This window comes from Stenotrophomonas sp. YJH_SMC_10, assembly GCF_059371555.1.
The window spans coordinates 1-40,709 of the sequence record NZ_JCAFUS010000023.1; the positions used below are offsets into that span (position 1 = coordinate 1).

General features: G+C 68.7%; 40 protein-coding genes. All 40 read left to right on the top strand.

The window, feature by feature from the left end; all coding sequences use genetic code 11:
* Positions 1–138: flagellin (locus AC5P9C_RS19465; protein ID WP_279923195.1), on the top strand; the 138-nt coding region annotated here is incomplete at its 5' end.
* 441 nt (positions 139–579) lie between these two features.
* Positions 580–1,995 (top strand): flagellar filament capping protein FliD, encoded by a 1,416-nt coding sequence (gene fliD / locus AC5P9C_RS19470; protein WP_343542059.1) that lies wholly within the window; start codon positions 580–582, stop codon positions 1,993–1,995.
* Between the two features lie 128 nt (positions 1,996–2,123).
* Positions 2,124–2,540, top strand: a complete 417-nt coding sequence (gene fliS, locus AC5P9C_RS19475; RefSeq protein WP_005416447.1) for a flagellar export chaperone FliS — start codon at positions 2,124–2,126, stop codon at positions 2,538–2,540.
* Positions 2,537–2,830, top strand: coding sequence for a hypothetical protein (locus AC5P9C_RS19480; protein ID WP_049466169.1), 294 nt, complete (start codon positions 2,537–2,539; stop codon positions 2,828–2,830). The genes fliS and AC5P9C_RS19480 overlap by 4 nt, the downstream gene beginning before the upstream one ends.
* A complete protein-coding gene (locus AC5P9C_RS19485) occupies positions 2,827–3,405 on the top strand; it encodes a PilZ domain-containing protein (RefSeq protein WP_049466167.1) in 579 nt (192 codons plus the stop codon). Before AC5P9C_RS19480 ends, AC5P9C_RS19485 begins: the two co-directional genes overlap by 4 nt.
* Before the next feature lie 92 nt (positions 3,406–3,497).
* Entirely contained in the window at positions 3,498–4,130 is a 633-nt protein-coding gene (locus AC5P9C_RS19490) for a response regulator (protein WP_032959406.1), read from the top strand.
* Positions 4,131–4,451: 321 nt separating this feature from the next.
* Entirely contained in the window at positions 4,452–5,861 is a 1,410-nt protein-coding gene (rpoN, locus tag AC5P9C_RS19495; RefSeq protein ID WP_150826580.1) for an RNA polymerase factor sigma-54, read from the top strand.
* Positions 5,862–5,875: 14 nt separating this feature from the next.
* Positions 5,876–6,253 carry a response regulator gene (locus AC5P9C_RS19500; protein ID WP_005409556.1) on the top strand — a complete coding sequence of 126 codons (378 nt, stop codon included), beginning with the start codon at positions 5,876–5,878 and terminating at the stop codon, positions 6,251–6,253.
* Positions 6,250–7,755 (top strand): sigma-54 dependent transcriptional regulator, encoded by a 1,506-nt coding sequence (locus AC5P9C_RS19505; protein WP_150826579.1) that lies wholly within the window; start codon positions 6,250–6,252, stop codon positions 7,753–7,755. The genes AC5P9C_RS19500 and AC5P9C_RS19505 overlap by 4 nt, the downstream gene beginning before the upstream one ends.
* 741 nt (positions 7,756–8,496) lie before the next feature.
* On the top strand, positions 8,497–8,862 hold the full coding sequence (gene fliE, locus AC5P9C_RS19510) for a flagellar hook-basal body complex protein FliE (RefSeq protein ID WP_014037113.1): 366 nt from the start codon (positions 8,497–8,499) through the stop codon (positions 8,860–8,862).
* 13 nt (positions 8,863–8,875) lie between these two features.
* Positions 8,876–10,522 (top strand): flagellar basal-body MS-ring/collar protein FliF, encoded by a 1,647-nt coding sequence (gene fliF, locus AC5P9C_RS19515; protein ID WP_049466159.1) that lies wholly within the window; start codon positions 8,876–8,878, stop codon positions 10,520–10,522.
* 7 nt (positions 10,523–10,529) lie between these two features.
* Positions 10,530–11,516 carry a flagellar motor switch protein FliG gene (gene fliG / locus AC5P9C_RS19520; RefSeq protein ID WP_024958226.1) on the top strand — a complete coding sequence of 329 codons (987 nt, stop codon included), beginning with the start codon at positions 10,530–10,532 and terminating at the stop codon, positions 11,514–11,516.
* Positions 11,513–12,154: a FliH/SctL family protein gene (locus AC5P9C_RS19525; protein WP_414615246.1), complete on the top strand. Its 642-nt coding sequence runs from the start codon at positions 11,513–11,515 to the stop codon at positions 12,152–12,154. The genes fliG and AC5P9C_RS19525 overlap by 4 nt, the downstream gene beginning before the upstream one ends.
* The gene (locus AC5P9C_RS19530; protein ID WP_014647044.1) at positions 12,151–13,536 is read left to right on the top strand and encodes a FliI/YscN family ATPase; all 1,386 of its coding nucleotides are present in this window, start codon (positions 12,151–12,153) and stop codon (positions 13,534–13,536) included. The genes AC5P9C_RS19525 and AC5P9C_RS19530 overlap by 4 nt, the downstream gene beginning before the upstream one ends.
* Before the next feature lie 3 nt (positions 13,537–13,539).
* Positions 13,540–14,007, top strand: a complete 468-nt coding sequence (gene fliJ / locus AC5P9C_RS19535) for a flagellar export protein FliJ (protein ID WP_021203862.1) — start codon at positions 13,540–13,542, stop codon at positions 14,005–14,007.
* The gene (locus AC5P9C_RS19540) at positions 14,007–15,179 is read left to right on the top strand and encodes a flagellar hook-length control protein FliK (protein WP_312556983.1); all 1,173 of its coding nucleotides are present in this window, start codon (positions 14,007–14,009) and stop codon (positions 15,177–15,179) included. Before fliJ ends, AC5P9C_RS19540 begins: the two co-directional genes overlap by 1 nt.
* A 193-nt stretch (positions 15,180–15,372) precedes the next feature.
* Positions 15,373–15,888, top strand: a complete 516-nt coding sequence (locus tag AC5P9C_RS19545; protein WP_049441913.1) for a flagellar basal body-associated FliL family protein — start codon at positions 15,373–15,375, stop codon at positions 15,886–15,888.
* Between the two features lie 10 nt (positions 15,889–15,898).
* On the top strand, positions 15,899–16,903 hold the full coding sequence (gene fliM, locus AC5P9C_RS19550; protein WP_014647040.1) for a flagellar motor switch protein FliM: 1,005 nt from the start codon (positions 15,899–15,901) through the stop codon (positions 16,901–16,903).
* Positions 16,900–17,235: a flagellar motor switch protein FliN gene (gene fliN, locus AC5P9C_RS19555; protein ID WP_005409543.1), complete on the top strand. Its 336-nt coding sequence runs from the start codon at positions 16,900–16,902 to the stop codon at positions 17,233–17,235. The genes fliM and fliN overlap by 4 nt, the downstream gene beginning before the upstream one ends.
* The gene (gene fliO, locus AC5P9C_RS19560) at positions 17,232–17,651 is read left to right on the top strand and encodes a flagellar biosynthetic protein FliO (RefSeq protein WP_053495137.1); all 420 of its coding nucleotides are present in this window, start codon (positions 17,232–17,234) and stop codon (positions 17,649–17,651) included. The genes fliN and fliO overlap by 4 nt, the downstream gene beginning before the upstream one ends.
* A 1-nt stretch (position 17,652) precedes the next feature.
* Entirely contained in the window at positions 17,653–18,432 is a 780-nt protein-coding gene (gene fliP, locus AC5P9C_RS19565) for a flagellar type III secretion system pore protein FliP (RefSeq protein ID WP_049466148.1), read from the top strand.
* A 59-nt stretch (positions 18,433–18,491) separates the two neighbouring features.
* Positions 18,492–18,761 carry a flagellar biosynthetic protein FliQ gene (locus tag AC5P9C_RS19570; RefSeq protein WP_005413254.1) on the top strand — a complete coding sequence of 90 codons (270 nt, stop codon included), beginning with the start codon at positions 18,492–18,494 and terminating at the stop codon, positions 18,759–18,761.
* Between the two features lie 13 nt (positions 18,762–18,774).
* Positions 18,775–19,566 carry a flagellar biosynthetic protein FliR gene (gene fliR, locus AC5P9C_RS19575; protein ID WP_046430450.1) on the top strand — a complete coding sequence of 264 codons (792 nt, stop codon included), beginning with the start codon at positions 18,775–18,777 and terminating at the stop codon, positions 19,564–19,566.
* A gap of 167 nt (positions 19,567–19,733) precedes the next feature.
* Positions 19,734–21,866 carry a putative bifunctional diguanylate cyclase/phosphodiesterase gene (locus AC5P9C_RS19580; RefSeq protein WP_057494245.1) on the top strand — a complete coding sequence of 711 codons (2,133 nt, stop codon included), beginning with the start codon at positions 19,734–19,736 and terminating at the stop codon, positions 21,864–21,866.
* 206 nt (positions 21,867–22,072) lie between these two features.
* Complete coding sequence (gene flhB, locus AC5P9C_RS19585) at positions 22,073–23,203, top strand: flagellar biosynthesis protein FlhB (protein WP_329850854.1); 1,131 nt, start codon at positions 22,073–22,075, stop codon at positions 23,201–23,203.
* Between the two features lie 44 nt (positions 23,204–23,247).
* A complete protein-coding gene (flhA, locus tag AC5P9C_RS19590; protein WP_343541111.1) occupies positions 23,248–25,308 on the top strand; it encodes a flagellar biosynthesis protein FlhA in 2,061 nt (686 codons plus the stop codon).
* Between the two features lie 145 nt (positions 25,309–25,453).
* Positions 25,454–27,070, top strand: a complete 1,617-nt coding sequence (gene flhF, locus AC5P9C_RS19595) for a flagellar biosynthesis GTPase FlhF (RefSeq protein WP_346715784.1) — start codon at positions 25,454–25,456, stop codon at positions 27,068–27,070.
* A complete protein-coding gene (locus AC5P9C_RS19600) occupies positions 27,057–27,944 on the top strand; it encodes a MinD/ParA family ATP-binding protein (RefSeq protein ID WP_032959426.1) in 888 nt (295 codons plus the stop codon). The genes flhF and AC5P9C_RS19600 overlap by 14 nt, the downstream gene beginning before the upstream one ends.
* Positions 27,941–28,684 carry an RNA polymerase sigma factor FliA gene (locus AC5P9C_RS19605; RefSeq protein WP_049465789.1) on the top strand — a complete coding sequence of 248 codons (744 nt, stop codon included), beginning with the start codon at positions 27,941–27,943 and terminating at the stop codon, positions 28,682–28,684. Before AC5P9C_RS19600 ends, AC5P9C_RS19605 begins: the two co-directional genes overlap by 4 nt.
* 57 nt (positions 28,685–28,741) lie before the next feature.
* Entirely contained in the window at positions 28,742–29,134 is a 393-nt protein-coding gene (gene cheY / locus AC5P9C_RS19610; protein WP_005413247.1) for a chemotaxis response regulator CheY, read from the top strand.
* Positions 29,134–29,739 (top strand): protein phosphatase CheZ, encoded by a 606-nt coding sequence (locus AC5P9C_RS19615; RefSeq protein WP_049465790.1) that lies wholly within the window; start codon positions 29,134–29,136, stop codon positions 29,737–29,739. Before cheY ends, AC5P9C_RS19615 begins: the two co-directional genes overlap by 1 nt.
* 2 nt (positions 29,740–29,741) lie before the next feature.
* Positions 29,742–31,571: a chemotaxis protein CheA gene (locus AC5P9C_RS19620; RefSeq protein WP_495205247.1), complete on the top strand. Its 1,830-nt coding sequence runs from the start codon at positions 29,742–29,744 to the stop codon at positions 31,569–31,571.
* A 101-nt stretch (positions 31,572–31,672) separates the two neighbouring features.
* Entirely contained in the window at positions 31,673–32,413 is a 741-nt protein-coding gene (locus AC5P9C_RS19625; RefSeq protein ID WP_005409527.1) for a flagellar motor protein, read from the top strand.
* 1 nt (position 32,414) lies between these two features.
* Positions 32,415–33,431, top strand: coding sequence for a flagellar motor protein MotD (motD, locus tag AC5P9C_RS19630; protein WP_049466528.1), 1,017 nt, complete (start codon positions 32,415–32,417; stop codon positions 33,429–33,431).
* A 4-nt stretch (positions 33,432–33,435) separates the two neighbouring features.
* Entirely contained in the window at positions 33,436–34,218 is a 783-nt protein-coding gene (locus AC5P9C_RS19635; protein WP_103282397.1) for a ParA family protein, read from the top strand.
* Positions 34,215–35,516 (top strand): chemotaxis protein CheW, encoded by a 1,302-nt coding sequence (locus AC5P9C_RS19640; RefSeq protein WP_414615248.1) that lies wholly within the window; start codon positions 34,215–34,217, stop codon positions 35,514–35,516. Before AC5P9C_RS19635 ends, AC5P9C_RS19640 begins: the two co-directional genes overlap by 4 nt.
* 275 nt (positions 35,517–35,791) lie before the next feature.
* Positions 35,792–36,100, top strand: a complete 309-nt coding sequence (locus AC5P9C_RS19645; protein ID WP_057494251.1) for an STAS domain-containing protein — start codon at positions 35,792–35,794, stop codon at positions 36,098–36,100.
* On the top strand, positions 36,097–36,462 hold the full coding sequence (locus AC5P9C_RS19650; RefSeq protein ID WP_005409521.1) for a response regulator: 366 nt from the start codon (positions 36,097–36,099) through the stop codon (positions 36,460–36,462). Before AC5P9C_RS19645 ends, AC5P9C_RS19650 begins: the two co-directional genes overlap by 4 nt.
* 45 nt (positions 36,463–36,507) lie before the next feature.
* On the top strand, positions 36,508–38,493 hold the full coding sequence (locus AC5P9C_RS19655) for a chemotaxis protein CheA (RefSeq protein ID WP_049464731.1): 1,986 nt from the start codon (positions 36,508–36,510) through the stop codon (positions 38,491–38,493).
* Between the two features lie 371 nt (positions 38,494–38,864).
* Positions 38,865–40,709, top strand: a 1,845-nt coding sequence (locus AC5P9C_RS19660; protein WP_495205248.1) for a methyl-accepting chemotaxis protein, incomplete at its 3' end; no start/stop codon positions are given.

The window sequence follows — 40,709 nt, forward strand, 5'->3', positions numbered from 1 at the left end:
CGCAGCCGCATCAAGGACACCGACTTCGCCAAGGAAACCGCCGAACTGACCCGCACCCAGATCCTGCAGCAGGCCGGTACGGCCATGCTGGCCCAGGCCAACCAGGTGCCGCAGGGCGTGCTCAGCCTGCTGCGCTGATCCACGGCAAGAAGGCGCCGCTACCGTCGGATCGAACCGACGGTAGCGGCAACCGGGAAGCCACGATGCACGAAGGCGCGGGCCATGCCCGGCCCGGGATCACTCCCGAACCGGCTTGGCATCGCCCGCTCCTGCGGACCTCTCTTTCAGCGCTGTACCTTTGACTGTACGTACCGGGCGGCTTCGTCTCCCCCCGATTGTCAGTAGCCTGATCCCTCCCCTGCATTGGGGGAGGGTTTTTTGCAGACCCCCGGCAGCCCGCGGTGAACCCACCCGCACCCTGCCCCAGGCCTCCTGCAACCCGCGTGCCAGAACCTGCGCCAGAGCATTGGCACGGCACGTGCATCAACGAAGTCCTCAAGACCCAGCGGCGCAGGCCGCTATTTTCGTTGACGACGGGCCACCGCACAGCGGCCAGGCCCGGATACCAGGAGAAACGACGTGGCAGACTTTGGATACGGTGGCATCGGCTCGGGACTGGACATTTCCAGCATCGTCAACCAGCTGGTCGCAGCTGACCGCAAGCCCGCCGACAATGCGCTGAACCTGCAGCAGTCCAAGGCCAAGATGCAGCTGTCGTCGATCGGCACCGTCACCGCGGCCTTCGACAAGCTGAAGACGGCGCTGACCGCACTGAAGGCCACCACCGCGTTCGACACGCGCACGGTGACCGCCAGCAAGGGCGGCGACAAGGGCACCGACGAGATCCTGACGGCGTCGGTCGCGCTGTATGACGTCGGCACCACCAAGGCGGCGGCCTCCAACGGCACGCACGTGGTCAACGTCACCTCGCTGGCCACCGCGCACAAGCTGATCGCCGACACTTCGGTACCCAAGACCGACACGTTTGCTGCCGGAACCTTGACGCTGACCGTCGGCGTGGGCGACAACGCCAAGACCATGAACGTGGAGGTGGAGGACGGCGACACGCTGACCACCATCCGCAACAAGATCGACGCGGCCGGCCGCAAGGAAGGCGTGCAGGCCACCCTGATCAGTTCCGGCGACAACCAGTACCTGTCGATCGCCCAGGAAAAGACCGGTGCCGCCAACGCGATCAAGCTCGAATACGCCGGCAGCGATGCCAAACTGGGCGGCCTGGTCAACAGCCTGAAGCAGAACACCGCCGCCGCCGATGCCGAGCTGACCATCGATGGCGTCAAGGTCGTCAGCGCCAGCAATACGGTGGCCGATGCGGTCCCGGGCCTGACCCTGAACCTGAAGATGCCGGGCACCAGCACGGTGACCATCAGCACCGACACTGCTGCGGCGACCAAGGTGATGCAGGAGTTCGTCACCGCGTACAACGCCGCACTGGCGGCCATCAATACCGAAACCAAGTACGACGCCAAGACCAAGGAAGCCTCCACGCTGACCGGCGATGCGCAGATGCGCGGCGCCACCAGCCAGCTGCGCTCGGTGATGTCGAGCGTGCTCAAGGACCTGGCCGGTGACAAGCTCGATGCCAAGGCGATCGGCCTGGACACCCGCGGCTACCCCAATGCCGACGGCACGCTGATCCTGGACACCACCAAGTTCGCCGCCGCCCTGGCCAGCCAGCCGGAGAAGATGCGCCAGGCGATCACCGGTGATACCGGCGGCGCCGGCAAGCTGTACACGCTGGTTGACGGTTATGTGAGCACCACGGTCGGCAAGGAAGGTGCCTTCGTTGCCCGCACCAAGGGCCTGAACACCACGCTGGACAACATCGACAAGCGCCGCAAGGACCTCGACACGCGCATAAAGAGCGTGGAAGAGCGCTACAAGAAGCAGTTCCTGGCGCTGGACAGCCTGATGGGCAAGCTGCAGCAGAGCAACACCGCGCTGCAGCAGCAGCTGGCCCAGTTGAACCGCTGACGGAACGTGCGCGGCACTCAAGTTTGCCGCGCCATGCACCGATAACGGACGCAACAGCAATCATCGCCGCGCCGTCGGCACCGGTCCCCGCGATCACCCGACGGCACCCCGCGCAAGGAGAATCACGAATGTACGGTTCCAGCCGTCAATATGCCGAGCAGTACCGCCAGGTGGGGGTGACCAGTGCGGTCGCCGATGCCGATCCGCACAAGCTGGTGGCGATGCTGCTGGCCGGCGCGCTGGAGCGCGTGCGCCGCGCCCTGGCCAGCCTTGAACGCGGTGACCAGGCCGGCAAGGGCAAGGCGATCGGCGAAGTCTGCGCGATCGTCGGCCACCTCAACGGCTCGCTGGACCACGAGGCCGGCGGCGAGATCGCCGGCAACCTGTCGGCGCTGTACGACTACGTGCTGCAGCGCCTGACCGAAGCCAACCTGCACAACGACCGCGCCGCGCTGGATGAATCGCTGCAGCTGCTGGGCGAGATCGACAGCGCCTGGAACGCGATCCCGCACGAACAGCGCCGCCCCGCCGCGGTGGCACCATGAGCCTGCACGCGCTGCATGCGCAGCTGGATGCCTTCGAGAAGGCGCTGGGCGATGATGCGCTCGACCGGGCCGACAGCCTGCTCGACGGCCACGACAGCACCCTGCACGCCCTGCTCAGCCAGCCGCTGACCGCGGCCGACCACGCGCCGCTGAGCGCCCTGTTCGAGCGCCAGCAGAGCCTGCTGGGCCTGCTGCGCCAGCGCCGCGACGCCGTAGCCGCGCAGATGAACGATGGCCAGCGCTCCCTTCGCGCCGCGCATGCCTACCTGCAGGCAGAATCGCTGGCATGACCCAGTTGCCGACCACGTCGCTGCACCACCCAGCCGAAAGCGAGCTGTTCGACGAAACGCTCAGCTGCGAACTGGCGCTGCCGGCCGAGTTCCAGGCAGGCAGCGCAGCCGGCCGCACCAGCAGTGCCGAAGGCCTACTGCGCAGCCTGGCACTGGTCGAGGACAGCCGCGTCGACGAGCACGACGAACGCAACGAAGCCAGCCTGCAGTTGCAGCGGCTGGAAGCCAAGCTGGACCTGGCGATGGTGCTGCTTGGCCGGCTGGTACGCCAGCAGGGCCAAGAACTGACGCTGCGCCCGGTGCGCTGGTCGCGGCGCGGCATCCGCCTGCAGCTGGGTCCGCGCAGCGGTGCCAGCCCCGGCCAGGCCGGAGTGGTGCGCCTGCAGCCCAGCGACTGGCTGCCCGACCACATCGACCTGCCGGTGGAGGTCGTCGCAGAAGCCGCCGACGGTAGCGGCGGGCACTTCCTGTGGCTGCGCTTCCAGCGCTTGGGCGACGGCCTGGAGATGGCGATGGAGCGGCACCTGTTCCGCCTGCACCGCCGCCAGGTGGCCGAGGCACGCCGCGCACGCTGAAACCCGCCCCCTTGGCGCTGCACGGCCGACCCTTGGCGCGCCCGTTCAGCTAAGTTAAGGTGGATGCCCCTACACGGATCTGCTGCGTGCCTGTGCGAGTTCTCATCGTCGACGATCACACCCTTGTCCGCGCCGGCCTGGCGCGGCTGCTGCAGGGGTTTGCCGACGTGCAGCTCGTCGCCGAGGCCAGCAACGCCGAACAGGCACTGCAGCTGTCCCTGCAGCACGCACCGGACGTGGTGCTGATGGACCTCTCGCTGCCGGGCCGCACCGGGCTGGAAGCGCTCAGCGACATCCGCCTGCGTGCCCCCGGTACCCGGGTGGTGATGATGACCATGCACGACGATGCCGCCCACGTGCGCGATGCGCTGGATCGTGGCGCGGTCGGGTTTGTGGTGAAGGACGCCGCACCGCAGGAACTGGAACTGGCACTGCGCGCCGCGCACGCCGGCCAGGTGTTCCTGAGCCCGCAGATCTCGGCCAAGATGCTGGCGCCGATGCTGGGCCGCGAGAAACCCACCGGCATCGCCGCACTCTCACCGCGCCAGCGCGAGATCCTGCGCCGCATCGGCAAGGGCGAGAGCAACAAGGAAATCGCCGCCGATCTCGGCATCAGCGTCAAGACGGTGGAAACCCATCGCGCGCGGATGATGGAATCGCTGGGCTGCCGCCGCGCCAATGACCTGCTGCTGCTGGCCGCGCGCCATCAGCACGAGCTCGAGTAAGCGCCGGTCCCGGGGTCAGCTCCCTTTCCCGTGGAAAAGGACCTGACCCTGCGACACCCTGCATCGGCGACGAAATCCCGTCACCCCGACATTCCCTGACAGTAATCCGTACCGCAGCCGCCGCGCGCCCACCGGCTTCGCCACGACGAATCAATGAGTTGGCGTCGCATTTCGTCAATTTCCCGCGCCGGTGTAGGGAATCCCCCTACACCCTGTCGGGAGTTCCACGAAATGCATCAGGAACCCCCCGATTCCGTCCTCGCCGGATGAAAAGCAAGATGCGTTCCACAAGGCGCCGGGGAGCGGTGCCGGGGAACCACGATGAAGGCTGCACTCTCGACCCAGCTGGGCCAGCAACTCCACCTCACCCCGCAACTGCTGCAGTCGATCCGGCTGCTGCAGCTCGATGGCCTGCACCTGGAGCAGGAAATCCAGCGCCTGCTGGACTCCAATCCGCTGCTGGAGATCGAAGAGGCCGAGGCCCCTGCTGCCGACGCCGCCGAAGCCAGCACTCCCACGATCGATACCGCCGCCTTTGACGAGCTGCCCGAGCCGTCGATGTGGGACGTGGCCGGCGCGAGCTGGCAGGACGGCGACGACGACCGCATGGCGCGCATCGCCGCCGGCGAGTCGACCGACCCGCAGCTGCGCGTGCTGCAGCGCCTGTCGCTGGACATGGACGATCGCCAGCTGGCGGTCGCCGCCTTCTGGCTGGACCAGTGCGACGAGGCAGGCTACCTGCAGGCGCCGCTGGCACAGCTGCAGCTGCTGGCCAGTGCCCAGTTCGACATCGCTGCCGACGGGGTGGAAGCCATCCGCCAGCAGCTGCTGCATGGCGAGCCCGCAGGCATGGCCGCCCAGGACCTGCGCGAAGGCCTGCAGGCGCAACTGCGCAGCCTGCACGGCGTCGTGCCGGCCCGCCACCTGGCCGCCCGCATTCTCGACGGCGCGCTCGAAGCGCTGGCCGCGCACGACTACCCCGCCCTCGCCCGCCTGCACGATGCCGAGATCGACGACGTCCGCGAGGCCGTGCGCCTGATCCTCTCGCTGCAGCCGCGCCCGGGCGACAGCCTGCTGCCCGAACGCAACGCGGTAGTGGTGCCGGACGTCGTCGCCTGGCACGCCGACGGGCAGTGGAAGGTCGCCCTGAACCCGGCCACCAGCCGTCGCGTGTCGATCAACAGCCAGTACGAACAGGTGCTGGCCGAAACCAGCGACGCCGCCCCGGCGCTGCGCGAGATGCTGCAGGAGGCGCGCTGGTTCAGCCGTGGCCTGTCGATGCGCTACGACACCCTGCTGCGTACGGCGCGGGTGATCGTCGAGCGCCAGGCCGCCTTCCTGGTGCGCGGCGAAGAGGCCATGGCGCCGTTGACCCTGAAGGAAGTGGCCGAGGAAATCGGCATGCATGAGTCCACCGTCTCGCGCATCACCACCGGCAAGTTCCTGCAGACCCCGCGCGGCACCTTCGAGCTGAAGCACTTCTTCGCCGTGCGCCTGGAGGGCGCCAGCGTCTCTGGCCAGGCGGTGAAGGCCATGGTCCGCCGCCTGATCGACGCCGAACCGGCCGGCCGCCCGCTGGCCGATGAGGCCATTGCCGGCCTGCTGTCGCGCCAGGGGGTGAACATTGCCCGCCGAACCGTCGCAAAATACCGAGAACAACTGGATATCGCCCCGGCCCGCGAACGGCGCCGGCTCAGCGCCAGGCAACCCCAGCTGGCCCGGGTGGGCTGAAAAGGATGTTGGACATGAACAAGCTCACGGTCCTGCTGGTCGATGACCACGAGGGCTTCATCAACGCGGCGATGCGCCACTTCCGCAAGATCGACTGGCTGCAGATCGTCGGCAGCGCCGGCAACGGCCTGGAAGCGATCGAGCGCTCGGAAACGCTGCGCCCGCAGGTGGTGCTGATGGATCTGGCCATGCCGGAAATGGGGGGCCTGCAGGCCACCCGCCTGATCAAGTCGCAGGACGATGCGCCGTACATCGTGATCGCCAGCCACTTCGACGACGCCGAGCACCGCGAACACGCGCTGCGCGCCGGCGCCGACAACTTTGTCAGCAAGCTGTCCTACATCCAGGAAGTCATGCCGATCCTGGAAGGCCTCAGGGAGGAACAGTCGTGAGCGAATCGCGCATCCTGGTGCTGGACAACGACGCCGTGCGCGCAGAGCGCACCGTTGCCCTGCTGGAATTCATGGACTTCAACCCGCGCTGGGTGTCCGACGCAGCCGACTTCGACCTGGGCCGCCAGCGCCAGAACGACTGGATGGCGGTGATCGTCGGCAGCCTGGACGACAGCGCTGCCAGTACCGCGCTGTACCACTGGCTGGGCGGCAGCAGCCTGCCGCCGCCGGTGCTGCTGGCCGACGGTGATGCCGCTGCCTTTGCCCAGCAGCACGGCCTGCACGAAGCCAACATCTGGCCGCTGGAAACGCCGCTGCGCCATGCGCAGATGGAGGCCCTGCTGCGCCGTGCCAGCCTCAAGCGCCTGGACGCCGAGCACCAGGCCGGTGCCGCGCAGGACCAGGGCCCTACCGGCAACGGCCCGGCGGTGACCGCGCTGCGCACCATGATCGAACAGGTCGCCGCGTTCGATACCACCGTGCTGGTGCTGGGTGAATCCGGTACCGGCAAGGAAGTGGTGTCACGCGCGATCCACCAGCGCTCGCCGCGCCGCGATGGCCCGTTCGTGGCAATCAACTGCGGCGCCATTCCGGCCGACCTGCTGGAAAGCGAACTGTTCGGCCACGAAAAGGGTGCCTTCACTGGCGCACTGACCGCGCGCAAGGGCCGTTTCGAAATGGCCGAGGGCGGCACGCTGCTGCTCGACGAAATCGGCGACATGAGCCTGCCGATGCAGGTGAAGCTGCTGCGCGTGCTGCAGGAACGCAGCTTCGAGCGCGTCGGTGGCAACCAGACCATCCGCTGCAACGTGCGCGTGGTGGCCGCGACCCACCGCGACCTGGAGACCCGCATCGCCGAGGGCAAGTTCCGCGAGGATCTGTTCTACCGCCTCAACGTGTTCCCGATCGAAGTGCCCGCGCTGCGCGAGCGCCGCGAGGACCTGCCGGCGCTGGTGGAAACCATCGCCGCGCAGCTGGCCCGCACCGGCCGTGGCGAAGTGCGCTTCACTGCCGAAGCGCTGCAGGCGCTGTCCAGCTACGAATGGCCGGGCAACGTGCGCGAGCTGACCAACCTTGTCGAGCGCCTGGCGGTGCTGCATCCGGGTGGCTCGGTGCGCGTACAGGACCTGCCGGCCCGCTATCGTGGCGACGCCGCACTGGCCGCGGTGGCCGCACCGGCACCGGCAGCACCGGTGGCCAGCGAAGACCGCCTGGACCTGCGCAGCTTCTCGTTCCACACCCCGGGCAGCGGCAACCAGCCGGCGCTGGAACACGGTATCGCCGTCAATCGCCCGGCGGCGCCGGCGGCACTGCCCGACGATGGCCTGGACCTGCGCAACCACATGGCCAACATCGAACTGGGCCTGATCAACGAAGCACTGGAACGCACCCAGGGCGTGGTCGCCCACGCCGCCCAGCTGCTTGGCCTGCGCCGCACCACCCTGGTGGAAAAGCTGCGCAAGTACGGCATCGAGCGCGAGCAGGCCGAGCTGGCCGGCTGAACCGCGGTATCAGCATGAAGGGGGCACGAACGCCTGGGCTTGCCCGGGCGTTGGTGTTTGTAGTGCCCGGGGTCAGATCCCTTTGCGCAGGAAACGGATCTGGCCCCGGACGTTCCGCGCACCGATGGCCACATCGGCCGCAGCTGCCGCAACCAGCGCCCCGCCCCCTACACCTTGCTGTTGACCGGCCAGAGCCATCGCCAGGGCCGTTTCGTCGACACCCAGCACGCGGGCCCCATCGCGCCGCGCCAGCGCCAGAATTCCGGCCGATGGACCCTGCAGCTATAGGCCAGAAAACCGACGCCGGTTAAATGGCGCCGCCAATGGGGTCAGAGCCCGTTGCGTTGCAACGGGATCCGACCCCGTGCCAACCAACGGTCGGCACCCACCATCAGTAGCAGGTTCCAACAGATCTCGGCCACCTGTCGAAGGCGGGGTGGGTCCGGTTGCGGGGTGTCCGCGGCATGGATGCCGCGGCCAAGCCCCCAAGGACGGGTTTACGGCGTCCCCGTAGCCGGACCCACCCCGCCATCCCTCAGTAGACCCGCTTCTGCTGTTGCTCCGGCTTCGGCCGTTGCCGTTGAGGTTGCCGGCCAGCGGCCGGCACTACCGCGGGGCGCGGGGTGCAACCCCGCACGCACATCCAACCTCCTCACGTCACTGAATCGAAAACCGGTTTCGGCACGGCACTTGCACTGGCTCTAGCAGACAACCCCATCCCTGTTTCTGGAACCGTTGCAGATGTCCCACTCCGTCACTTCGATCCTTTCGCAGATCCGCTCCTATCAGACCCAGATGGGACAGCCGGCGCTCAACCCGCTGGGCGAAACGCCGCGCAGCAATGCCCTGCCGGGCACGGTGCTGGACGCGCCGCAGGTGCAGCCGGCCAGCTTCACCGAAACCCTGCGTGGTGCGATTGCCGGCGTCAACGATGCGCAGCAGAAGTCCGGCGCCCTCGCCAAGGCCTTCGAAATGGGCGACCCCAGCGCCGACCTGGCCAAGGTGATGGTCGCTTCGCAGCAGTCCCAGATCGCCTTCCGCGCCACCGTGGAAGTCCGCAACCGTCTCGTCCAGGCTTACCAGGACGTGATGAACATGCCGCTGTAAGGAATAGAGACGCATGGCACTGACGCTCTCCAAGGACAGCCTGAACGCCGAGAAGGCCGGGCAGTGGTTCGACCGCCTGCAGAGTCTGCAGATCACCCGTCGGCTGGGCCTGATGGCAATGATCGCGGTGGCGGTGGCGGCAGGCCTGTCCGTGTTCTTCTGGTCGCAGAAGCCGGGCATGGTCCCGCTGTACACCGGCCTGGACCAGAAGGCGACGGCGGAAGCGACCGACCTGCTGCGCGCCGCGCAGATTCCGTTCGCACTCGACCCGGCCACCGGTGGCATCACCGTGCCGGAAAAGAACCTGCACGACGCTCGCCTGAAGCTGGCCGGCTCCGGCCTGACCGACAGCGGCAAGCTCGGCTTCGAGCTGATGGAGCGCGATCCCGGCTTCGGCGTCAGCCAGTTCGTGGAAAGTGCGCGTTACCAGCACGCACTGGAAACCGAGCTGTCGCGCACCATCAACACGCTGCGCCCGGTGCGTGATTCACGCGTGCACCTGGCCATTCCCAAGCCCAGCGCGTTCACCCGCCAGCGTGACGTGGCCAGCGCCTCGGTCACCCTGGAACTGCGTGGCGGCCAGCAGCTGGAACGCAGCCAGGTGGACGCCATCGTGCACATGGTCGCGGCCAGCATTCCGGACCTCGCGCCGGAACGGGTGACCGTGGTCGACCAGAGCGGGCGCATGCTCAGCATCACCGACCCGAACAGCGAAGCGGCGGTCAACGCCGCCCAGTTCGAGCAGGTGCGCCGCCAGGAAACCTCGTTCAACCAGCGCATCCGCGAGCTGCTGGAACCGATGACCGGCCCCGGCCGGGTCAATCCGGAAGTGAGCGTGGACATGGATTTCTCGGTGACCGAGGAAGCCCGTGAGCTCTACAACGGTGAACCGCAGAAGCTGCGCAGCGAGCAGATGAGCGAGAACACCACCAGCACCCCGGGCCCGCAGGGCGTGCCCGGCGCGACCAGCAACAGCCCGCCGGGCCAGCAGGCCGCACCGGCCACCGCGCAGGCCCCGACCGAAAGCAGCAAGAACGCCACCCGCAACTACGAGCTGGACCGCACCCTGCAGCACACCCGCCAGCCGGCCGGCCGCATCAAGCGCGTCTCGGTGGCGGTGCTGGTGGACAACGTGCCGCGTGCCGGTGCCAACGGCAAGATGAGCCCGCAGCCGCTGTCGGCTGCCGAACTGACCCGCGTCGAAGCGCTGGTCAAGCAGGCCGTCGGCTTCAACGCCGAGCGTGGCGACACCGTGTCGGTGATGAATGCCCCGTTCGTGCGCGAGACCACGCCTGAGGAAGGCCCGGCGTGGTGGGAGCTGCCGTGGGTGCACGATGCCGGCCGCATGCTGCTGGGCGCGGTGGTGGTGCTGGCGCTGCTGTTCGGCGTACTGCGCCCGGCGCTGCGCGCGATCACCGGCCAGAACAGGAAGGACGACCCGCAGGCACTGGAGCCGCACACCGCAGACGTGCAGCTGGTCGATGACGATGGCACCCCGCTGCCGGCGCTGGGCGCCGACCGGGCCAGCCTGGCCGGGCCGGACGCACTGGCCTTGCCGGTGGATTCTTATGAGGAACGACTGCGGATGGCGCGTGAAGCCGTGAAGACCGACTCCAAGCGCGTGGCCCAGGTGGTCAAGGGTTGGGTGGCCAATGACTGAGGCAGCCCTGACCGGCGTGCAGCGCGCCGCCGTACTGTTGCTTTCGCTGGGTGAGCTGGACGCGGCCGAAGTGCTGCGCCACATGGAACCCAAGGAAGTGCAGAAGATCGGCATCGCCATGGCCACGATGACCGACATCACCCGCGAGCAGGTGGAACGGGTGATGGACCAGTTCGGCCAGGAGCTGGGCTCGAAGACCTCGCTGGGCGTGGGCTCGGACGACTACATCCGCAACATGCTGGTGCAGGCGCTGGGCAGCGAGAAGGCCGGCAACCTGATCGACCGCATCCTGCTGGGCCGCAACACCACCGGCCTGGACGCGCTGAAGTGGATGGACCCGCGCGCGGTGGCCGACCTGGTGCGCAACGAGCACCCGCAGATCATCGCCATCGTGATGGCGCACCTGGAAACCGACCAGGCCGCCGACGCGCTGAAGCTGCTGCCCGATCGCACCCGCGTGGACGTGCTGCTGCGCATCGCCACCCTCGACGGCATCCCGCCGAACGCGCTCAATGAACTCAACGAGATCATGGAGCGCCAGTTCGCCGGCAACCAGAACCTGAAGTCGTCGAACATCGGTGGCGTGCAGTGCGCGGCCAACATCCTGAACTTCATGGACAGCGGCCAGGACCAGGCCATCCTGGGCGAGATCGCGCGCATCGATGCGCCGCTGAGCAACCGCATCCAGGACCTGATGTTCGTCTTCGACGATCTGGTCGACCTGGACGACCGCGAGATGCAGCTGGTGCTGCGCGAAGTCAGCGGCGAGCGCCTGGGCCTGGCCCTGCGCGGCGCCGATATCAAGGTGCGCGACAAGATCACCCGCAACATGTCGCAGCGCGCGGCCGAGATCCTGCTGGAAGACATGGAGGCCCGCGGACCGGTGCGCCTGTCCGACGTGGAAGGCGCGCAGCGCGAGATCCTGGCCATCGTCAAGCGCATGGCCGATGAAGGCACCGTCACCATCGGCGGCAGCGCGGAGGCCATGCTGTGAGCAACGTCGTGCGCTGGCTTGCCCCGGACCTGCTGGCCCAGCCCGAACCGGTGCTGGAGCAGGAGGACGCGTTCGAACTCACCGAGCAGGACCCGGAACACGAACCGGAGCCGCCGCTGCAGCTGCCGACCCTGGAGGAAATCCAGGCAATCCAGGACAGCGCCGAGAAGGAAGGATTCGATCAGGGCCATGCCGAAGGCTACGGCCAGGGCCAGGCCGAGGTGCGTCGCCTCGCCGCGCAGATCGAAGGCATCCTCGACAACTTCAGCCGGCCGCTGGTGCGGCTGGAGAACGAAGTGGTCGGCGCCCTTGGCGAACTGGCGGTGCGCATCGCCGGGGCGCTGGTCGGCCGCGCCTACGAGGCGGAGCCGGCACTGCTGGCGCAGCTGGTCGGCGAAGCGATCGACGCCGTGGGCGGCAGCACGCGCGAGGTGGAAGTGCGGCTGCATCCGGATGACATCGCCGCGCTCGCTCCGTTGCTGAACCTGTCGCCGGCGCAGCGCCTGGTACCGGATACCAGCCTCAGTCGTGGCGACCTGCGCGTGCACGCCGAAGCGGTGCGCATCGACGGTACCCTGGAGGCCCGCCTGCGCGGTGCGCTGGATGCGGTGATCCGCCAGACCGGAGCGACGGCATGAGCGCTGCACCGCAAACGACGCCGCCGCCGGCCGACTGGGCCGTGGCCCGCAACCTGCGCCTGGCCCGGCGCCTGGATGGCCTGCGCGTGGATACCGCGCATGGCCGTGGGCTGATCCGCGAGGGCGTGCTGCGCCGCGCGGTCGGCCTGACCCTGGAAGCGGTCGGCTGCGAGGCGCCGCTGGGCGCCAGCTGCAAGGTGGAAGTGGTCGATGGCGGCTGGGTCGATGCCGAAGTGGTCGGCTTCGCCGGCGAACGCACCTACCTGATGCCCAGCGCCGAACTGCATGGCCTGCTGCCCAATGCGCGGGTGGTGCCGTCGGCGCGCCGGGGCGGCGTGGAAGTGGGCGAAGGCCTGCTCGGCCGCGTCATCGACAGCGACGGCGTGCCGCTGGACGGCAAGGGGCCGATCCGCGCCGAAGGCCACGTCGGCATGGCCGGCGTGTCGATCAACCCGCTGGCGCGTGAACCGATCACCCAGCCGCTGGACGTGGGCGTGCGCGCGATCAACGCGCTGCTGCCGATCGGCCGCGGCCAGCGTGTCGGCCTGTTCGCCGGCTCCGGCGTCGGCAAGTCGACGCTGCTGGGCATGATGACCCGCTACACCGCCGCCGATGTGATCGTGGTCGGCCTGATCGGTGAACGTGGCCGCGAAGTTCGCGACTTCGTCGAGACCACGCTGGGCGAGGAAGGCCTGCGCCGCGCGGTGGTGGTGGCCAGCCCTGCCGACCGGCCACCGTTGGCGCGCCTGCACGGTGCCTACCGTGCCACCGCCATCGCCGAGTGGTTCCGCGACCAGGGCCTGAACGTGCTGCTGCTGATGGACTCGCTGACCCGCTTTGCGCAGGCGCAGCGCGAGATCGGGCTGTCGGTTGGCGAACCGCCGACCACCCGCGGCTACCCGCCGTCGGTGTTCGCCAAGCTGCCGGCGCTGGTCGAGCGCGCCGGCAACGGCGCAAAGGGCCGCGGCTCGATCACCGCGTTCTACACCGTACTGACCGAAGGCGATGATCCACAGGACCCGATCGCCGACGCCGCGCGCGCGATCCTCGATGGCCACATCCTGCTTTCGCGCCGCGTGGCCGACAGCGGCCTGTACCCGGCCATCGACGTCGAATCGTCGGTCAGCCGCGTGGTCACGGAAATCGCCGACGAGCCGTGGCGCCTGCGCATCCGCAAGCTGAAGCGACTGGTCTCGGCCTACTCGGCCAACCGGGACCTGATCGCGATCGGTGCCTACCAGCGCGGCAACGACGCGGCCACCGACGAAGCCCTGGAACGCTGGCCGGAAATCATGGAGTTCCTCGGCCAGGACGTTGCCAAGGCCGCAGATCTCCCGCACAGCCAGGCGGCGCTGCAGCGCCTGGTGGAACAAGAGAGTTAAGCCATGAACCAGTCCAAGCGCATCGATCCCCTGCTCAAGCGGGCCCAGGAACACGAGGACGCGGTCGCCCGCGACCTGGCCGAACGCCAGCGCGTGCTCGACACCCATCTGTCGCGCCTGGACGAACTGCGCCGCTATGCCGAGGAGTACGCCAACGCCCAGATGGCAGCGACCAGCCCGGCACAGCTGCTGAACCGCCGCGCCTTCCTTGATCGCCTGGACAGTGCGGTCGAGCAGCAGCAGGCCACGGTCAACGGCAACCGCGAAAAGGTGGAGGCCGAGCGCGCGCGCCTGATCCTGGCCAGCCGTGACAAGGCGGTGCTGGAGCAGCTGGCCGCCAGCTACCGCGCGCAGGAAAAGGTGGTGACCGACCGCCGCGACCAGCGCGAGATGGACGATATCGGTGCGCGGCGTGCGCGCCTGGTGCAGGCCGAAGACCAGGACGGCACCGAGCAGGGAGGCCGCCCGTGATGCCCGCTCCGCTCGCCAGCAGCGCCAACACCGCCACGCCAGCCGCCAGCAACAGCGCCGCGCGTACCCCGCGCAGCGAAGGCGGCAAGGACTTCAGCCAACTGCTGCAGGGTGGCGCACCCTCTTCGCCTGCGCCTGCCGGCGGCGCCACGACGCCGACGCCGACGCCATCCACGCCCAGCCAGCCATCGACCGCCGACAGCCATGGCCAGGCACCGGGCGAACGCAACGCAGACGGCGAAGCGGCAACCGCTGAAACGTCGCCGCTGCCGCCCGTTGCCGTGACCCCGGCTGGAGCCGGCACCGACAAGGACAAGCCTGCCGCAACCGAGGACGCCCCGTGGCCACCGCTCGGCCTGGCCGGCCTGGTGCTGGCGATGCCGACGCCCGTGGATCCGGCCGCCGCCCTGCCGACCACCGCTGCGCCATCGCTGGCCAGCGACGGTAGCGCGCTGCCCGCTCCCCCTGCCGCGAACACGGCACTGCCTGCAGCCGCGCCGGCAGCGGCAAGCGCAGCGCCAGTGGCGGCCGACGGCAAACCGGCGCCCACCAACGCTGACGACGCCACCGCACTGCCCCTGCCGGAGATGATCCTGCCCGGCAAGCGCAGCGAGCGCGCCGAAGGCAGCGACGTGGCCGCCGTTGGCGACCGCGCCAGTGCGCCGCTGCTGCACGCACCGCCAGCGGCCGCCGTGCAGGACCTGAAGGCCGCACTCGCCACCGGCACCGCGATCTTCAATGGCGAACCGACGCCCAAGCCCGTGCTCGGCGACGAGGGCTTCGATCAGGCCATCGGCGCACGTCTGGGCTGGCTGGCCGACCAGAAGATCGGCCACGCCCACATTCGCCTGAGCCCGGACGACCTGGGCCCGGTCGACGTGCGCCTGCAGTTGAACGGCGACAAGGTGCATGCCAGCTTCAGCAGCCCGCACGTGGACGTGCGGCAGGCACTGGAAAGCAGCCTTCCGCGGCTGCGCGAGCTGCTGGGCGAACAGGGCTTCCAGCTGGCCCACGCCGACGTCGGCCACCAAGCACCGGGCGGTGACGGCAATGCGTCGGGCCAGCCCGGTGGCGGCAGCATGAGCGGCGACGGAGAACCGACGCCGGGCGACGCCAGCGTGTCGGCCGCGCAGTTGATCCGCCAGCGCGGCTTGCTGGACGCCTACGCCTGACAGGCGTGCCAACCAAGGTTGGCACCCACCAGCGCTGGGCGGTTGGCACCCGCCCGGGCACCCTGCACTAGCGCCAGCGAGGATCGGCACCCTCCCGTCCGCGCCTCCGACGGAATTCCGTCGCACCCGACTGCCCCGCCTTCGGCACACCCCTTGCATATCCCGGTGAAGCAACCCTCAGGAGCTTCACCCCGTGGCCGCAGCCGCTGACAAAACCAAGAAGACCGCCGAGAAGGACAAGGCCGCCAAGCCGCGCAGTCCGATCCTGATCACCGCACTGGTGGCCGTACTGGCTGCCGCTGCCGCTGGTGGCGGCGTGTGGTTCTTCACCCAGTCCAAGCACGAAGAGAAGACCGCGCAGGCGCCGAAGAAGAGCGCGACCCCGGCCCCGGCGCAGTACTTCGCGCTGGACCCGGCGTTCGTGGTCAACCTCAATGGCCCGGTCGACGGCCCGCGCTACCTGCAGCTGGAGGTCCAGCTGATGACCCGCGACCCGGCCGCATTGGAAGCGATCAAGACCCATGCCCCGGCCATCCGCGCGCGCCTGTTGATGCTGTTCTCGCAGGTCAGCCCGGACCAGATCGCCGATGTCGCCGGCAAGCAGAAGCTGCAGGCCAGTTCGCTGGCCGAGGTGCAGAAGGTGCTCAAGGCCGAGACCGGCAGCAACGGCGCCGACGATCTGCTGTTCACCAGCTTCGTGACCCAGTAAGGGCCCACCGATGAATGATCTGCTGTCCCAGGACGAGATCGATGCCCTGCTCCACGGCGTGGACAGTGGCGCGGTCGAGACCGATGCGGAACCCCCGTCAGGCGAAGCGCGTTCGTACGACTTCGCCAGCCAGGACCGCATCATCCGTGGTCGCATGCCGACCCTGGAAATGGTCCACGAGCGCTTCGCGCGCCTGTGGCGGATCGGCCTGTTCAACCTGATCCGGCGCTCGGCCGAGCTGTCGGTGCGCGGCATCGAACTGATCAAGTTCAACGACTACATGCACTCGCTGTATGTGCCGACCAACCTGAACCTGATCCGCTTCAAGCCACTGCGCGGTACCGGCCTGATCGTGTTCGAGCCGACCCTGGTGTTCGCCATCGTCGACAACTTCTTCGGCGGCGACGGGCGCTACCCCACCCGCATCGAGGGCCGCGAGTTCACCGCCACCGAAATGCGGGTGATCCACCTGCTGCTGAAGCAGACCTTCGCCGATCTGCGCGAAGCGTGGGCACCGGTGATGGACGTCGACTTCGAGTACATCAACTCGGAGATCAACCCGCATTTCGCCAACATCGTGACCCCGCGCGAATACGTGGTGGTGTGCCGCCTGCACGTCGAGCTCGACGGCGGCGGCGGTGACATCCACGTCACCCTGCCCTATTCGATGCTGGAACCGATCCGCGAACTGCTCGATGCCGGCATCCAGAGCGACCGCAACGACCGCGACGAGAGCTGGGGCAAGACCCTGCGCGAGCAGCTCAACATCGCCGAAGTCACCCTGTCTAGCGTACTGGCCAGCAAGCGCATGACCCTGCGCGACCTGACCCAGCTGAAGGTCGGCGACATCCTGCCGATCGAGCTGAGCCCGCAGGTGCCGCTGTGCGTGGAGAACATTCCGGTGTTCACCGGCGAGTTCGGCATCGCCAACGGCATGAACGCCGTGAAGATCACCGCTACCCATCCGCCGGGCACCCGCCCGCGCGTACCCGTCATCCAGGAAGACCCGCAATGAACGATATCGACGCCCTCGAACCGACCCCGGCCCAGTTCAGCAGCCTGCAGGCCGACGAGGCCAACGGTCCGGACCTGAACCTGGACGTGATCCTCGATGTGCCGGTGACCCTGTCGCTGGAAGTCGGTCGTGCCCGCCTGCCGATCCGCAACCTGCTGCAGCTCAACCAGGGCTCGGTGGTGGAACTGGAACGCGGCGCCGGCGAATCGCTGGACGTGTTCGTCAACGGCACCCTGATCGCACACGGCGAAGTGGTGGTGATCAACGACCGCTTCGGCGTGCGCCTGACCGACGTGGTCAGCCCGAGCGAGCGGATCCGGAGACTGCGTTGAGCCTGCTGGCCTCCACCCTGCTGGCGGTCGGCAAGACCGCCGCCCCGATCGGTCCGCAGGTCGGCCAGCATGCGGCCGCCGCACCCAGCCTATTCGGCGCGGTGCTGGCGCTGCTGGCAGTGCTGGCGCTGGTGATCGGCCTGGGCTGGCTGCTCAAGCGCATGCCAGGCAGCGGCTTCCGCCCGGCCGAAGGCATGAAGCTGGTGGCCAGCCTCAGCGTCGGCGCCAAGGAGCGGGTGGTAGTGGTGGAGGTCAATGGCCAGCAACTGCTGCTGGGCGTCACCGCCGGCGGCATCAACACCCTGCATGCCCTGCCCGAACCGCTGCCGCCGCCGGCACCGGTGCGCGTGCCGGACTTCAAGAACCTGCCGAATTTCGCCCAGCTGCTGCAGCAGCGGCTGCGCAAGGATCCCTGACATGCGTGTCACCCGTACCCGTCTTGCCACCCTGATGCCGTGGCTGCTGTTGCTTGCCCTGTGCCTGTTGCCGGCGCTGGCGTTCGCCGCGCCCGGTGCCCCGGCCACCCCGCTGCCGGACGTCAATGTCGGCAAGATCGGCGGCCAGCCGGTCAGCCTGCCGCTGCAGACCCTGCTGCTGATGACGGCGATCACCCTGATCCCGTCGATGCTGCTGGTGCTGACCTCGTTCACCCGCATCATCATCGTGCTGGGCCTGCTGCGCCAGGCGCTGGGTACCGGCCAGACGCCGTCCAACCAGGTGCTGCTGGGCCTGGCCCTGTTCCTCACCGCGATGGTGATGATGCCAACCTGGGACAAGGCGTGGAGCGCGGGCATGGCGCCCTACCTCAACGGCGACATCGACTTCCAGACCGCCTGGACGCTGACCACGCAGCCCCTGCGCGGGTTCATGCTGGCGCAGATCCGCGAGACCGACCTGATGACCTTCGCCGGCATCGCCGGGCATGGCACCTACGCCAGCCCCGACGCGATCCCGTTCCCGGTGCTGGTCGCCTCGTTCGTCACCAGCGAACTGAAGACCGCCTTCGAGATCGGCTTCCTGATCTTCATCCCGTTCGTGATCATCGATCTGGTTGTCGCCAGCGTGCTGATGTCGATGGGCATGATGATGCTGTCGCCGATGCTGGTGTCGGCGCCGTTCAAGATCCTGCTGTTCGTGCTGGTCGATGGCTGGGTGCTGACCGTGGGCACGTTGGCGGCCAGCTTCAATCCGGCCTGATATCCCCCACAAAGCGCCGTCGAGCATGGCTCGACGCTGCACAAGCAGATGGAACCCGAATGTCTCCCGAACTTGCCTTGACCGAACTGCGTGGCGGCCTGATCACCGTGCTGTGGGTCGCCGGCCCGCTGCTGCTCACCGTGCTGGTGGTGGGCGTGGTGGTGGGCGTGGTGCAGGCCGCGACCCAGCTCAATGAACCGACCATTGCCTTCGTCGCCAAAGCGGCAGCGCTGACCGCGGTGCTGTTCGCGCTGGGCAGCCTGCTGATCGGCCACCTGGTTGAATTCACCACGCTGCTGTTCCAGCGCATTCCACACCTGATCGGCTAGGGCACGCGCTTCGATGGACGCCGCGACACAGATGGCGGCCGACGGCCTGCAGGCCTTCGGCATGATCGGCACGGTGCTGTGGACCATGCTGCGCATCGGCGCAGTGGCCATGGCCATGCCCATGGTCGGCACGCGTGCGGTGCCATCGCGGGTGCGCGTGGTGCTGGCCGGCACCCTGGCCATCGCACTGGCCCCGCTGCTGCCCCCGGTACCGGACTGGACCGGCTTCGACGCGGCTACGGTGCTGACCATTGCCCGTGAACTGGCCATCGGCGTATCCATCGGCTTCATGCTGCGGCTGGTGTTCGAAGCCGGCGCGATGGCCGGCGAACTGATCGCACAGGGCACCGGCCTGGCCTTCGCGCAGATGAGCGATCCACTGCGCGGAGGAACCTCCGGCGTGATCGGACAGTGGTTCTACCTGCTGTTCGGCCTGCTGTTCTTCACCGCCAACGGCCACCTGGCGTTGATCTCGCTGCTGGTGGACAGCTATCGCGCGCTGCCGATTGGCGCCCCGCTGCCGGACCCGCATGCCTTCTTCAGCATCGCCCCCACCTTCCTGCTGACCGTGCTGCGCGGCGCGCTGAGCCTGGCCATTCCGCTGACCGTGGCGATGCTGGCGGTGAACCTGGCCTTCGGCGTGCTGGCGCGTGCCGCCCCGGCATTGAACCCGATCCAGCTGGGCCTGCCGGTCTCGCTGCTGCTGGGCCTGTTCCTGCTGGCCCTGCTGGCCGGGGAAATGGGGCCGCCGGTGCAGCGACTGTTCGACGCCGCCTTCCAGGCTGCGGACGCGGTCACACACTGACCCGGTCATCACGAATTGCCGCTTGAAGTCCCCCCCGGTCTGCGCGTTAGAGTGAATGCGCGGCAACCGGGGGGATGCCGCACCTGGCCGGCGCCCGTCCGCGTCGGCCTGCCTCATGCATGCCCCACCGTAGTTTCCGTCGACAGGCAGGTCCGGGAGACTGACGAATGCTGGTAGGCACGTACAACCCGTGGCTGGTGGCGATCTCACTGCTGGTTGCCGTGATGGCGTCGTACACGGCGCTGGCGATGGCCGGACGCACGGTCACCGCCCCCGGCAAGGGCGCGGCCTGGTGGTGGCGCCTGGGCGGCGGCTTTGCCATGGGCCTGGGCATCTGGTCGATGCACTTCATCGGCATGCTGGCCTTCGACCTGCCCATTCCACTGGGCTACGACCTGCCCATCACCCTGCTCTCGCTGGCGCTGGCGATCGCCTCGTCGGTGTTCGCACTGTGGCTGGTTTCGCTGCGCACCCTGCCCCATCCGCGATTGGCCGGTGGTGCTCTGCTGATGGGCACCGGCATTGCCGGCATGCACTACGTCGGCATGGCGGCGATGCGCATGCAGCCGGGAATCGACTACGACCCGGGCTGGCTGCTGCTCTCCCTGGTGGTGGCGGTGGCCGCGTCGTGGACCGCGCTGTACGTGGCGTTCCGCCTGCGCGCGCAGCGCACCCGCGTCGGTGACCGGTTGGCAGCCGCGGGCCTGCTCGGCCTGGCCATCGTCGGCATGCACTACACCGGCATGGCCGCCGCGCGTTTCCCGGAAGGCAGCATCTGCGGCGCGGCGGTCGGCGATGGCCTGCAGAGCGAGTGGCTGGCGATGCTGGTGGTGGTGCTGACGGTCGCGATCCTGGCGGTAGTGCTGGTGGTTTCATGGCTGGACCAGCGGGTGGAGGCGCAGCTGCTGCGGCTGCGCAACTCGATGCTGAGCACCTCGTTGACCGATGCCCAGCAGGAACTGACCCAGGCCGCGCTGCACGATCCACTGACCCGCCTGCCCAACCGCCTGCTGCTGCAGCGGCGCATCGTGCAGGCACTGGCCGAAGCCGAACAGGGCGGCAACCGCTTTGCGGTGATGTTCATGGACCTGGATGGCTTCAAGCAGGTCAATGATGCCTACGGTCATCAGGCCGGCGACGCGCTGCTGGTGGCGGTGGCCGAGCGTACCCGGCAGCTGCTGCGGCCCAACGACATGCTGGCCCGCCTGGGCGGCGACGAGTTCGTGCTGGTGGTGCGCATCGAGCACGACGAAGACCTGCCGACCCTGGCCCGGCGCATCCTGCAGGCGGTGGGCAGCGGTCCGCTGCTGCAGGACAACGAACTGCAGGTGACCGCCAGCATCGGCGTGGCGATCTGCCCGGACCACGCCGCCAGCGAGCGCCAGTTGATGGCCTTCGCCGACGCGGCGATGTACCAGGCCAAGGAGTCCGGTCGCAACGCCTTCGTGCTCTTCGCCGACTGGATGAACGACAGTGCCGAACAGCAGTTCCGGCTGCTGGCCGACCTGCGCCGGGCCATTGGCAGCGAGCAGTTGTTCCTGCACTACCAGCCCAAGATCCGCGTGGCCACGCAGAAGGTGGCGGGTGCCGAGGCGCTGATCCGCTGGAAGCATCCGGAGCATGGGCTGATTCCGCCGGACCGTTTCATCCGGCTGGCCGAGCGCAGCGGCGCGATCAACGAGATCGGCCGCTGGGCGCTGGACCAGGCCTGCCGCCAGCTGCGCCACTGGCACGATGCCGGCCACGAAGGCTGGTCGATATCGGTGAACCTGTCGCCAGTGCAGTTCGGCTCGCCCCACCTGCTGCGCGACGTGCGCGAGGTGATCGAGCGCCATCGCATTCCCGCGCGCCACCTGGTGCTGGAGATCACCGAAAGCACGGTGATGCGCGACACCGACACCAGCCTGCGCCTGCTGCAGGCGCTGTCGGCGCTGGGCGTGGGCATCTCCATCGATGATTTCGGGACCGGCTATTCCAGCCTGCTGTACCTGAAGCGGCTGCCGGCCACCGAGATCAAGATCGACCACGCCTTCGTGCGCGACCTGGAACACAGTGCCGAGGACGTGGTGATCGTCTCGGCGATCGTGGCGCTGGGCCACGCGCTGGACATGGACATCGTCGCCGAGGGCGTGGAGACCGCCGCGCAGCGCGCCTACCTGGAGCGCCTGGGCTGCGACTTCCTGCAGGGCTACCTGCTCGGCCGCCCGGTCGACGCGGCACGCTTCATGCAGCTGCACGACCTGCCACGGCCGCGGGTGGAACTGGCGCAGAGCCCGCCGCCGCAATACCCGCCCGGCTGACACCGGGCCACGCGCGCCCGCCATCACGGAACGATCCCTGCGGCACTCCCCTGTAGAGCCGAGCTCATGCCCGGCTGTGCTTCGCGCCTGGCCCCAACCGTAGCCGAGCGTGGGCTCGGCTCTACAGAACGGGCCGTCGGTAGATCCACGCCATGCGTGGAACGGTTCTTGCACGCACCCCGGCATCCCCTGCCGCAGTGCCCGTGATGTCCGAGAACGAATCCGCCGGCGAAAAGACCGAACAACCCACCGAAAAACGCCTGCGCGATGCCCGTGAACAGGGCAACCTGCCGCGCTCGCGCGAACTTGGCACCGCCGCCGTGTTCGGCGCCGGCGTGCTGGCGGTGATGGCCATGAGCGGCTCGATCGGCCGTGGCGCCAGTGCCTGGATGAAGCACGCGCTCAGCCCGGAACAGAGCCTGCGGCAGAACCCGAAGGAACTGTTCGGCCACTTCGGCGACCTGCTGCTGCAGTTCATGCTGGTGATCGCACCGCTGGTGCTGGTCTGCCTGCTGGCCAGCTTCGTCGCCCCGCTGGTGATGGGCGGCCTGCGCTGGTCGCAGAAGGCGCTGCTGCCCGACATCAACCGCATGAACCCGATGAGCGGGGTCAAGCGCCTGTATGGGCCCGAGGCGATTGCCGAGTTCACCAAATCGCTGCTGCGCGTGGCCTTCGTCGGCGTCGCCGCCGGGCTGGTGGTCTGGACCGGCTTCGACACCCTGCGCGGGCTGATCCACCACCCGCTGGAGACGGCCATCACCGACGGCCTCGGCTTCACCCTGCGCCTGCTGCTGGCCACCGCCGGCGCGATGCTGGTGCTGGCCGCCATCGATGCGCCGTACCAGCGCTGGAACTGGATGCGCAAGCTGAAGATGACCCGTGAAGAGCTGCGCCGGGAAATGAAGGAAAGCGAGGGCAGCCCCGAGGTCAAGGGCCGCATCCGCCAGCTGCAGCAGCAGATGGCCAACCGCCGGATGATGGAAGCGGTGCCCACGGCGGACGTGGTGGTGGTCAACCCCACCCACTACGCGGTGGCCCTGAAGTACGAGGGCGGCGCCATGAACGCCCCCACCGTGGTCGCCCTGGGCGTGGACGAGACCGCCCTGCGCATCCGTGAAGTGGCCGACGGCAACAAGGTGGCGATCGTCTCTGCCCCGCCTTTGGCACGCGCCTTGTATCGGGAAGGCCAACTCGGAAAGGAAATCCCCGTGAGACTGTATTCGGCCGTCGCCCAGGTCCTGTCCTACGTCTACCAGCTGCGCGCCTGGCGCACTGGCCCGATGCCGGACGCCCCGCACATCCAGGTGGATGAATTCGGCAAGGGAGGCCGCCCGTGAGCGCCCAGCCCTCCGCCGGTTTCAACACCCGCCGCGCCCTGGAAATGATCCGCCAGGGCCTTGGCGCGCCGCTGATCGTGCTGGCCCTGTTGGCCATGGTCGTGGTGCCGCTGGCCGCGCCGGTGCTCGATGCGCTGTTCACCTTCAACATCGCCATCTCGCTGATGGTGCTGCTGGCGGTGGTCTACGTGAAGCGCCCGCTGGACTTCACCATCTTCCCGATCGTGCTGCTGATCACCACCATGCTGCGGCTGGCGCTGAACGTGGCCTCCACCCGCGTGATCCTGCTGAACGGCCAGAACGGCCACGATGCCGCGGGCAAGGTCATCGCCGCCTTCGGTGAATTCGTGATCGGCGGCAACTACGCGGTCGGCATCGTGGTGTTCGCGATCCTGACCATCATCAACTTCGTGGTGATCACCAAGGGCGCCGGCCGTGTCTCGGAAGTGACCGCGCGCTTCATCCTGGACGCGATGCCCGGCAAGCAGATGGCGATCGACGCCGACCTCAACGCCGGTTTGCTGACGCGTGAAGAAGCCAAGCTGCGCCGCGAGGAAGTCCGCGAGGAAGCCGACTTCTACGGTGCGATGGACGGCGCCAGCAAATTCATCCGCGGCGACGCCATCGCCGGCATCCTGATCCTGTTCATCAATATGCTCGGCGGCCTGGCCGTGGGCGTGCTGCAGCATGGCATGCCGTTCGGCGAGGCCGCTGCGACCTACACCCTGCTGTCGATCGGTGACGGCCTGGTGGCGCAGCTGCCGGCCCTGCTGGTCTCCAGCGCGGTGGCGATGCTGGTCACCCGCGCCTCGCGCTCGCAGGACATGGCCCAGGCCATGACCGGACAGGTGTTCGGCCAGTACCGCGCGCTGGCGATCACCGCCGGCATCATCGGCCTGGTCGGCCTGGTGCCGGGCATGCCCAACGTCGCTTTCCTGACGCTGGCCTCGATCCTCGGCTTCATCGCCTGGAAGCTGTATCGCAAGACCAAGGCACCGGCCGCCGATGCGACAGGCAGTGGCACCGATGCCGCCGCGCTCACTGCGCTCGGGCGCCCGGCCGCCGCCGCCCCCACTGCCGAGCTGAGCTGGGACGAACTGCGACCGGTCGATCCGCTGGGCCTGGAGGTCGGCTACCGGCTGATTCCGCTGGTGGACAGCAACCAGGGCGGCGAACTGATGGCGCGCATCAAGGGGGTGCGCCGCAAGCTCACCCAGGATGTCGGCTTCCTGATTCCATCGGTGCACATCCGCGACAACCTGGAACTGCCCGCCAACGGCTACCGGGTGCTGGTACACGGCGTGCCGGTGGCCACCGCCGAAATCCACCCGGACCGCGAGCTGGCACTGGATCCGGGCAGCGCGCTGGGCACCCTGGAGGGCATCGCCGGCAAGGACCCCGCGTTCGGCCTGGATGCCACCTGGATCCAGCCGCACCAGCGCGCCCAGGCCGAAACGCTGGGCTACACCGTGGTCGATCCGGCCACCGTGGTCGCCACGCACCTCTCGCACCTGATCCGCGAGCACGCGCCGGAACTGCTCGGCCACGAGGAAGTGCAGCACCTGCTGGCCAACCTGGCCAAGAACGCACCCAAGCTCGTCGAAGATCTGACGCCCAAGGCGCTGCCGCTGTCGGCGGTGGTGCGCGTGCTGCAGAACCTGCTGGTCGAGCGCATTCCGATCCGCCAGCTGCGCAAGATCGCCGAAGCGCTGGTCGAACACGCGCCCAGCAGCCAGGACCCGGCCGTGCTGACCGCCGCCGTGCGCACCGCACTGGGCCGCTTCATCGTGCAGGAGATCGCCGGAATGTCGGCGGAGCTGCCGGTGTTCACCCTCAACCCGCAATTGGAACGTGTCTTGCAGGAGTCCACGCAGGGCAACGGCGCCGCGCTGGAACCCGGACTCGCTGAGCGACTGCACCAGAGCCTGGCCGAATGTGTCAGCAAGCAGGAAGCCCGCAACGAGCCCGCGGTCGTGCTGGTACCCGGCCCGGTGCGCGCCGCGCTGGCCCGCCTGGTCCGCCACAGCGTTCCGTCGCTGTCGGTCCTGGCCTACAGCGAGGTGCCGGAAGACAAGCGCCTGAAGCTGGTCGGAACGATCAGCTGACGCCGGGCTCCGACGCGCCAGAAAACAGACACCACTTTCGAACCAACGCAACAGACCGATACCAAGGGGAACCCGCACCGTGCAGACCACCGATCACCCGAGTTCCCCGACCGCCACCCCGCCGTCTTCGCCTCGTGACCACAGCATGAAAATCAAACGATTCGTCGCCGCCGACATGCGCTCGGCCATGAACCTGGTGCGCAAGGAACACGGTCCTGACGCCGTGATCCTGTCCAACCGCCGGATCGAGGAAGGCATCGAGATCGTCGCCGCCGCCAACTATGACGAGAGCGCCGTGCAGCGTGCACTGGAAGCCTCGCGCCGTGACGTCGCACCGCCGCCGGCAGCCAAGCCGCGCACCGCCGCCGACGCGGTGATCGCCGCCGTCACCCGCCGCCGCAGTGCCACCCCGGCGCCGGAACCGGTCGCCGCCACCACCTCGGCGGTGGCCGCCCTCGCCCGCGCCGCCGTCGGCGCCACTGGCCGCACGCTGGACAGCGCCGACGAGATCGTGCCGACCCGTGGCAGCACCGGCTTTGCCGCCACCCTGGCGCGTGCCACCGTCAACGAACCGGCACTGCCGGAGCAGATCTTCGCGCCGTTCGCCGAGGCCATCGTCGCACCGGCCGCGGCTGTGCCGGCCAACCGCGCCCGCTTCCCGATCGATCCGCCGCACGAAGCGCATCACGAAAGCGTGGCGCCGGCGCTGCAGCCGCCGCCGCTGCCGACCGCTGCCGTCGCCGACGCGCAGCCGGCCAGCGCCGCCACCGAACCCGCATTGGCCGATGCCATCGTCGAAGCCGCGCCGGCGCCCACCCTGGCCCCGGCCCCGGTGCTGACGGTGGTCGCCCAGGACGACGCCGAGATCCGCCAGCTGCGCCAGGAAGTGGCCGGCATGCGCCAGGTGATCGAGCGCGAGATGAACCGCTTCACCGACGAGCGCCTGCGCGGCTGCCCGGTGCGCGCCACCGCGCTGGACCTGATGGACGAGTACGGCTTCGACGCCGGCCTGGCCCGCGACGTGGCCATGCAGATTCCGCTGGAAACCGAAGCCCACCGCGGCCGCGGCCTGATGCTGGGGCTGATCTCGCGCAAGCTGCCGATCGCCCCGGTCGACCCGCTGGAAGAAGGCGGCGTGATCGCCCTCGTGGGCCCGACCGGCGCCGGCAAGACCACCACCATCGCCAAGCTGGCCTCGCGCTTCGCCGAGAAGCATGCGCCGCGTGACGTGGCCCTGGTCACCACCGACACCACCCGCATCGGCGCCCGCGAGCAGCTGTATGGCTACGGCCGCCAGCTCGGTATCGCCGTGCACGAGGCCAACAGCGGCACTGACCTGGACCAGCTGCTGGAACGCCTGAAGGACTACAAGCTGGTGCTGATCGATACCGCCGGCCTGGGCCCGCGCGACCGCGCGCTGGCCGCCCAGCTGCAGTGGCTGCGCGCCGCGCGCCAGGTCCGCACCCTGCTGGTGCTGCCGGCCAACACCAGCTTCGGCGACATGGACGAGGTGGTCCGCCGCTTCGGCGCCGCCAACCTGCAGGGCCTGGTGCTGAGCAAGCTGGACGAGACCGGCCGCTTCGGCAACGCCCTGTCGGTGGCCGTGGACCACGCCCTGCCGATCACCTGGGTGACCGATGGGCAGGACGTTCCGGAGGACCTGCACCGGGCCAGTGCAGCCAATCTTGTACTTCGCCTTGAAGATTTGCGCCGAGCGGCCGATATGCCCTGCAACCCGGAGTTGAACCATGCCGTCGCGTGAGTACGCCAAGCTGACCAAGACCTTCCCGCTGTCGGCCACCCGCAGCGAGCCGCTCGGCCCTGTGCGCACCATTGCCGTGACCGGCGGCAAGGGCGGCGTGGGCAAGACCAACGTGTCGGCCAACCTGGCCGTGGCGCTGGCCGGCATGGGCAAGCGCACGCTGCTGCTGGACGCCGACCTCGGCCTGGCCAACATCGACGTGATCCTGGGCTTGAACCCCACCTTTACGCTGGCCGACCTGGTCGCCGGCCGCTGCTCGCTGGACGACGTCATCGTCGAAGGCCCGAACGGGGTGCTGGTGGTGCCGGCCGCGTCCGGCCGCCGGCACATGGCCGAGCTGGCCCCCGCCGAGCACGTCGGCCTGGTCAATGTGTTCTCCGAACTGGAACGCGAGCTGGACATCATGGTGGTGGACACCGCCGCCGGCATCACCGACGGCGTGCTGACCTTCTGCCAGGCCGCGCAGGACACCGTGGTGGTGGTCTGTGACGAGCCGGCGTCCATCACCGACGCCTACGCGCTGATCAAGGTGCTGTCGCGCGAACGGGGCGTGGACCGCGTCCAGGTGGTGGCCAACATGGTCCGCGACCCCAACGAGGGCCGCGTGCTGTACGAAAAGCTGACCCGCGTCTGCGAGAAGTTCCTGGCCGACGTCTCGCTGAACTACCTGGGCTGCGTGCCGCAGGATGACTGGCTGCGCCTGTCGGTGCAGCGCCAGCAGCCGGTGGTGAAGGCCTATCCGTCCAGCCCGTCGGCGCTGGCGATCACCGAGATCGCACGCCGTACCGCGCGCTGGCAGGCGCCGACCGAACCCCGCGGTGGCGTCGAGTTCTTCCTCGAACGCATCCTCAAGCAGCGTGGGGTGGCAGCATGAAAGGCGCAGCCCAGTACAGGGAAGTCCAGCGCTCGGCGGCCAACGATGTCATCGCCCAGCATTCGGACCTGGTGCGACGCATCGCCCACCATCTGGCCGCGCGCCTGCCCGCCAGCGTCGAGGTGGACGACCTGATCCAGGCCGGCATGATGGGCCTGATCGAAGCCTCGCGCAGTTACGACGCCGACCAGGGCGCTTCGTTCGAAACCTACGCCTCGATCCGCATCCGCGGCTCGATGATCGACGAGATCCGCCGTGGCGACTGGGTGCCGCGCTCGGTGCACCGGCGCGCACGCGATGCGGCCGCCACCATCCGCCGCCTGGAACAGAGCAGCGGTCGCGCCGCCAGCGCCACCGAAGTCGCCGCCGCGATGGAGATGCCGCTGCCCGAGTACCTGCGCCTGATGGAAGACGCCGCGCGCGGCCAGGTGCTGAGCCTGGAATCGCGCATCGAAGACCAGGGCGAGCTGGACACCGTCGCCCAGGGCGGCCCGACCCCGCAACAGGTGCTGGAGCGTGGCGAGTTCGGTCGCGAGCTGGGCAAGGCCATCGGCCACCTGCCCGAGCGCGAACAGCTGGTGCTCTCGCTCTACTACGAGCAGGAACTGAACCTGAAGGAGATCGGCGCGGTACTCGGCGTGAGCGAATCGCGGGTCTGCCAGATCCACGGCCAGGCCGTGCTGCGCCTGCGTGGACGGCTGAAGATTTTCGAGGCGGCGGACGCCGGCCTGGAAGAGTGAACATGCCCGAGGCGGCTGCCCCCGGCCGCCCGGAATGAACAACAAAGGAACTCTGCTTTGAACAAGAACATGCGCATCCTGATCGTCGACGACTTCTCGACCATGCGTCGGATCGTCAAGAACCTGCTGGGCGATCTTGGCTTCACCAACACCGCCGAAGCCGAGGACGGGCATGCCGCGCTGTCGCTGCTGCAGAGCCAGCCGTTCGATTTCGTGGTCACCGACTGGAACATGCCGGTGATGACCGGCATCGAACTGCTCAAGGCGATCCGCGCCGACGCCAAGCTGAAGACCCTGCCGGTGCTGATGGTCACCGCCGAAGCCAAGCGCGAGCAGATCATCGAAGCAGCCCAGAACGGCGTGAACGGCTACATCATCAAGCCGTTCACCGCGCAGACGCTGGAAGAAAAGCTCGGCAAGATCTTCGAACGCCTGGCGGCCAGCGCCTGATGGATACCACGGTCGACAGAAACGCCCTCGCCCTGCGCCTGCAGGAAGCCCTGGACGCGCTGGAGTCCGGCGATGAAGCCGCCTGGCGTCAACGCATCGACGGGCTGGTCGCGCTGCGCACGCAGCCGATGATGAGCGGCCTCTCGCGGCTGGCCCGCGAGCTCGGGCAGGCCCTGGGCGAATTGCCGACCGTGCCCAGCGAGGCCGGTGAACTGGACGATGCCTGCGCACGCCTGGACCATGTGGTGGCGATGACCGAACAGGCTACCCACCGCACCCTGGACCTGGCCGAGGAATGCCGCAGCCTGACCGAGCAGCTGCGCGCCGAAGGCCTGCAGCCGGGCCAGGACGCACAGCTCGAGCGCATCCGCCACAACCTGACCGAGATCGCCCTGACCCAGAGCTACCAGGACCTGACCGGGCAGATCATCCGTCGCGTGGTCGGCATCGTCCGCCGCGTGCACGAAGGCTTCGGCGCGCTCGGCCTGCCGCCGGAACAGCATCGCACCGACCCGGAACTGGCCGGGCCGGCACTGAAGGGACTGGACCGCCACGCGGTCTCGCAGAACGACGCCGACGACCTGTTGTCGGATCTGGGGCTGTAAGCATGAGCGCGGTATCCGACGACATCACTGCCGATTTCATCATCGAGGCACAGGAAATCCTGGATCGCCTCGGCGAACAGCTGGTGTCGCTGGAGCAGGCACCGCAGGACGGCGAACAGCTGAACGCGGTGTTCCGCGGCTATCACACGCTCAAGGGCGGCGCCGGCTTCCTTGGCGTCACCGCGATGGTCGAGCTGTGCCACGCTGCTGAGGAAGCGCTGGGCGCCGCGCGCGCCGGCCAGGCCGTATTGCAGGCGCACCACTTCGACGCCGCGCAGCAATCGCTGGACTACCTGCAGTCGATGCTGGACGCCGTGTCGTCCGGCACCGAACCGGGCTATGCACCGCCGGACCTGATCGCCCAGTTCGATGTGCACGGTGGCACCGCGGCGGCGCCTGTCGCCGCCGCTCCGGCAGCCGGTAGCAGTGACCTGATCACCGACGACGAATTCGAAGCCCTGCTTGACCAGCTGCACGGCGGCAACGCCCCGACCGCGGTCGCACCGGCCAAGAAGGCCGACGACGGGCTGATCAGCGAAGACGAATTCGAAGCCCTGCTCGACCAGCTGCACGGTAGCGCCGCACCCGGCGCCAAGCCTGCCGCTGCGCCGGCGCCGGCGCCGCTCGCTGCCCCACGCCCGGCGGCCGCACCGGCGCCGGCGCCCAAGCCGGCCGCCAAGCCGCTGGCCGAGGCGGAACATACCGTGCGCGTGGACACCAAGCGCCTGGATGCGATCGTCAATCTGATCGGCGAACTGGTGCTGTCGCGCAACCGGCTCAAGACCCTGCGTGCCCGCCTGCGCGACGAGGAGCTGGACCGCGCCGTGTCCACCCTGGACATCGCCACCGCGCGCCTGCAGTCGGCGGTGATGCGCACCCGCATGCAGCCAGTGGGCAAGGTGTTCTCGCGCTTCCCCAAGGTCGCCCGCGATGTCGCCCGCTCGCTGAAGAAGGAAGTGGACCTGGAGTTGATCGGCGCCGAGACCGAACTCGACCGCAACCTGGTCGAGGCCCTGGCCGACCCGCTGGTGCACCTGGTCCGCAATGCCATCGACCATGGCGTGGAAATGCCCGACCTGCGCGAAGCACAGGGCAAGCCGCGGATGGGCCACGTGCGGCTGTCCGCGCAGCAGGAAGGTGACTACGTCAGCATCGAGGTGCAGGACGATGGCGCCGGCATTGATCCGGAAAAGCTGCGTGCGAAGGCGCGCGAGAAGGGCCTGATCGATCCCGAAGCCGCCGCCCGCCTGAGCAGCGAGGAGTGCCTGCACCTGGTGTTCCTGCCGGGCTTTTCGACCAAGCAGCAGGTCACGGACATCTCCGGCCGTGGCGTCGGCATGGACGTGGTGCAGTCGCGCATCCGCGAACTCAGCGGGCAGATCCAGATCCAGTCGGAACTGGGCCGTGGCAGCCGCTTCCTGATCCGCGTGCCGCTCACCCTGGCGATCCTGCCGACCCTCCTGGTGCAGGCCGGCGAAGACGTCTATGCGTTGCCGCTGGCCCGCGTGATGGAAGTGCTGCACGCGCCTGGCACGTCGCTGGGCTGGTTCGATGGCCGCGCCGTGCTCGACCGCCGTTCGCACACCCTGCCGCTGGTCGATCTCCGCCAGTGGCTGGATGTGACGCCCGCCACGTCGACCCTGCTGACCATCGTCGTGCTGCAGGCCGGTGAAGCGCGCTTCGGCCTGGTCGTGGACCAGGTCCGCGGGCGCGAGGAAGTGGTCATCAAGCCATTGCCGAAGGCCCTGCGCGGCCTGCGCGGTTACGCCGGTGCAACCTTGATCGGCGATGGTCGCATGGCGCTGATCCTGGATGTGGACGGCCTGCGCTGACGCTCGCCGGGCCAGTCCCGGCGCCCCGAAAACTGTGACTACCGTCGTTACGCGATCTACCGGTGTCTCAAGTCCCATTCATACAAGCCGATACCGGATCCATGGATAGACTCAGCCTCATTGGACTCTTTCTCGCCCTGGCCTCGCTGGTCGGCGGCAGCATCCTCAAGGGCGCCGGCCTGGCGTCCCTGTGGTCGCCTGCGGCGTTCGTGATCGTCATCGTCGGCACCGTTGCCGCGATCCTGCTGCACACCTCGCCGGCGGTGTTCAAGCATGCGTTCAAGATCGTGCGCTGGGTCGTGCGCCCCCCGCACAGCGACCGCCGCGAGCTGATCCAGCAGATCGTCGAGTGGAGCAACATCGCCCGCCGCCAGGGCCTGCTGGGCCTGGAATCGCAGGTGGAAGCGCAGCAGGACCCCTTCCTGCGCAAGGGCCTGCAGCTGCTGGTGGACGGCGTCGAGCCCGAATCGATGCGGCACATGCTGGAGATCGAACTGGGCAGCCAGGAACACCAGGACCAGGCCGGCGCCAAGGTGTTCGAGGCGATGGGCATCTACGCCCCCACCCTCGGCATCATCGGCGCCGTGCTCGGCCTGATCGCGGTGATGAAGAACCTGGCTGACCCGAGCAAGCTCGGTCACGGCATCGCCGCCGCGTTCACCGCAACGATCTACGGCATCGCCTCGGCCAACCTGCTGTTCCTGCCGATCGCTGCCAAGCTCAAGAGCGTGATCTCGCACAACACGCGCGACCGCGAGATGGTCATCGAAGGCCTGATCTCGATCGCCCAGGGCGAAAACCCGCGCAACATCGAAACCAACCTCTCCGGCTTCCTGCACTGACATGGCCCGCCGCAAGCACCACGAAGAGCACGCCAACCACGAAGCATGGGCGATCCCCTATGCCGACCTGATGACGCTGCTGCTCGCCTTCTTCGTGGTCATGTACGCGATCTCCTCGGTGAACGAGGGCAAGTACCGGATCATGGCAGACGCGCTGACCGATGCCTTCGGCGGTGCGCCGCGCACGATCAATCCGGTGCAGGTGGGCAACAAGCAGGTGCAGGGCGGCGGCTGGGACAGCCCGTCGGTGATCAAGTCCGGCACCAAGATCGGCCCATCGGCGCCGGCGCCCTCGCACGACCCGACGCTGCTGCCGTCGATGGCCTCGCAGATGCGCATGCCGGTGTCGGTGCACAACCAGGAGCAGATCGCCCGTGCCGAGCGCCAGCTCAACACGATTGCCGATCGCCTCACCGCCGCGCTGGCGCCGCTGATCGACCGCGGCATGATCAGCGTGCGCCGTACCGAACTGTGGATCGAAGTCGAGATCAACAGCGACATCCTGTTCCCCACCGGTTCGGCCGCGCTGGACGTGCACGCGCGGCAGACCCTGTCCAGCCTCGCCGACGTGCTGCGCGATGTCCCCAACAGCGTGCGCGTGGAAGGCCACACCGACAACGTGCCGATCGCCACCGCCACCTTCCCGTCCAACTGGGAGCTGTCGGCCGGACGCGCCGCCAGCGTGGTGCACCTGTTCGCCGACCAGGGCGTGCAGCCCTCGCGGCTGGCCATGGTCGGCTACGGCCAGTTCCGGCCCCGCGAAGAGAACGACAGCGCGCAGGGCCGCAACCGCAACCGCCGGGTGATGGTCATCATCCTGGCCGACACCTCGCATTCGGTGGACCCGCTCGGCCAGCGCCTGAACGCCGCCACTGGCGCCACCGGCAGCACCGACACCGAACAGGCCGCCGCAACTCCGGCCAGCACCCCCACCTCCCCCATCGCACCGGTGAAGTTGCCGCCGGTGCCGGCTGGCAGCCGCGTCGGCGCCGCCGTTCCCCCGGCAATGAAGGAGTAATCCGATGCGCATCTGGGCAGTCGCCAACCAGAAGGGCGGAGTCGGCAAGACCACCACCACCCTCGCCCTCGGCCGCGGACTGGCCGCCCTCGGCCATCGCGTGCTGCTGATCGACCTCGATCCGCATGCCTCGCTCAGCCGCGCCTTCGGCGTGCCGGTGGATCCGCCGCCGGCCGGCGTGCTGGAACTGTTCGGCACGCCGCCGGCGGACCTGTCCGGCCTGTGCCATGCCAGCAACATCCAGGGCCTGGACTACGTCTGCGCGCAATCGGCGCTGGCCACGCTGGAGCGCCGCAGCGCCAACCAGCCCGGCCTCGGCCTGGCGCTGCAGAACGCGCTGGCACGTCACCAGGGCCAGCACGACTACATTCTGCTGGACTGCGCACCTACCCTCGGCCTGCTGATGATCAATGCCCTGGCCGCTGCCGACCGCCTGGTCATCCCGACCCAGGCCGAGCCGCTGGCCCTGCACGGCCTGGATGGGATGGTCCGCACCGGCGAGATGGTCGAGCGTTCGCGCCGCCGCCCGCTGCCGATCTCGATCCTGCCGACCCTGTTCGACCGCCGCACCCGCGCCGGCAACGAGTCGCTGCGCACCATGCAGGACCGCCATGGCAACCGCGTGTGGGAAGACGCGATTCCGATCGACACCCGCATCAGCAATGCCGCCGGCCTGACCCTGCCGGGCGTCGGCGAGGACTATCCGGGCCGCGGCCTGGCCGCCTACCGCCGCGCATTGAACTGGATCCTCGGCGAGGATGCCCGCGCCCTGGAGCAGGCCGCATGAACAGCACCGGCGTCCTCGACGACTACCTGGACGAGCTGCTGGGCGAGGCGATCGCCCCGGCTGCGCCGGCCGTACCGCCGCCCGGTGGCGCCGAGGCAGGCGCGGCGCACGCAGCGCCCCCCGAGCGCGAGCCGACCTGGGACGATCTGCCCGCCGACGTGATCTACGAAACCGGAACCGCCGCCGCTCCGTCGAGCGAAGACCACGCCGCGCTGGAAGCCGCCTTCGAGACGGCGGCCGCCTCCGTTGGCACCGACGCAGCCGCGGCGAGCACTGCGGCCAGCGAACGCGAGCCGACCTGGGACGACCTGCCGGCCGACGTGATCTACGAAACCGGAACCGTCGCCGCTCCGCCGTGCGAGGACCACGCCGCGCTGGACGCCGCCTTCGAGACGGCGGCCGCCTCCGTCGGCACCGACGCCGCCGCGGCGAGCGCTGCGGCCAGCGAACGCGAGCCGACCTGGGACGACCTGCCGGCCGACGTCCTCCACGAAACCGCGCCTGCCCCCGCCGCCGCTGTGCAGGCCGGCCCGGAGCCGACCTGGGACGATCTGCCGGACGAAGTGATCTACGAGACCGATCCCGCAGACAGCCATCGCCTCGCCCACACCGACAGCCCCGGGCTGCAGGCCGCGTTCGAGGCCGCTGCCGAAGGCGAGGACGTCCCTGTGCCCGCCCCGGCCGTGATCGCAGCACCGGTGTCGGCACCTGCCGCACGTCCCGCGCCGCCCCCGATGGCACGGGCGGCCGCCGCACCACCACCGCGCGTGGCCATGGACGCGCCCATGGGCAACCGCCCCAGCACCTGGCAGGAACTGCAGGCGCAGGCGCACCAGCCAGCCCACAGCCCGCATCCACAGAACCGCCGGGCCGGCGAACGCACCTCGCGCTGGCTGCGCCTGCGCTGCGGCACCCAGGCCTACGCGCTGGAACTGCTGAAGGTCCAGGAGGTCGTGCTGCCGGTGCCACTGCTGCCGTTGCGTGGCACTGCGCCGGCCATGCTCGGCATCATGAACCTGCGCGGCCAGGTGGTGCCGGTGATGGACCTCGGCCTGCACCTGGGCGCCGCGGCGGCAGAAGACGACGCCCAGACCCGCATCGTCGTGCTGGAGGAGGACGGCGAGACCATCGGCCTGCGCGTGTCTGCGGTGGAGGATGTCGCCAACCTCACCGATTCGCAGATCGAGCCGCCCGACACCGCGCGCATCTGCCAGATCTCCAACGACCTGTTCCGCGGCGTCGCCCGCGTCAGCCAACGGCCGATGATCCTGCTTGACGCCACCCGCCTGTTGAGCTGAGCAGAAAAAGGGGACGGAGGGGATTAAGTCGCAAGTGGCTCGGCGCTTTGCGCCGAAGCGGTGCCTGTCGGGGACGCATCCGTTGGATCAACACCTTACGTCCCCACTGCGCGGTCGCCGTTGCCGAGGGGGCTGCGGTAGAGCCAGGTCGCTTGCGACTTAATCCCCTCCGTCCCCTTTTCAACAGCGACCGCATCGACGCCCCGCGCCGATTCCGCTAAAGAACCCTGCCGGGGTGCCGTTATGGATCACGGAACCGTTTGTCCGGAGCAACGATGAGCACTGTCGAACTGGGTGGGGATCTCGGCATCGAGAGCACCGCCGAGCTCAAGAACCGCCTCGCCCCACTGCTGGAGCAGGCAGGCGAGCTGACCCTGGATGCCAGCCAGGTCGCACGCATCCACACCGCCGCCGTGCAGGTGCTGTGTGCATTCGTGCAGGCCCGCCGCGAGGCAGGCCTGGGCACCGGCTTCCACGGTTGCACCGCAACCTTCCGTGACGCCGCGCGCCTGCTGGGCGTCACCCAGGCCCTGGGCCTGGACGTAACCCATGACAACCTGAAATCTGTGGAGAACGCTGCATGAGCGCACGTATCTTGGTGGTGGACGATTCGGCGTCGATGCGCCAGATGGTGTCCTTCGCCCTCACCTCGGCCGGTTTTGCCGTCGAAGAAGCCGAAGACGGCGCGGTCGCGCTCGGTCGCGCCAAGGGCCAGCGCTTCAATGCGGTGGTCACCGACGTCAACATGCCGAACATGGACGGCATCGCGCTGATCCGCGAACTGCGCCAGCTGCCGGACTACAAGTTCACCCCGCTGCTGATGCTGACCACCGAATCGGCTGCCGACAAGAAGTCCGAAGGCAAGGCCGCCGGCGCCACGGGCTGGCTGGTCAAGCCGTTCAACCCCGAACAGCTGGTCGCCACCGTGCAGAAAGTGCTGGGCTGATCGCCCCGCACCGTTCCCCCTCTTCGCTTCCGGACCACCACTGCCATGAGCATGGACCTGCAACGCTTCCACGCCACCTTCTTCGAGGAGAGCCGCGAAGGCCTCGACGCGATGGAGGCTGGCCTGCTGGCCCTGGAATCGGGGCAGCAGGACGCGGAGATCATCAATTCGGTGTTCCGCGCCGCCCACTCGATCAAGGGCGGCGCCGGCACCTTCGGCTTCGATGCCATCGCCGGACTGACCCACGTGCTGGAGACGCTGCTCGATGAGCTGCGCGCAGGCAAGCGGGCGCTGGAAGGCCATGCCGTTGACGCGATGCTGTCCTCGGTGGACGTGCTGCGTGCCCTGCTGCGCGAGGCCGAACATGGCCAGGCCGCCGATCCGGCCGCAGTTTCCGCAGTGAAGGCGCGCCTGGAGGCAGTGCTGTCCGGGCAGGCCGCAGCGAGCACCCCGGCGCCGGCCGCCAAGGTGGACGATACGCCGGAAGCCTGGCAGATCGGCTTCACTCCGGCGCCGTCGCTGTTCATGAGCGGCAACGACCCGCTGCGCATCATCCGCGAACTGGAACACCTCGGCTCGCTGCAGGTCGCCGCGCGCATGGAGCGCCTGCCCGGCTTCGCCCAGCTCGACCCGCTCGAAGCCCACCTGGCGTGGGACCTTGGCCTGGTCGGCAAGGTGCCGCGCAGCAAGATCGAAGACACCTTCGCGTGGGTGCTGGACGACTGCGAGCTGGACATCCGTCCGGCTGCGCCGCCGAGCCTGGCCACCCAGGCTCCTGCCGCCTCCCCTGCGCCGGCAGCGGCCGCGGCGCCTCCCGTTGCGGCCGCGCCTGCTGCCAGCGGTGGCAACAGCCAGGAAGCGGAGACATCGATCCGCGTCAGCGTCGACAAGGTCGATGCGCTGATCAACCTGGTCGGCGAGCTGGTCATCACCCAGGCCATGCTCAAGCAGGTCTCGCATGCGCTGGACCCGGTCCACGCCGAGAGCCTGTTCGCCGGCCTGGACCAGCTTGAACGCAACACCCGCGACCTGCAGGAAGCGGTGATCGGCGTGCGCATGCTGCCGGTCGATGCGGTGTTCCGCCGCTTCCCGCGCCTGGTCCGCGACCTGTCCAGCCGCCTCGGCAAGCAGGTGCGCCTGCGCACCGTCGGCGAAGGCACGGAACTGGACAAGGGACTGATCGAGAAGATCGCCGATCCGCTGGTGCACCTGGTGCGCAACTCGATCGACCACGGCCTGGAAATGCCCGACGTGCGTCGCGGTGCGGGCAAGGACGAGACCGGCACGATCACGCTGGCAGCCTCGCACCAGGGCGGCCACATCGTCATCGAGGTCAGCGACGACGGCCGCGGCCTGGACCGCGCCAAGATCCTGGCCAAGGCCACCGAGCGCGGCCTGGCCGTGCCGGACAACCCGACCGATTCGCAGGTCTGGGACCTGATCTTCCAGCCCGGCTTCTCCACCGCCGATGCGGTCACCGACCTCTCCGGGCGTGGCGTCGGCATGGACGTGGTCCGTCGCAACATCCAGGCACTGGGCGGCGAAGTCCAGATCGAAAGCAGCCTCGGCGCCGGCACCCGCACGCTGATCCGCCTGCCACTGACCCTGGCCATCCTCGACGGCATGACCGTGGCAGTGGCTGGCGAAACCCTGATCCTGCCGCTGGCCTACGTGCTGGAAGCCCTGCAGCCGCAGGCCGAGGACATCCGCAGCATGGCCGGCGAAGGCCGCGTGCTGCGGGTCCGTGGCGAGTACCTGCCGATCCTGTCGCTGAGCGAGTATTACGGCTACGGCAATCGCGCACCCGGCAGCGAATCGCTGGTGGTGGTGGTCGAAGGCGATGGCCAGAAGATCGCGCTGGAAGTGGACGAGCTGGTCGGCCAGCAGCAGGTGGTGGTGAAGAACATCGAGAACAATTACCGCCGCATCGGCGGGGTGTCCGGTGCCACCATCCTGGGCGACGGCCGCGTCGCACTGATCGTCGACATCGGTGGGTTGGTGCGCTCGCTGCGGGTACCGCAGGCCGCCTGATCTACACAGCAAGCGTGCACTGAACCGCCGCCCCTCGGGGCGGCGGTTTTTGTTTGCGCGTTCCATTCCAGCCGGGGTCAGATCCCTTTTCAGGGAAAAGGGATCTGACCCCATCCCTTCTGTGAACTCCGTCAACACGATGGTTGCGGCTGCAACCACCGCATCCAAGCAAAACCCCGGCGCGGCAACGCTTTCGCGCTGTCATCCCTACGCAACCGAATGTGATCTGCGTCCATAAAGTCCGCGCGGACGGCGCCGCTATTTCGCAATGACGGTCGTCACCGAACCCCACCGGGCACCCCCGTTCGCTCTGCAACCACCCTCGATCCGGCGCACCGTCGCCGGTACTCTGCCCACCTGGAGCACCCTGCATGAAGTGGTTCCACGATCTGCCCATCGCCCGCAAGCTGGCCCTCGGGTTCACCCTCACCACCCTGATGACCCTGGTCCTCGGTGCGTTCGCCCTGCTGCGCCTCAGCGAGGCCAACGCGCAGCTGCGCGAGATGGCCGGCAACGACATCCCTTCGGTCCAGCACCTGGGCGAAGCGCGCTCGCAGCTGGGCGAATTCCGCACCTACGAACTGGCGCTGCTGAGCATGCTGGACCAGCCGGACAAGGTGGCCGACTACACCAAGCGCATGGACGACACCGCCAAGGGCGTGCATGACGAGCTGGCCGCCTACGCCGCGCTGCCGGCGCTGGCCAAGGAGCGTGAACTGTATCGCGCCGCCAGCGCGCAGCTGGATCGCTATTTCGCCGCCAACAAAGCCATGCGCGAAGCCGTGGCCGCGGGCGATGGCGTGCTGGCACAGCAGATCTCCGACGAGCAGTCGCGCCCGGCCCGGCGTGACCTGTTCGCCGCCATGAAGGCCCTCGGCACGCACATCGCCGGGCAGATGGACGGCAAGATTGCCGACGCCAACGCCACCCATCGCACCAGCATGATCGCCATCATTGCCTGCGTGGTGCTGCTGTCGCTGGTGGCGGCCGCACTGGCCACGGTCATCTCGCGCGCGGTGACCGGCCCGCTCGGCAAGGCCGTGCATGCCATCCAGGCCGTCGCCCGGGGTGACCTCAGCGTCAGCACCCAGGCCACCAGCAAGGACGAAGCCGGCAAGATGCTCGCGGCGACCGCCGAGATGACCACGATGCTGCGCCGCTTCAGCGAGCAGACCCAGCTGATGGCGCAGATGCACGCCGGCCCGGACATCAGCCACCGCATTCCGGAGGATTTCCCGGGCGTGTATGGCCAGCTGGCCAACGGCATCAATACGGTGATCTTCGAACACCTCGATGCAATCGTCGATGCCATTGAAGTACTCAACCAGTACGCAATCGGCAACCTCGCCCCGGATGCACGCCGCCTGCCCGGCAGCCGCGCGATCCTGCACGAATCGATGGACGCAGCCAAGGCCAGCCTGCTGGCGATCAATTCGCAGATCCAGCAGCTGGCTGCGGCGGCCGCCGCAGGCGACTTCAGCCAGCGTGGCGATGCCCAGCGTTTCCAGCATGACTTCAAGCTGATGATCGAGCACCTCAACACCATGATGCAGGTTGCCGACGGCAACCTGGACCAGCTCTCGCAGCTGCTGCAGTCGATCGCCGCCGGCGACCTGACCACGCGCATGGAGGGCCAGTTCAACGGCGTATTCGCCCGCATGCGTGACGATGCCAACACCACCGTCACCCAGCTGACCCAGATCGTGAGCCAGATCCAGGCCAGCGCCTCCAGCATCACCCTGGCCGCCGGCGAGATCGCCTCCGGCAACAGCGACCTGTCGCGCCGTACCGAACAGCAGGCCGCCAACCTGGAAGAAACCGCCGCCTCGATGGAGGAACTGACCTCCACCGTGCGCCAGAACGCCGAGCACGCCCGCCAGGCCAACCAGCTGGCCATCGGCGCGCACGGCGTCGCCTCGCAGGGCGGTGAAGTGGTCGGCCAGGTGGTCACCACCATGTCGGCCATCGAAGCCTCGTCGAAGAAGATCGCCGAGATCATCAGCGTCATCGACGGCATCGCCTTCCAGACCAACATCCTGGCGCTGAACGCCGCAGTGGAAGCCGCGCGTGCCGGTGAACAGGGCCGCGGTTTCGCCGTGGTCGCCAGCGAAGTGCGTACCCTCGCCCAGCGCTCGGCCGCGGCCGCCAAGGAGATCAAGGGCCTGATCGACGATTCGGTCGGCAAGGTCGCCGAAGGCTCCAGCCTGGTCCACCAG

Coding starts and splice junctions, on each gene's coding strand:
- AC5P9C_RS19645 (WP_057494251.1), top strand. CDS start 35,792: ATGAGCACTGTCGAACTGGGTGGGGATCTCGGCATCGAGAGCACCGCC.
- AC5P9C_RS19580 (WP_057494245.1), top strand. CDS start 19,734: ATGCTGGTAGGCACGTACAACCCGTGGCTGGTGGCGATCTCACTGCTG.
- AC5P9C_RS19655 (WP_049464731.1), top strand. CDS start 36,508: ATGAGCATGGACCTGCAACGCTTCCACGCCACCTTCTTCGAGGAGAGC.
- fliR (WP_046430450.1), top strand. CDS start 18,775: ATGGACGCCGCGACACAGATGGCGGCCGACGGCCTGCAGGCCTTCGGC.
- AC5P9C_RS19625 (WP_005409527.1), top strand. CDS start 31,673: ATGGATAGACTCAGCCTCATTGGACTCTTTCTCGCCCTGGCCTCGCTG.
- flhB (WP_329850854.1), top strand. CDS start 22,073: ATGTCCGAGAACGAATCCGCCGGCGAAAAGACCGAACAACCCACCGAA.
- fliN (WP_005409543.1), top strand. CDS start 16,900: ATGAACGATATCGACGCCCTCGAACCGACCCCGGCCCAGTTCAGCAGC.
- AC5P9C_RS19615 (WP_049465790.1), top strand. CDS start 29,134: ATGGATACCACGGTCGACAGAAACGCCCTCGCCCTGCGCCTGCAGGAA.
- AC5P9C_RS19640 (WP_414615248.1), top strand. CDS start 34,215: ATGAACAGCACCGGCGTCCTCGACGACTACCTGGACGAGCTGCTGGGC.
- AC5P9C_RS19635 (WP_103282397.1), top strand. CDS start 33,436: ATGCGCATCTGGGCAGTCGCCAACCAGAAGGGCGGAGTCGGCAAGACC.
- fliP (WP_049466148.1), top strand. CDS start 17,653: ATGCGTGTCACCCGTACCCGTCTTGCCACCCTGATGCCGTGGCTGCTG.
- fliJ (WP_021203862.1), top strand. CDS start 13,540: ATGAACCAGTCCAAGCGCATCGATCCCCTGCTCAAGCGGGCCCAGGAA.
- fliF (WP_049466159.1), top strand. CDS start 8,876: ATGGCACTGACGCTCTCCAAGGACAGCCTGAACGCCGAGAAGGCCGGG.
- AC5P9C_RS19485 (WP_049466167.1), top strand. CDS start 2,827: ATGACCCAGTTGCCGACCACGTCGCTGCACCACCCAGCCGAAAGCGAG.
- flhA (WP_343541111.1), top strand. CDS start 23,248: ATGATCCGCCAGGGCCTTGGCGCGCCGCTGATCGTGCTGGCCCTGTTG.
- flhF (WP_346715784.1), top strand. CDS start 25,454: ATGAAAATCAAACGATTCGTCGCCGCCGACATGCGCTCGGCCATGAAC.
- AC5P9C_RS19600 (WP_032959426.1), top strand. CDS start 27,057: ATGCCGTCGCGTGAGTACGCCAAGCTGACCAAGACCTTCCCGCTGTCG.
- fliE (WP_014037113.1), top strand. CDS start 8,497: ATGTCCCACTCCGTCACTTCGATCCTTTCGCAGATCCGCTCCTATCAG.
- fliS (WP_005416447.1), top strand. CDS start 2,124: ATGTACGGTTCCAGCCGTCAATATGCCGAGCAGTACCGCCAGGTGGGG.
- AC5P9C_RS19480 (WP_049466169.1), top strand. CDS start 2,537: ATGAGCCTGCACGCGCTGCATGCGCAGCTGGATGCCTTCGAGAAGGCG.
- fliM (WP_014647040.1), top strand. CDS start 15,899: ATGAATGATCTGCTGTCCCAGGACGAGATCGATGCCCTGCTCCACGGC.
- AC5P9C_RS19540 (WP_312556983.1), top strand. CDS start 14,007: ATGCCCGCTCCGCTCGCCAGCAGCGCCAACACCGCCACGCCAGCCGCC.
- AC5P9C_RS19500 (WP_005409556.1), top strand. CDS start 5,876: ATGAACAAGCTCACGGTCCTGCTGGTCGATGACCACGAGGGCTTCATC.
- AC5P9C_RS19620 (WP_495205247.1), top strand. CDS start 29,742: ATGAGCGCGGTATCCGACGACATCACTGCCGATTTCATCATCGAGGCA.
- AC5P9C_RS19605 (WP_049465789.1), top strand. CDS start 27,941: ATGAAAGGCGCAGCCCAGTACAGGGAAGTCCAGCGCTCGGCGGCCAAC.
- AC5P9C_RS19650 (WP_005409521.1), top strand. CDS start 36,097: ATGAGCGCACGTATCTTGGTGGTGGACGATTCGGCGTCGATGCGCCAG.
- AC5P9C_RS19530 (WP_014647044.1), top strand. CDS start 12,151: ATGAGCGCTGCACCGCAAACGACGCCGCCGCCGGCCGACTGGGCCGTG.
- motD (WP_049466528.1), top strand. CDS start 32,415: ATGGCCCGCCGCAAGCACCACGAAGAGCACGCCAACCACGAAGCATGG.
- AC5P9C_RS19570 (WP_005413254.1), top strand. CDS start 18,492: ATGTCTCCCGAACTTGCCTTGACCGAACTGCGTGGCGGCCTGATCACC.
- rpoN (WP_150826580.1), top strand. CDS start 4,452: ATGAAGGCTGCACTCTCGACCCAGCTGGGCCAGCAACTCCACCTCACC.